This is a genomic window from Streptomyces sp. GESEQ-35 (genome assembly GCF_017948485.1).
In the GTDB taxonomy this organism is placed as follows: Bacteria; Actinomycetota; Actinomycetes; order Streptomycetales; family Streptomycetaceae; genus Streptomyces.
Genome location: NZ_JAFFSX010000002.1, coordinates 514759 through 571711, shown reverse-complemented (window position 1 = coordinate 571711; position 56953 = coordinate 514759). Strand labels below are relative to the sequence as shown.

The 56953-nt window shown below is 71.6% G+C and carries 51 protein-coding genes and 1 pseudogene (2 of these 52 running past the window's edge); 18 read left to right on the top strand and 34 right to left on the bottom strand.

Going from position 1 to position 56953, the window contains the following annotated elements; genetic code table 11:
- Positions 1-272 carry the 5' portion of a DUF6278 family protein gene (locus KCH87_RS06080; RefSeq protein WP_210584769.1) on the bottom strand. Its footprint begins 136 nt before the window's first position, so the window shows 272 of its 408 coding nt (coding positions 1-272); its start codon is at positions 270-272; its stop codon lies beyond the left edge, outside the window.
- 200 nt (positions 273-472) lie between these two features.
- Between KCH87_RS06080 and KCH87_RS06075 the strand changes: the two genes are divergently transcribed.
- Positions 473-2233, top strand: a complete 1761-nt coding sequence (locus KCH87_RS06075; RefSeq protein WP_210584767.1) for an SGNH/GDSL hydrolase family protein — start codon at positions 473-475, stop codon at positions 2231-2233.
- A gap of 108 nt (positions 2234-2341) precedes the next feature.
- Here KCH87_RS06075 and KCH87_RS06070 read toward each other — a convergent pair whose 3' ends face one another.
- The 9 genes from KCH87_RS06070 to KCH87_RS06030 form a co-directional block, all read right to left on the bottom strand.
- Positions 2342-3121, bottom strand: coding sequence for an exodeoxyribonuclease III (locus tag KCH87_RS06070; RefSeq protein WP_210584765.1), 780 nt, complete (start codon positions 3119-3121; stop codon positions 2342-2344).
- A 45-nt stretch (positions 3122-3166) separates the two neighbouring features.
- Positions 3167-3802: an MBL fold metallo-hydrolase gene (locus KCH87_RS06065; RefSeq protein WP_210584764.1), complete on the bottom strand. Its 636-nt coding sequence runs from the start codon at positions 3800-3802 to the stop codon at positions 3167-3169.
- Between the two features lie 82 nt (positions 3803-3884).
- Entirely contained in the window at positions 3885-5180 is a 1296-nt protein-coding gene (gene pcaC, locus KCH87_RS06060; RefSeq protein WP_210584762.1) for a 4-carboxymuconolactone decarboxylase, read from the bottom strand.
- Between the two features lie 137 nt (positions 5181-5317).
- Positions 5318-6301, bottom strand: coding sequence for a hypothetical protein (locus tag KCH87_RS06055; RefSeq protein ID WP_210584760.1), 984 nt, complete (start codon positions 6299-6301; stop codon positions 5318-5320).
- 121 nt (positions 6302-6422) lie between these two features.
- Positions 6423-8495 (bottom strand): SWIM zinc finger family protein, encoded by a 2073-nt coding sequence (locus KCH87_RS06050; protein ID WP_210584758.1) that lies wholly within the window; start codon positions 8493-8495, stop codon positions 6423-6425.
- Entirely contained in the window at positions 8492-11326 is a 2835-nt protein-coding gene (locus KCH87_RS06045; protein ID WP_210584757.1) for a DEAD/DEAH box helicase, read from the bottom strand. The genes KCH87_RS06050 and KCH87_RS06045 overlap by 4 nt, the downstream gene beginning before the upstream one ends.
- Positions 11327-11428: 102 nt before the next feature.
- On the bottom strand, positions 11429-12010 hold the full coding sequence (locus KCH87_RS06040) for a sugar kinase (RefSeq protein WP_210584755.1): 582 nt from the start codon (positions 12008-12010) through the stop codon (positions 11429-11431).
- Positions 12007-13191 (bottom strand): ROK family glucokinase, encoded by a 1185-nt coding sequence (locus KCH87_RS06035; protein ID WP_210584753.1) that lies wholly within the window; start codon positions 13189-13191, stop codon positions 12007-12009. The genes KCH87_RS06040 and KCH87_RS06035 overlap by 4 nt, the downstream gene beginning before the upstream one ends.
- A gap of 290 nt (positions 13192-13481) precedes the next feature.
- Positions 13482-14219: a GntR family transcriptional regulator gene (locus tag KCH87_RS06030; RefSeq protein WP_210585012.1), complete on the bottom strand. Its 738-nt coding sequence runs from the start codon at positions 14217-14219 to the stop codon at positions 13482-13484.
- Positions 14220-14348: 129 nt separating this feature from the next.
- Here KCH87_RS06030 and KCH87_RS06025 point away from each other — a divergent pair, with 129 nt between their 5' ends.
- The gene (locus KCH87_RS06025; protein ID WP_210584752.1) at positions 14349-15371 is read left to right on the top strand and encodes a Gfo/Idh/MocA family oxidoreductase; all 1023 of its coding nucleotides are present in this window, start codon (positions 14349-14351) and stop codon (positions 15369-15371) included.
- Between the two features lie 102 nt (positions 15372-15473).
- On the opposite strand, the gene KCH87_RS06020 is transcribed toward KCH87_RS06025, so the two are convergent.
- The 3 genes from KCH87_RS06020 to KCH87_RS06010 form a co-directional block, all read right to left on the bottom strand.
- Positions 15474-16652 carry a cytochrome P450 gene (locus tag KCH87_RS06020; protein ID WP_210584751.1) on the bottom strand — a complete coding sequence of 393 codons (1179 nt, stop codon included), beginning with the start codon at positions 16650-16652 and terminating at the stop codon, positions 15474-15476.
- Between the two features lie 55 nt (positions 16653-16707).
- A complete protein-coding gene (locus KCH87_RS06015; protein WP_210584750.1) occupies positions 16708-17388 on the bottom strand; it encodes a response regulator transcription factor in 681 nt (226 codons plus the stop codon).
- A gap of 82 nt (positions 17389-17470) precedes the next feature.
- Entirely contained in the window at positions 17471-18493 is a 1023-nt protein-coding gene (locus tag KCH87_RS06010; protein ID WP_308298758.1) for a hypothetical protein, read from the bottom strand.
- Positions 18494-18665: 172 nt separating this feature from the next.
- Here KCH87_RS06010 and KCH87_RS06005 point away from each other — a divergent pair, with 172 nt between their 5' ends.
- Positions 18666-20501 carry a caspase family protein gene (locus KCH87_RS06005; RefSeq protein ID WP_210584749.1) on the top strand — a complete coding sequence of 612 codons (1836 nt, stop codon included), beginning with the start codon at positions 18666-18668 and terminating at the stop codon, positions 20499-20501.
- 6 nt (positions 20502-20507) lie between these two features.
- Here the strand turns inward: KCH87_RS06005 and KCH87_RS06000 are convergent, their stop codons facing one another.
- The 5 genes from KCH87_RS06000 to KCH87_RS05980 form a co-directional block, all read right to left on the bottom strand.
- The gene (locus KCH87_RS06000) at positions 20508-23387 is read right to left on the bottom strand and encodes a CHAT domain-containing protein (RefSeq protein WP_308298757.1); all 2880 of its coding nucleotides are present in this window, start codon (positions 23385-23387) and stop codon (positions 20508-20510) included.
- Between the two features lies 1 nt (position 23388).
- Complete coding sequence (locus KCH87_RS05995; RefSeq protein ID WP_210584748.1) at positions 23389-24063, bottom strand: RES family NAD+ phosphorylase; 675 nt, start codon at positions 24061-24063, stop codon at positions 23389-23391.
- A gap of 3 nt (positions 24064-24066) precedes the next feature.
- Positions 24067-24720, bottom strand: coding sequence for a hypothetical protein (locus KCH87_RS05990; RefSeq protein ID WP_308298756.1), 654 nt, complete (start codon positions 24718-24720; stop codon positions 24067-24069).
- The gene (locus tag KCH87_RS05985; protein WP_210584747.1) at positions 24711-25835 is read right to left on the bottom strand and encodes a hypothetical protein; all 1125 of its coding nucleotides are present in this window, start codon (positions 25833-25835) and stop codon (positions 24711-24713) included. The genes KCH87_RS05990 and KCH87_RS05985 overlap by 10 nt, the downstream gene beginning before the upstream one ends.
- A 178-nt stretch (positions 25836-26013) precedes the next feature.
- On the bottom strand, positions 26014-27276 hold the full coding sequence (locus tag KCH87_RS05980; protein ID WP_210584745.1) for a sensor histidine kinase: 1263 nt from the start codon (positions 27274-27276) through the stop codon (positions 26014-26016).
- 170 nt (positions 27277-27446) lie between these two features.
- Here KCH87_RS05980 and KCH87_RS05975 point away from each other — a divergent pair, with 170 nt between their 5' ends.
- Entirely contained in the window at positions 27447-27647 is a 201-nt protein-coding gene (locus tag KCH87_RS05975) for a hypothetical protein (protein ID WP_210584743.1), read from the top strand.
- 70 nt (positions 27648-27717) lie between these two features.
- On the opposite strand, the gene KCH87_RS05970 is transcribed toward KCH87_RS05975, so the two are convergent.
- From KCH87_RS05970 to allB, 6 genes and pseudogenes are all read right to left on the bottom strand, one after another.
- Positions 27718-28116 (bottom strand): ribonuclease domain-containing protein, encoded by a 399-nt coding sequence (locus tag KCH87_RS05970; RefSeq protein WP_210584741.1) that lies wholly within the window; start codon positions 28114-28116, stop codon positions 27718-27720.
- Positions 28117-28246: 130 nt separating this feature from the next.
- Positions 28247-28873 (bottom strand): dihydrofolate reductase family protein, encoded by a 627-nt coding sequence (locus KCH87_RS05965; protein ID WP_210584739.1) that lies wholly within the window; start codon positions 28871-28873, stop codon positions 28247-28249.
- Positions 28874-28947: 74 nt separating this feature from the next.
- Positions 28948-29301: pseudogene (locus KCH87_RS05960) on the bottom strand (AIM24 family protein); the annotation flags it as partial.
- 13 nt (positions 29302-29314) lie between these two features.
- Entirely contained in the window at positions 29315-30568 is a 1254-nt protein-coding gene (locus KCH87_RS05955) for an RNA-guided endonuclease TnpB family protein (protein WP_210584737.1), read from the bottom strand.
- 130 nt (positions 30569-30698) lie between these two features.
- A complete protein-coding gene (alc, locus tag KCH87_RS05950; protein ID WP_210585008.1) occupies positions 30699-31829 on the bottom strand; it encodes an allantoicase in 1131 nt (376 codons plus the stop codon).
- 45 nt (positions 31830-31874) lie between these two features.
- Positions 31875-33212 (bottom strand): allantoinase AllB, encoded by a 1338-nt coding sequence (gene allB, locus KCH87_RS05945; protein ID WP_210584735.1) that lies wholly within the window; start codon positions 33210-33212, stop codon positions 31875-31877.
- Positions 33213-33484: 272 nt separating this feature from the next.
- Between allB and KCH87_RS05940 the strand changes: the two genes are divergently transcribed.
- Entirely contained in the window at positions 33485-34282 is a 798-nt protein-coding gene (locus KCH87_RS05940; RefSeq protein WP_210584734.1) for an IclR family transcriptional regulator, read from the top strand.
- Between the two features lie 102 nt (positions 34283-34384).
- Here KCH87_RS05940 and KCH87_RS05935 read toward each other — a convergent pair whose 3' ends face one another.
- Positions 34385-34663: a DUF5955 family protein gene (locus tag KCH87_RS05935; RefSeq protein ID WP_210584732.1), complete on the bottom strand. Its 279-nt coding sequence runs from the start codon at positions 34661-34663 to the stop codon at positions 34385-34387.
- A gap of 217 nt (positions 34664-34880) precedes the next feature.
- On the opposite strand from KCH87_RS05935, the gene KCH87_RS05930 reads away from it, so the two are divergent.
- Positions 34881-35480, top strand: a complete 600-nt coding sequence (locus KCH87_RS05930) for an NTP transferase domain-containing protein (protein ID WP_210584730.1) — start codon at positions 34881-34883, stop codon at positions 35478-35480.
- A gap of 196 nt (positions 35481-35676) precedes the next feature.
- Positions 35677-37302, top strand: coding sequence for a malate synthase A (gene aceB / locus KCH87_RS05925; RefSeq protein ID WP_210584729.1), 1626 nt, complete (start codon positions 35677-35679; stop codon positions 37300-37302).
- Between the two features lies 1 nt (position 37303).
- Here the strand turns inward: aceB and KCH87_RS05920 are convergent, their stop codons facing one another.
- Genes KCH87_RS05920 through KCH87_RS05900 form a run of 5 tightly spaced genes read right to left on the bottom strand, consistent with a single transcriptional unit; the run spans position 37304 to position 42243 of the window.
- Positions 37304-37582 (bottom strand): SelT/SelW/SelH family protein, encoded by a 279-nt coding sequence (locus tag KCH87_RS05920; RefSeq protein ID WP_210584727.1) that lies wholly within the window; start codon positions 37580-37582, stop codon positions 37304-37306.
- Positions 37579-38493 (bottom strand): HipA family kinase, encoded by a 915-nt coding sequence (locus tag KCH87_RS05915; protein WP_210584725.1) that lies wholly within the window; start codon positions 38491-38493, stop codon positions 37579-37581. The genes KCH87_RS05920 and KCH87_RS05915 overlap by 4 nt, the downstream gene beginning before the upstream one ends.
- Before the next feature lie 9 nt (positions 38494-38502).
- Complete coding sequence (locus KCH87_RS05910) at positions 38503-40239, bottom strand: MFS transporter (protein ID WP_210584724.1); 1737 nt, start codon at positions 40237-40239, stop codon at positions 38503-38505.
- Positions 40236-40688, bottom strand: coding sequence for a MarR family winged helix-turn-helix transcriptional regulator (locus tag KCH87_RS05905; protein WP_210584723.1), 453 nt, complete (start codon positions 40686-40688; stop codon positions 40236-40238). Before KCH87_RS05905 ends, KCH87_RS05910 begins: the two co-directional genes overlap by 4 nt.
- A gap of 52 nt (positions 40689-40740) precedes the next feature.
- Positions 40741-42243, bottom strand: coding sequence for an IucA/IucC family siderophore biosynthesis protein (locus KCH87_RS05900; RefSeq protein WP_374198960.1), 1503 nt, complete (start codon positions 42241-42243; stop codon positions 40741-40743).
- Positions 42244-42338: 95 nt separating this feature from the next.
- On the opposite strand from KCH87_RS05900, the gene KCH87_RS05895 reads away from it, so the two are divergent.
- From KCH87_RS05895 to KCH87_RS05885, 3 genes are read left to right on the top strand one after another with little or no spacing between them, the layout of a single operon-like run.
- Positions 42339-43862, top strand: coding sequence for an IucA/IucC family protein (locus KCH87_RS05895; protein ID WP_210584722.1), 1524 nt, complete (start codon positions 42339-42341; stop codon positions 43860-43862).
- Positions 43863-43871: 9 nt separating this feature from the next.
- Complete coding sequence (locus KCH87_RS05890) at positions 43872-45137, top strand: VWA domain-containing protein (RefSeq protein WP_210584721.1); 1266 nt, start codon at positions 43872-43874, stop codon at positions 45135-45137.
- On the top strand, positions 45137-45922 hold the full coding sequence (locus KCH87_RS05885) for a hypothetical protein (RefSeq protein ID WP_210584720.1): 786 nt from the start codon (positions 45137-45139) through the stop codon (positions 45920-45922). The genes KCH87_RS05890 and KCH87_RS05885 overlap by 1 nt, the downstream gene beginning before the upstream one ends.
- A gap of 49 nt (positions 45923-45971) precedes the next feature.
- On the opposite strand, the gene KCH87_RS05880 is transcribed toward KCH87_RS05885, so the two are convergent.
- Positions 45972-46598, bottom strand: coding sequence for a helix-turn-helix domain-containing protein (locus KCH87_RS05880; protein WP_210584719.1), 627 nt, complete (start codon positions 46596-46598; stop codon positions 45972-45974).
- Positions 46599-46679: 81 nt separating this feature from the next.
- Here KCH87_RS05880 and KCH87_RS05875 point away from each other — a divergent pair, with 81 nt between their 5' ends.
- From KCH87_RS05875 to KCH87_RS05855, 5 genes are all read left to right on the top strand, one after another.
- Positions 46680-47888 (top strand): pyridoxal phosphate-dependent aminotransferase, encoded by a 1209-nt coding sequence (locus KCH87_RS05875; protein ID WP_210584717.1) that lies wholly within the window; start codon positions 46680-46682, stop codon positions 47886-47888.
- Between the two features lie 21 nt (positions 47889-47909).
- On the top strand, positions 47910-48443 hold the full coding sequence (locus KCH87_RS05870) for an HAD domain-containing protein (RefSeq protein WP_210584715.1): 534 nt from the start codon (positions 47910-47912) through the stop codon (positions 48441-48443).
- Between the two features lie 3 nt (positions 48444-48446).
- Positions 48447-49049 (top strand): histidine phosphatase family protein, encoded by a 603-nt coding sequence (locus KCH87_RS05865; protein ID WP_210584713.1) that lies wholly within the window; start codon positions 48447-48449, stop codon positions 49047-49049.
- Positions 49050-49267: 218 nt separating this feature from the next.
- Positions 49268-49933, top strand: coding sequence for a hypothetical protein (locus tag KCH87_RS05860; protein ID WP_210584711.1), 666 nt, complete (start codon positions 49268-49270; stop codon positions 49931-49933).
- 66 nt (positions 49934-49999) lie between these two features.
- On the top strand, positions 50000-50422 hold the full coding sequence (locus tag KCH87_RS05855; RefSeq protein ID WP_210584709.1) for a thioesterase family protein: 423 nt from the start codon (positions 50000-50002) through the stop codon (positions 50420-50422).
- A gap of 71 nt (positions 50423-50493) precedes the next feature.
- Here the strand turns inward: KCH87_RS05855 and KCH87_RS05850 are convergent, their stop codons facing one another.
- Together KCH87_RS05850 and KCH87_RS05845 are read right to left on the bottom strand one after the other, a co-directional pair.
- Entirely contained in the window at positions 50494-52200 is a 1707-nt protein-coding gene (locus KCH87_RS05850; RefSeq protein ID WP_210584707.1) for a heme peroxidase family protein, read from the bottom strand.
- A 207-nt stretch (positions 52201-52407) separates the two neighbouring features.
- The gene (locus KCH87_RS05845) at positions 52408-52809 is read right to left on the bottom strand and encodes a helix-turn-helix domain-containing protein (protein WP_210584705.1); all 402 of its coding nucleotides are present in this window, start codon (positions 52807-52809) and stop codon (positions 52408-52410) included.
- A gap of 110 nt (positions 52810-52919) precedes the next feature.
- Here KCH87_RS05845 and KCH87_RS05840 point away from each other — a divergent pair, with 110 nt between their 5' ends.
- From KCH87_RS05840 to KCH87_RS05830, 3 genes are all read left to right on the top strand, one after another.
- Positions 52920-54359 (top strand): MFS transporter, encoded by a 1440-nt coding sequence (locus KCH87_RS05840; protein ID WP_210584703.1) that lies wholly within the window; start codon positions 52920-52922, stop codon positions 54357-54359.
- A gap of 55 nt (positions 54360-54414) precedes the next feature.
- On the top strand, positions 54415-55014 hold the full coding sequence (locus tag KCH87_RS05835; RefSeq protein WP_210584702.1) for an exonuclease domain-containing protein: 600 nt from the start codon (positions 54415-54417) through the stop codon (positions 55012-55014).
- A gap of 82 nt (positions 55015-55096) precedes the next feature.
- Positions 55097-55906: a chitosanase gene (locus tag KCH87_RS05830; protein ID WP_308298755.1), complete on the top strand. Its 810-nt coding sequence runs from the start codon at positions 55097-55099 to the stop codon at positions 55904-55906.
- Here KCH87_RS05830 and KCH87_RS05825 read toward each other — a convergent pair.
- A protein-coding gene (locus KCH87_RS05825) for a nucleobase:cation symporter-2 family protein (protein WP_308298754.1) crosses the window boundary here: on the bottom strand, positions 55891-56953 show its 3' portion. It continues 308 nt past the right edge of the window; only the last 1063 of its 1371 coding nucleotides appear in the window; its start codon lies beyond the right edge, outside the window; the stop codon is at positions 55891-55893. The genes KCH87_RS05830 and KCH87_RS05825 overlap by 16 nt on opposite strands.

The following is a 56953-nucleotide window of genomic DNA, read 5'->3' as shown; positions in this document are numbered from 1 at the left end:
TCCCACGCGGCACCGGGCACGGTGCGCACGATGACGGTGCCCAGATACAGCCCGGCGTCGTTGCCGAGCCAGGGCAGGACCTCCGCGTCGTCCCGCCAGCGCGGCACCAACTGGTCGAGCGCCTCCAACGAGGCGGCGGAGTCGTCCAGTCGGACGCCCTCCCGGGACGCCTGGGAGCGCAGCAGTTCACACTCGGAGAGGAGTTCGGCGATGCCCTCGGCGTCGGGGAACCCGGGCTTCTTGCTCCGGTCGCCCAGAAAAGGGATCTTCATACCTCTCAGCCTGTCATTCGCACCGCCGTGCGCACCACAGGCGCGCGGACCCTGGATTGCGGCCGATTTCGCGCCGACTCGCGCCTGCCTCATTGACGTGTCACGGTCGTCTCCTTAGCTTCACGGTGCGTCCTCCGTCTCTTCTCTTCGTGTCGTTTTCCTCGTGTGGTCCGTGGTCTGGCTGTGAGGGAGGAGCGGCCGTGCGCCGTTGGGTCCGGAGTTCTACGGTCGTCCTGGCGCTGTTCGCCTCTCTGGTCTGGGTCACCTCGGCGGGTGCCGCCACCAGGACCGGCGCCGAGCCACTGCCGATCGAGCGCCTCTTCGACAACACCGCGGTCAGCGACGACGCCCGGCCGGGCGAGGCCGACCTCGACGGCACCGGCGCCTCCCTCTCCGCGCAGGACCTCACCGCCGCGGGCTGGACGCCCGGCCGCACCCTCACCGTGCAGGGCGCCCGGCTGACCTGGCCGCGCCCCCGGGCGGGCGAGCCGGACAACGTACGGTCCGACGGCCAGGCGGTGCGTGTCCGCGGCCGGGGCGACGCGCTCGCCTTCCTCGTGGCGGGCACGGACGGCGGCGATGTGCGCGGCGTGGGCACGGTGTCGTACACGAACGGCCAGGTCTCCACCTACCGGCTGACCGCCCCCGACTGGCGCACCGGCCCGCTCGCGACGAAGGCCGTCGCGCTGCCGCACATCAACACGCCCGACGGTCAACTCGCCGAGAGGGCACGGCTGTACGTCGTGACGGTCCCGATCGCGGCGGGACACGAGGTCGCTTCGGTACGGCTGCCCAGCGCGGCCGGGCTGCATGTGTTCGCGCTGTCCGTGCGGGCGGACACCCGGGGCTGGACCGGCAGTTGGGCAGCCTCGACGTCCGGCTATACGGCCGTGGGGCCCTGGGCCGACCGGACGCTGCGGCTGGTCGTGCACACCTCGGTCGGCGGGCCGCGGGTGCGGCTGCGGTTCGACAACACCTTCGCGGCGGCGCCGGTGCGGATCGGGAGCGCCACGGTGGCGGTACAGGCGGCGGGCGCCGGGGCGCGGGACGTGCCGGTCCCGCTGTCCTTCCGGGGTACGGCGGGCGTCGAGATCCCGGCGGGGGGGCAGGTGTTCAGCGATCCGCTCGACTTCGACGTGCCCGTGGACGCCAATCTGCTGGTGAGCTTCCATCTGCCCGCAACGGTGGCTGCGGCGCCCGTGCACCGGCAGGCGCTGCAACGGTCGTATGTGAGCGAGCCCGGCGACCATGCGGCGGACGGCTCCCCGGCGGCGTACACCTCGGTCCTGACCAGCTGGCCGCTGCTGACGGGTGTCGATGTGGGCGGCGGGCCGGGGTCCGTGGTGCTGCTCGGGGACTCGATCACCGACGGCGACAAGTCGACGCAGGACGCGAACCGGCGCTGGCCCAATGTGCTGGCCACACGTCTGCTGGGCCAGGATGTGGTCCCGCACTATGGGGTGCTCAACCAGGGAATCTCGGCCAACCGTGTGGTCGCCGACCGCTACCCCGGTGACGGCGTCTCCACGGACACCGGCGGGGTGAGCGCCCTGCACCGGTTCGACCGCGATGTCCTCGCGCAGACGTCGGCGCGTACGGCGGTGGTGTTCCAGGGCGTGAACGACGTGCGGTGGGGGGCCACGGCCCCGGAGGTGATCGACGGGCTGCGGGAGATCGCGGACCGGGGGCACGAGCGGGGGCTGCGGATGGTGGCGGCCACGATTGCGCCCTGCGAGGGGGAGGCGCGGTGTACGGCTGCCGCAGACGCGGAGCGAGTCGCCGTCAATGCCTGGATCCGGGATGCCGATGCGTTCGACGGTGTGCTCGACTTCGACGCGGTGTTGCGTGACCCTGGTCGCCCCGCTCGTATGCTGCCCGTCTATGACAGTGGGGATCATCTGCACCCGGGGGATGCGGGGCTGGCTGCGCTGGCGGAGTCGGTGGATCTGCGTCTGCTGTAGCTCCGCTGGGGGCGCAGTGATTTAACCCGCGGGCCGGTGGGGGCCGGTCGCGCAGTTCCCCGCGCCCCTGAAGGGGCGCCCTGCACCAGCGGAATTGGTCAGTGCCGCTTAGACGTCCAGGTCCACTACCACCGGTGCATGGTCCGAGGCGCCCTTGCCCTTGCGTTCCTCGCGGTCCACGTAGGCGTCCTTGACCGCCTTGGTGAACGGGTCGTTGCCGTATACCAGGTCGATGCGCATGCCGCGGTTCTTGGGGAAGCAGAGCTGGCGGTAGTCCCAGTACGTGAACGGGTGGTCGTACTTGAGGGGGCGCGGGATGACGTCCGACAGGCCGGCCTCGCGCAGGGAGGCCAGGGCCGCGCGCTCGGCGGGGGTGACGTGGGTGGCGCCCTCGAAGGCGGCCAGGTCGTAGACGTCGTCGTCCGTCGGAGCCACGTTGTAGTCGCCCAGCACAGCGAACGGGCGGCTGCCGGAGGCGTCGCCCGCGACGGCTGCCTTGAGGGCCTCGAACCACTGGAGCTTGTACGCGTAGTGGGGGTGATCCACCTCGCGGCCGTTCGGCACGTACACCGACCAGACGCGGATCGGGCCGCAGGTCGCGGAGAGAGCGCGGGGCTCGACCACGCCGTCGAAGCCGGGGTCGCCGGGCAGGCCCTTGACGACGTCCTCGAGGCCTACGCGGGAGAGCACCGCCACGCCGTTCCACCGGCCGGTCGCGTGGACCGCCGATTCGTAGCCGAGCTCGCGCAGCTGGTCGGACGGGAACTGGTCCTCGGCGACCTTGGCCTCCTGGAGGCAGAGCACGTCGGTGCCGCTGCTCTCCAGCCAGGCCAGGAGCCTCGGCAGGCGAGCGGTGATCGAGTTCACGTTCCAGGTCGCGATGCGCATGCCCGACAACCTACCGGGCGGGTCTGACAATGCGGCCCGGGGTTCTCAGACCTCCGCGGACTCTCCGGGTGTGAGCCGCCGGTGGTCCGAGCCGCCGAGGGCGCCGATCTGGTTGTCGTAGATCGGGCGGGCCAGGTCGGTGAGCAGGGCGTCGTGGATGTCGTACGCACGCTGCGGCTCGACCTCGCGGACGTAGTCGATGACCTCGGAGATCTTGCTCCACGGGGCCATGACCGGGAGCATCAGCGTCTCCACGGCGTGGTCGGGGACGGTGAGCGCGTCGCCGGGGTGGAAGACGCGGCCGCCGTCGACGAGGTAGCCGACGTTGGTGATGCGCGGGATGTCCGGGTGGATCACGGCGTGCAGTTCGCCGTGGACCTGGACGTCGAAGCCCGCGGCGGTGAAGGTGTCGCCGTGGCCGACGGTGTGCACCCGGCCCGGGAAGGCGGTCGAGATCTTGTCGGCGACCGACTTGAGGGTCCAGATCTCGGCGGCCGGATTGGCGTCCATGGCCGACCGCAGCCGCTCTTCGCTGAAGTGGTCGGGGTGCTCGTGCGTGACGAGGATCGCGTCCGCGCCGGCCGCGGCGTCCTCCTCGCTGAATCCCCCGGGGTCGAGGATGAGCGTCCGCCCGTCCTTTTCGAGGCGAATGCAGGCGTGCGACTTCTTCGTGAGCTTCATGACACCATCCTGCCCCTCACCTGCGAAGGGTGGGCGGCTCAGGCTGGTGCTGTCGCTGCCCGCCTGACGATCACTGGGCCGCTCACTCCGTGGGAGTCGTCTCCTCGCGGATGACCTGCTGGGCCACCTTGAACGCGCTGTTCGCGGCCGGTACGCCACAGTAGACGGCCGCCTGTAGCAGCACTTCCTTGATCTCGGCGGGGGTGAGGCCGTTGCGCAGGGCGGCCCGGGTGTGGAAGACGAGTTCGTCCAGGTGGCCGCCGGCGACCAGGGCGGTGAGAGTGACGCAGCTGCGCGCCCGTCTGTCGAGGCCCGGCCGGTCCCAGATCTCGCCCCACGCATACCGGGTGACGAACTCCTGGAAGTCCCCGGAGAACTCGTCGGCCTGCGCCAGCGCCCGGTCCACGTGCGCGTCACCGAGCACCTCCCGGCGCACCTTGAGCCCGGCGTCGTACGGATCCGCCCGCCCCGCGGCCTGCGGCGATACGACGGCCGGGGCGATCTCGGCGATGGGCGCGGGCTGCGGCGGTGCGGCCAGCACCGGCTTGACCGGAGCCGCCGGGATGGCCATCTGGCCGGTGCTGGAGTCGAAGGCGGGCTGCCAGGCGGTGGAGAAGTGCCGGACCAGCAGGTCGGTGACGGCAGCGGGCTGTTCGACCGGCACCAGATGGGAGGCGCCGGGAACCACGGCGAGCCGCGCGTCCGGTATGCCGGCCACCAGGGTGCGGGCCTCGGCGGGGCCGGTGACCTGGTCGTCCGAGCCGACGAGCACGAGGGTGGGGACGCCGACGCGGCCGAGTTCCGGCCGGACGTCGAAGGACGCGAGCGCCTCACAGGCCGCTATGTAGCAGCCCGGGTCGGTGGTCCGCACCATCTGCACCGCCCACTCGGTTATCGCCGGCTGGGCGGCGGCGAACCCGCCGGTGAACCAGCGATCGGGGGACATTCGCGCGATGGGGTCGAGACCGTTCGTGCGCACGATCACCCCCCGCTGCCGGAACTCGTCGGCCGTGCCGAAGCGCGGCGAGGCGGCGATCAGCGCGAGCGAGGCGAGACGCTCCGGGTGCCGCAGGGCCAGCTCGACACCGATGGCGCCGCCGAGCGCACAGCCCGCATAGCCGAAACGCTGCACGCCGAGTCCGTCGAGCGTCACGAGCAGCCGGGCGGTCAGCTCGGCGACCGAGCCCGCCGGGTACGCCGGTGCGCCGCCGTGGCCCGGCAGATCGAACCGGAAAACGCGCCACTGCTTCGTCAGCTCGGGGACCTGCCTGTCCCACATGTGCCAGGTGGTGCCGAGCGAGGGGCCGAGGATGAGGACCGGGGCGTCTTCCGGGCCGTCGAACCGGTACTGGAGGGCGGGGGTCTTCGTCTCACTCACCGCTCCACGCTAACCGCCCTTTCTGAACACCGGCCCCCTGGACCCCAAGTCCTCACACCTGGCTCCCGCACATCAGCGAGGAACTCTCACACGGCCTTCACCGGATGCCCTTCGCTGCGCCGAAGACAGGGCTCGGCTCAACCGCGGACGGTGATCCCGAACCGGGTCCGCATCCGCCGCAGCTCCCACAGCGAGACGGCGGTCACGGACAGGGGCCCGCCGAGCAGGGAGCAGAACTGGACGACCGGCGGGCCCTGCGGCGTGCCGCTGTCGATCAGCTGGAAGATCGCGAGCACCCACACCAGCACCACGGTGACCACCGGCGGCAGCATCGGATGCACGTGGGCGGTGTTGAAGGCGCTGCGCGCGGAGTACAGCGACGCCAGGAAGAAGTAGGGCAGTCCCCAGAAGATCGCAACGATCAGCACGGCACCGACCACTCCGACCTGCCAGCCGTGCAGGCTCTCGAGCAATCCGGGCCGGCCCGCCCAGTAGATGATCCCGCCGAGGCCGACCAGGCTCAGCAGATACCAGCCCACCGCCTTGAGCGGGGCACCCAGCCGGGAGCGCATGTGCGGCCGCAGGTGCGGGGGCGCGTAGAAGATGAAGCCGAGGATGACCAGCGGTCCGGCGACGATCAGTAGGAACGGGGCGATGATCGCGTTGCCGAGGCCGTTGGTCGCCGCGTCCTCCCACCGGTCCTCCTCCACACCGTAGGCAAGGACCAGGGCCGCGGTGGCGGCGAGGCCGAGCACGGTACGGGCGATCTGGACGCGGTCCACGGTGCGGTCCACGATCCGGCCGTCGCCCTCCTGCACGAAGAGCCGGGTGGCGACGCGGTGCGCGGAGCGGAGGATGAGATAGACGGGGGAGAGGAACCACAGGCGGTAGCGGCGGCGGGGCGCGCGAACGGGTACCGGGGCCGGTGGGCCGTACGGATACGGATTCGGGTGTGGATACGGGTTCGGCGGGGGCGGGCCGTAGGGACCGCCCGCGGGCGGAGGCCCGTAGGGGTTGTTGGTCGGGTGCCCGGGTGGAGGGCCCCAACTCTGGTTGCCGCCCGGTGCGTTGCCGCCGGTTTGTCCCGGGCCAGTTCCCGGACCCCATCCCCCCGTTGCCATGCCTCTCCCCCGGTTGATTTTCGGTCAATTGTTGTGTCGCACGGCGACATCGCGGCAGTGTAGTGACTGTTGGGGCGACGTCCACAAAGGTCGTTCCCAACCCCCGGAAACTTGAAGCCTGTCAGCCTTCCGACGAGGCGCCCAGGCCCGTCAGGGCGCCGACCGGGTCGAGGTCGGGGGTGCCGCGTGGCCACCAGTCGTCGTGGTCGGGCTCCGACTCGTACGGGTACCAGAGTCCCTCGCGGCCCAGGCGGAGCTGGACGTGACCGCGGGGATGGGTGAGGCGGTTGCGCCAGGGGCGGAAGGCCGGAAGGTCGGCGGCGAGGAGAAGGGGGCGCGCCCTGTCGAAGCGTCCGGCGGGCGGGTCCCAGGGGTCTTCGAGGACGGCGAGGCCCGCCAGGCCGCCCTGGCGCCAGGCGGCGACCGCTCGGGCCAGCTCGGCCTGGGTGCGGCCGGCGGCGGAGGCCAGGGAGGAGTAGAGGGCGCGGGTGGCGGCGGTGAGGCCGGAGCCGGGCCGGGCCGCCGCGAGTCGGACCGCGTCCTGCCACAGGGTGAGTTCGGCGACCGGGTCGCGGCCGCTGCTGAGCAGGGCGTGGGCCCGGGCGGCGGCGTCGGTGGCCAGTTGGTCCAGCGCGAAGGGGTCCGGGCCGCCGGGCGCCCCCGCGTAGACCGGGGGCTGCTCGGGATGCGGGGGTGCGGGCAACGGAGCGGGCAGGGGCGGGAGTTGGCGGGCGGCGAAAGCGTCGGTGGCGCGCACGCCGGGCAGCTGTGCCGGTTCCCGCTCCTGGGCGGTGCGGGCCGCGCGGGCAGCGCTGAGACGGGACAGGGCGTCGAGCAGCTCGCGTTCGCCGCGGCCGCGCAGCAGGAGCAGTACGAAGGGATCTGCGTCGAGCAGACGGGCGGTCTGGTAGCAGAGGGCGGCCGCATGCTTGCAGGGGTGACCGCGATCGGGGCAGCTACAGTGCGGGTCGAGTTCGCCGGGTCCGGGCAGCAGGCGGACGCCGCCGTCGGCGAGGGACTGGGGCAGCTCCTTGTCGAGCAACGCGGCGATGTGCCCCGGCCGGTCGGCCGCGGCATCCAGGAAGCGCGCCCAGTCGTCGTCGGTGAGCGTCCGCAGCCGCACCTGCACCCGGTACGGCCGGGGCCGACTGCCCCGCACATATCCGAGCACGAGTCCCGGTGTCACGGTGATGGCGTCGACATGTCCCTGTCCTGCGTAACCACGTCCCCGGGCCAGTCGCTTGGGATCCAACGCGCCCCCTTCCAGGGCGGCCACCCAGGCGTTGCCCCACCAGGTCTCCGCGAAGCCGGCGTGGTCCGGCGAGCGAGGGGCGAAGGCCGCGAACGTACGCCGGAGTTCGCTGTCGCGTCCGGGGGCGGCCATGGTGTGGGGCACTTGAGGTGCGGCGGGGGCGGTGGACACGGGTGAGATGCCGCTTGCGGGGCGCGTGGGGGGTGACCCGGGGTCGGCGGGCACGGGCGAGGTGGCGCGCGCTGCGCTCCCGGAGAGTGCCGGGGGTGCGTCCCCGTGCGCTGAGTCCATGGGTGCGTCCATGGGTGCGTCCATGGACGGCATCTGGAATGCGTCGGCGAGCAACTCCCGTACGTCACGGCCCCGGAGGTCGGCTGCGCCGCTCCCGGCGCCCCGTAGAGCCTGAGTACCGGCCGAGGCCGGTCGGCGCGTCCGGCGCGTGCGCTCGTGCTCCCCGTTTCCTTCGCGGGTCTGGGCCTGCCGCTTCTCCCCGAGGGCCGCGCGCAGCACCTCACGGGCGGCATCGGCGGGACGCGCCGCCGGCTGGTCGGACGCGGGGCCGGACGGGTGCGAGGCGGGCATCGCATCGGTGCCGGGGCGGTCCTCTCCGTCACCGGGACTGCCGGCGGCAGCGACCGCACGGCGCAGCGCCGCACGGGCCGCGTCACCCGGCCGGGCCCCTGGACGCTCACCGGCGTCCGGACCCGGCTCCTCGCCGGCAGACGCTTCCTGCAAGCCCTCGGAACCCCCGGCCACTCCCTTCCCTCGCTCCCGTGCGGCCCGCAGCGCCCGCCGTGCCACGTCGGCCGGGCGGGCCTCGGCGGATCCGGTCGGTTCCTCCTCGACCGGCGTCCGGTCGGCGTTCCGCTCGTCGTCGGACTCCGGGGCGGGCACGTCACCCTCCGCGCCGCCCGCGCTCCCCCGCTCCACCGGCCCCGTCATGATTCCCTCCGCAGGGACACGAGGTCGGACAGCTGGCGGCCCGTCAGTTCTGTTAGGGCCGACTCGCCGGAGCCGAGGATCGCGTCGGCGAGGGCGCGCTTGGATTCGAGCATCTCGGCGATGCGGTCCTCGACGGTGCCCTCGGTGATGAGGCGGTGGACCTGGACCGGCTGGGTCTGGCCGATGCGGTACGCGCGGTCGGTGGCCTGTTCCTCGACGGCCGGGTTCCACCAGCGGTCGAAGTGGACGACGTGGCCCGCGCGAGTGAGGTTCAGACCGGTACCGGCCGCCTTCAGGGACAGGACCAGAACCGGGGTCGCACCGCTCTGGAAGCGGTCCACCATCCGCTCCCGCTCGGGTACGGGCGTACCGCCGTGCAGGAGGTCCACCGGGATCGCCCGGGCGGACAGATGGGAGGTGATCAGTCGGGCCATCCCGACGTACTGCGTGAAGACCAGTGCCGAGCGGTCCTCCGCGAGCAGGGTGTCCAACAGCTCGTCCAGCAGGGCCAGTTTGCCGGAGCGCACGGCTTGGCCATCGCCCCGGACGTCCTCCTTCAGGTACAGCGCCGGGTGGTTGCAGATCTGCTTCAGCGAGGTCAGCAGTTTCAGGACCAGGCCACGGCGCGCGATTCCCTGCGCGGTCTCGATGGCCAGCATCGACTCGCGCACCACCGCCTCGTAGAGCGAGGCCTGCTCCCGGGTGAGCGGAACGGGGTGGTCCGTCTCGGTCTTGGGCGGGAGTTCGGGAACGATGCCGGGGTCGGACTTCTTGCGGCGCAGCAGGAAGGGGCGGACCAGACGGGCCAGGCGCTCCACCGCCTCCTCGTCCTCGCCGTTCTCCACGGCGCGCGCGTGCCGGGCCCGGAAGGACTTCAGAGGGCCGAGCAGTCCCGGTGTCGTCCAGTCCAGCAGCGCCCACAGCTCGGAGAGGTTGTTCTCCACCGGCGTGCCGGTCAGGGCCACACGTGCCGGGGTCGGGATCGTGCGCAGGGCCTTCGCCGTCGCCGAGTACGGGTTCTTCACGTGCTGTGCCTCGTCCGCGACGACCATGCCCCAGGCCTGCCGGGCCAGCGTCGGCGCCGCCGAACGCATCGTGCCGTACGTCGTGAGGACGAAGCCGCCGTCCAGGTCGTCCAGCGTGCGGTCGGGGCCGTGGAAGCGGCGGACGGGGACGCCGGGCGCGAAACGGGTGATCTCCCGCTGCCAGTTGCCGAGCAGGGAGGCCGGGCAGATCACCAGGGTGGGCTCGCCGCGGGCGCGCTTCAGGTGCAGGGCGATCAGCGTGATCGTCTTGCCGAGGCCCATGTCGTCGGCGAGGCAGCCGCCGAGGCCGAGCGAGGTCATGAGGTCGAGCCAGGCCAGGCCTCGGAGTTGGTAGTCACGCAGCCGTGCCCGCAGCCCCGGCGGCGGCTCGACGGGCTGTACCCCCGCCGTCAGTCGGTCGCGCAGTGCGGCCAGCGCGCCGACCGGCACGGCCTCCACCGTCTCGCCGTCGACGTCCGCACTGCCGGTGAGCGCGACGGACAGCGCGTCGACCGGGTCGAGCAGGCCCAGTTCACGCTTGCGGGCCTTGCGGACGAGCGCCGGGTCGACGAGGACCCACTGGTCCCTCAGGCGTACGACGGGCCGGTGGGCCTCGGCGAGCGCGTCCATCTCGGCCTCGCTGAGCGGGTCGCCGCCGAGCGCCAACTGCCAGCGGAACTGGAGGAGTTCCTCGCCCTCGAAGAAACCGGTGCCATCGGTCGCCGAGCCCGGCGCGGGTCGTACGACCGCTGCCGCGGTGAGGTCCTGCGCCAGGTCCCGGGGCCAGTGCACGGCGACTCCGGTGGCGGCGAGCCGGGTGGCCGTGGCGCCGAGCAGCTCGCCCAACTCCTGTTCGGTCAGGGCCAGTACGTCGGGCACGTCCTGTTCGGCGAGCCGGTCGAGCGACGGCCAGACGCGGGCCGCTCGGCGCACGGCGAGGGCCGCGTCCACGCGCGCACGTGGACCGAACGCCGCATCCGCCTCCCCCGCCCACAATGCCGCCGCGTCGGCGACGAGGGTGGGGTCGGCGAGGCTGTGCACCTGGACGATCGCCGCGCCGGCGCTGCGGACCCACTCGCCCTCGTCGAACAGTTCGTACGCGGACAGATCCAGCCGGAGCGAGATCCGCACGCCCGCGTCCATGCCGGCGGCGACCTCCGCGGCCCAGTCGTGGGCGTCCGGCAGCAGCTGGGGGCGACGGTCCGCGAAGGGCCTGCCCAAGGCGTACGGCGCGGCGGGGGTGCGGGGCAGGGTATCCGCGACCGCGTCGAGGAAGGACCGCATCAGCGCTTCCGGTTCGGGCAGCCGAAGCGGGCCGGGACCTGGCAGTGGCACGGCATGTCCCTCGGGCGGGAGCGCCGCCGCCACCGCGCGCAGGTGCGCGATGTCGTCCGGCTCCAGGGGACCCGCCCGCCAGGCGTCGTGTCCGGACGGGGTCAGTCCTGGCAGCAGGCGTCCGCGGGCCGCGAGCCGCAGCGCGTGCAGTGCGGCGGCCCCCCAGCAGGCGGTGGCCGGGTGGGCGGCGGGGTCGCGCCGCGCCCGCACGAGCAGCGGCAGTGCCTCGTCGACCGGCAGCGACAGGGCGGGGGCGGGCCTGCGCCGCACTCCGGCGCCATGACGTCGTACGACTGTCAGCTCCGTACGACCGCTGCGGTCGGCGCTCGAGAAGTCGTCGCCGATGCCGGCCTCGGGATCCCAGAAGGCGATCCGGCCCTCGCGCGGGACGGGTGCGGGCAGGAAGACGGCCGCGAGTCGGAGGGGGACGGACTCCCCCGCCCGGTCGGACACCGCTGTCGGCTCGCTCATACGTACTGTCACCTCCCGCCCGTGAGTCGGATCAGACGTCTTCGACTCTACGGGCGGGGTCTGACAATCGGCCCCGGCACCCGGCGGGGCGTGGGCGTCCGGTCAGGGAATGACGCGTGAGACGACGTAGATGAACGGGTTGTTCGGGTCGCCCAGGCTCACCATGACCTGCTGCGTGGGCCGCGGGTCCCGCTGCTCGTGGACCAGGCCGTACCAGGGGCCGGGGCTCGAGAAGTCCCAGCCGGTGACCTTCTGGTCGCGCTCACCAATGGTGATCTTGCCCCGCTTCAGCTCGGACCGGCTGGTGCCCAGGTCCTTGAGGAAGACATCCAGGTTGGCGTCGGGGGTCTGGAACTTGACGTAGAGGCGGCTGGTCTTCCAGTTGTTCGTCTCGTAGTACGCGACCTTGCCCGACGGGTGCGGCATCGGCACCTGGTAGAGGCGGCGCTGCACCTTCGACGGCCAGCCGGGGGTGAGGCCCCGCGCCGAGTACTTCTCCTCCTTGTCCCTGCCGCTGTCCCGGCTCTGCGCGGCGGAGATCACCAGATAGCCGGCCGGTACGCCGATGAGCAGCCCGATGATGAGCAGCGTCAGCGCCCGGCGGCGGATCACATGGCCGCGGTCCTCGGACGTGCCGGGCGGCTCGTCCGCGGGCGGGGCCTGATGGGGCAGCTGGGCGGTCACAGCGCCTCCCGGCTCTCGCGGCGGGCCTCGGCGTACCGCTCGTAGCGCTCGTACCGCTCGACGCGGCGACGTTTGGCGCGGCGGAAGCGGCGGGCGACCAGGCGGGCGAGGTCGGCGGCGCCGACCATGCCGGCCTCGGGGCCGAGCTGGGCGCGGGCGATGCGGGCCTCGGGGCGGTAGCCGCGGCCGGTGAGCTGCCGCTTGAAAGCGTCCCGAGCAGGGCCGATCAGCAGGTCGTCGGCGGCCGAGACACCACCGCCGATCACGAAGCACGAGGGGTCGAGGGCGGCGGCCAAGTTGGCGATGCCGACGCCGAGCCACTGCCCTATGTCCTGGAGCAGCTCGATGCACATGGCGTCGCCCTCGCGGGCCAGCTCGGTGATCATCGGGCCGGTGATGTCGCCGATGTTGCCCTTGACGTGCTCGATGATCCCGTAGGCCACCGGGGAGTCGGCGGCCGCGAGTTCACGTGCCTCTCTGACCAGCGCGTTTCCGGAGCTGTACTGCTCCCAGCAGCCACGGTTGCCGCAGGGGCAGCGGTGGCCGCCGGGTACGACCTGCATATGGCCGAACTCACCGGCGACGCCGTACTTGCCGCGCTTGACCTGCCCGTCCTCCAGGATCGCGCCGCCGATGCCGGTGCCGAGTGTGATCATGACGAGGTGGTCCTCGCCGCGGCCGGCGCCGAAGCGCCACTCGGCCCAGGCGGCGGCGTTGGCGTCGTTGTCGACCAGGACGGGAACGGCCAGCCGGCCGGCGAGGCGGTCGCGCAGCGGCTCGTTGCGCCAGGACAGATGAGGGGCGAACAGCACGCGGCTGCGCTCCGCGTCGACCCAGCCGGCCGCGCCGATACCGACCGCGTGCACGTCGTGCCGGTCGGACAGGTCCAGGACCAGTTCGGCGATGGTGTCCTCGACGACCTTCGGGCTCTTGGACTTGTCCGGGGTCTCCGTACGGAGCTTCTCCAGGATGTTGCCGTCGGCGTCCACGACGCCCGCCATGACCTTGGTGCCGCCGATGTCGATACCGACGGTTGGCACGCGGGGGGCGGTGAGGTGGGAGCGGCGTTCCCTTGTGCCTACCGTGCGGAGCACGGGGGCACGCCGAGAACCGATGGGGGCGCCGGTCGCACGGGCGTTGCCCAATGCCCTGGGGAAGGCTAGGTCGCGGTAATTGCTCATCAACGCCGATTCTGCCTCACCGTGGAGGTGGGTGCCGTTTCGGGTCGCGGAGGGGTGGTGCGGTTCACTGCGATCTGCGGGTGCGTGGGGGTTGATCGCGCAGTTCCCCGCGCCCCTGTAGGGCACGTTCCAACTCGTGTCTTGGATCCGTCAAGCTCGTTGCCGCCCGCCATCTGCCTCGTCAACTCGTCCAGCGTGCGAACACAGGGATCGTGCCTCTGGGCACCGGGAACCGTGAGTCGGTCGCATTGTCCTGACATTGAGACGAATACGCCCCTTGCGGACGGTGTCTACGGCCGTACGAGCAGCTGGAACTCGAAGGAGTAGCGGGACGGCCGGTAGGTGTGGGTGCCGAACTCGACCGCGCGGCCGGTGTCGTCGAAGGTGGTGCGCTGCATGGTGAGCAGCGGGGCGCCCTCGGCCTCGCCGAGCCGTTCGGCCTCGGCGGCGGTGGCGGCGCGGGCGCCGATCGACTGGCGGGCGCTGTGCAGGGTGATCCCGGCGGAGCGCATCAGGCGGTACAGGCCGGTGGCCTCCAGCTGCGCGGTGTCGAGGTCGAGCAGACCGGGCGGCAGGAGGTTGCAGAGGTACGCCATCGGCTCGCCGTGCGCCAGCCGCAGCCGTTCGACACGGTGGACCTCGCTGTCCTCGGCGACACCGAGGGCGGCCGCGACCTCGGCGGACGCGGGGACGACCGCGTTGACGAGGACCCGGGTCGCGGGGCGCTGGCCGGCCGCCTCCAGGTCGTCGTAGAGGCTGCTGAGTTCCAGCGGGCGCTTGACCTGGCTGTGCACGACCTGCGTGCCGACGCCTCGGCGGCGGACCAGCAGTCCCTTGTCGACCAGGGACTGGATGGCCTGGCGGACGGTGGGCCGGGACAGACCGAGGCGTGCGGCGAGCTCGATCTCATTGCCCAGCAGACTGCCAGGAGTGAGCGCTCCGTGTTCGATCGCGGCTTCGAGCTGCTGCGACAGCTGGAAGTACAACGGCACCGGACTGCTGCGGTCCACACTGAGCTCGAGCGACACGGTCGGGTCCACCTCTGCTTTCGGCACGGGCCGAGCGTAGCTCCGTGGGCGGTTGACGGGAAGTTGTGTAGTTCGATTGTCCGGACATACGCATTGACAGGGTACGGGCCGGGGCCGCAGTTTGTTTCCATGCGCATCGGGGTCATCGGTACAGGCCGGATCGGCACGATTCATGCGAACACGCTCAGCCGCCATCGTGACGTCGGTTCCCTGATCCTCACGGACGCGGAACCGGCGCGGGCGCAGGAGCTGGCGCAGCGACTGGGGGAGACCGCGGCGCCGGGGGTGGACGAGATCTTCCGGTGGGGCGTGGACGCCGTGGTGATCACGGCGGCGACATCCGCCCATGCCGACCTGATCGGCCGGGCGGCGCGCTCGGGGCTTCCGGTGTTCTGCGAGAAGCCGATCGCACTCGACCTGCCGGGCACTATGCAGGCGATCGCCGAGGTCGAGACCGCGGGAACGGTTCTCCAGATGGGGTTCCAGCGCCGCTTCGACGCCGGCTACGCGGGAGCCCGGGAAGCGGTGCGCTCCGGGCGACTGGGGCGGCTGCACACCGTGCGGGCGCTGACCTCGGACCAGGCGCCGCCGCCGGCCGCGCATCTGCCGCTCTCCGGCGGGCTGTACCGGGACACGCTGATCCACGACTTCGACGTGCTGCGCTGGGTGACGGGCCACGAGGTGGTCGATGTGTACGCCTCCGGGTCGGACGCCGGTCCTGCGATGTTCCGGGAGGCCGGCGACATCGACACGGCCGCGGCCGTTCTGACGCTGGACGACAGCACGCTCGCCACGGCCACGGCGACGCGGCTGAACGGCGCCGGGTACGACGTCCGCATGGAGCTCTCCGGGGAGCTGGACACGGTGGTGGTCGGGCTGGACGACCGTACGCCCGTCGCGTCCACCGAGCCCACCGGGCCGCCGGCCGCGGACAAGCCGTGGGCCGGTTTCCTGGAACGCTTCGGCCCCGCCTACGAAGCCGAACTGGCCGCGTTCATCGAGGTGGTGCGGGGCGAGCGGGCCAACCCCTGCGACGGCCGCGAGGCCCTTCAGTCGCTGCGGATCGCCGAGGCCTGCGAACTGTCCCGGCGGGGGCGAAGACCCGTACGGCTGGCGGAGATCCCGGGCGGGGCCGCGTCCGCGACGGTCTGACCGGAGGACAGCAGAACGGCAGCCGGGCCGCGCCGCCTCACCGATGCGCGGCATCTACGGCATTCAGGGCTCCGTGCTCTACGGCTGTCAGTGCTCCGTCGCTCACCAGCGCACCGGCAGGCTGCGCATCCCGCGCATCAGCATGCCCGGCAGCCACTCGCCGGGCGGGCCGTCGAGGGCGAGGCCGGGGGCGCGGTCGAGCAGCGACCGGATCGCCGTACGTGCTTCGAGGCGGGCCAGCGGGGCACCCAGGCAGAAGTGGATGCCGTGGCCGAAGGCGACGTGGCCGCGGGAGTCGCGGCGGATGTCGAAGGTGTCGGGGGCGGGGTAGCGGCTCGCGTCGCGGTTGGCGGCGGTGAGGCCGATCATCACCGACTCGCCCTTGTCGATCTGCATGCCGCCGATCTCCAGGGGCTCCGCGGCATACCGGAACGTCGACGTCTCCACCGGTCCCTCGTGGCGCAGCATCTCCTCGACGGCGCCGTCGATCAGCGTCATGTCGGCGCGCAGCGCGGCGAGTTGGCCGGGGTGGGTGAGCAGGGCGTGGACGCCGCTGGTGATGAGATTGACCGTGGTCTCGTGGCCCGCGATCAGCAGGATGAAGGCCATGCCCCGCAGTTCGTCCGGGGAGAGCCGGTCGCCGTCCTCGGCGGTGGTGCGGATCAGGTCGCTCAGCAGGTCGCCGCTCGGCCCGGCGCACCGCTTGTCCTCGATCAGGTCGGTGAAGTACGCGCCGAGGCCGACGTAGGCGTCGTACTCCCTGCCCGGGCTGGTGGGTGCGACGGCTTCCGTGGACATCTTGCGGAACTCCGCGCGGTCCAGCTCGGGCACGCCGAGCAGTTCGCAGATGACGGTGAGCGGCAGCGGGTAGGCGAGGGACTCCACCAGGTCGGCGCGGCTCTGCGGCAGCATCGCGTCGAGCAGTTCGTCCGTGATCTGCTGGATCCTCGGGCGCAGTGCCTCCACGCGGCGCATGGTGAAGGCGCGCGAGATCAGGCCGCGCAGCCGGGTGTGCTGGGGCGGGTCGGTGACCAGCAGGTTCTTCCCGATCAGCTCCTCGTCGAGACCCTTCAGGCCGATCTTGGCGCCGTCCTTGGACAACCGTGGCTCGGCGAGCGCCGATCGCGCCGCCTCATGGCCGACGACGAGCCAGACGTCGGTCTGCCAGTCGGGGAACCGGACGCGGTGGACGGGACCCTCGGCGCGCAGACGTGCATACACCGGATGCGGGTTCACGCGGAACCCCTCGCCGAACTCCCCCATGTCGATGACGTCCGTCATGGCGATCCCCCCTCGTACAACAGCCCGACACACGGACAACGCCCGGCGCCAGGGATCAGTGCCCGTCCCCCTCGGATTCGTCCAGAAGTCCCGCGTCGTATGCCAACAGGGCGATCTGGACGCGGTTGTTGAGGTCGAGCTTGGCCAGGATGCGGGAGACATGGGTCTTGACGGTGGCGACGCTCATGAAGAGGGCGGCGGCGATCTCGGCGTTGGACAGGCCCCGGCCGACCGCGACGGCGGCCTCGCGCTCGCGGTCGTTGAGGGTGGCGATGCGCTCACGCGCGCGTGCCCGCCGGGTGTCGGCGGCGGTGCCGGCCGCCTGCTCCATCAGCCGACGGGTGACGGTGGGCGACAGGACGGGGTCGCCGGCCGCGACCCGGCGGACCGCGTCGACGATCTCGGCGGGCGGGGTGTCCTTCAGGACGAATCCGGCGGCGCCGGCGCGGAGCGCCCGCAGCACCTGCTCGTCGGCGTGGAAGGTGGTCAGGACCACGACCTGCGGGGCGTCCTTGCGGCCGCGCAGCCGCTCGGTGGCGGTCAGGCCGTCCATCGACGGCATCCGGATGTCCATCAGGACGACGTCCGGGCGGGTGCGGTCGACGAGCGCCTCGACCTCACGGCCGTCGGCTGCCTCGCCCACGATCTCGATGTCGTCGGCCCCGCCCATCATCAAGGACAGGCCGGCCCGCACGAGGGGGTCGTCGTCGACGAGGAGGAGTCTGATCGCAGTCATGGGCCTTACGTAATCACGGTTGCGCCGGATGAGTTGTCCGGACGGGATCGTGCGCTCGCCAGGCCCTGTCCGCGAACAGGCCCTAGCCGCGCAGCGCCACGCCGTGCCGGGTGCGCAGACGGCTGATCTCCCACCAGGCCACCGCCGTCACCGAGGCAGGGCCGCCGAGCAGGGCGCCGATCTGGACCAGGGGCGGACCGGGCGGTGTGCCGCCCGCTGCCAGGCTGATGAGCGCGAACTCCCAGACCAGTGCGCCGGTGAGCAGGGCGGGCAGCGCGGGGTGCACGTTCGCGCAGTTGAAGCCGCTGCGGACGGCGGGGCCGGTGGCGAACCCCAGGAAGAACAGGAGCCAGAACAAGGGCACGCACAGGAGCAGCGGGATCCAGGGCACCTGGCTCACGGACTCGATCGCGGCCGGCACGGACCGCTGGGCCATGGTGAAAGCCACGAAGACGAGCGGCACCGCGGTGACCGCACCGACGTACCACAGGGCCGCCTTGCCGGCCGCACGGAGCCGCGGTCGCATCCGTTCCTTCGCCTGGGGCGACGCCCAGCGGAACAGGACCGCGATCACCAGGGGCGCGCTCACGAGCAGCAGCGGCGGGGTCACCAGCAGCCGCGTCAGGTACTGGTCCTGGGCGTCGCCGTAGTCCCCCGGCTTGCCGTACACGACCAGCAGGAGAAGCGACATGACCGCCGCCGTCCAGGCGCGCGCCTTCTGCACGCGCCACACCTGGGGGTCGTCGACGACGCGGTGACCGTGCGGCGGAAACAGCCGGTGCGCCCTGAGACGGGCCGAGCGGGCGAACACGTAGCCCACCATCAGGGGCAGCACGAGCGACCAGGTGCACGGGAACAGCACCACGGCCCAGACGTGGCCGGGAATCCGGGGCCGGCCGTCCCGCAACAGCACTCGCAGGGGCGGCCATTCGCCGCCGCGCAGATTCCGCAGCATCCCCCAGCGGGACCTGTACGGCTGCGGCTGCGGAACGTACGGATACGGATTCGGGTACGGCTGCGGCGGGACGTAGGGACCCGGGTTCGCAGGCGGTCCCCCGTTCGGCGGCCACGGCTGGTACGGGTTGTTGGGTCCCCCGAAACTCACGCTGCTCTTCCTTCCGGTCCTCATGGGGTCACGGGCTGCACAAGGTCAGCCCATCCGTGCACTCAAGTCAACTGCCATCACCCCGTGGGGACATGGGGGTTGTGTGCAGGCGCCCGGCACGCGCCCCGGAAACGCCCTGTCCGCGCCCCGCCGACCCTGGCAAGATCGCCGCATGCGTACCGTGTACGCCCTGTTCGTGGGCATCGACGACTACCCGGGCAAGCCGCTGCACGGCTGCGTCAACGACGCGCGGGAGGCGGAGAGTTGGCTGCGACGGCAGAGCGGACCGCCGCCCGTGGTCCGGACGCTGTACGACGACCGGGCCGGGCGGGCGGCCGTACTCGCCGGGATCGAGGGGCACCTGGGGAGCGCGGGGCCGGGTGACACGGCGCTGCTGTGGTTCAGCGGGCACGGCAGTGAGCGCCCCACCGACGACCCCCGTGAGGCCACCGGCTGGTCGCAGGCTCTGGTGTGCCACGACAGCCTCGACGAGGGCGGACAGGCCCTGCTGCTGGACTCCGAACTCGGCGCACTCCTCGACGGCATCGCGGCGCGCGGCACCCATGTCGTCGCGGTCCTCGACTGCTGCCACTCGGGCGGTGCCACGCGCGACGGTGACACGGTCTTCCCCGGTGCGACCACCCGGGGTGTTCAGTGGCGGCCGTGGTGGCGCACCGACCGCACCCGGGACGGCGGCGGGCACGGAACGGAGCGGAGCCATGTGCTGCTGGCCGCATGCCGCCCGCGCGAGCGTGCGCACGAGAGCAACCTCGACGGGCGGGTGCGGGGCTGGTTCAGCAACGCGCTGCTGCGCACGCTCGACCGGCTGGGGCCGACGGCGACGTACGGTCAGGTGCACGCGCTGGCCGAGGAGCGCGTCCGTGCGATGAGTCCCGTCCAGCACCCGGAACTGCGCGGCCCGGAGGACGGACGGTTCCTGTCCGGGGACGCCGTCCCCACCTCGCCGTTCCTGCTGCGGCACACCACGTCGGGCTGGGAGGTCAACTGCGGTCACGCGCACGGGCTGCGGGCCGCGGGCACCGAGTTCACGTTGCTCGGGGAGGGTGCGCCCCGCACGGTGGTGGTACGCGCAGTGCGCCCCGAATCGGCGCTGGTGGAGCCGGCCGGCTGGCAACCGGGGCCCGCCGAGCGGGAGTCGGTGCACGCGGTGACGCCCTCGGCGCTCGCCTTCGCGCCCGCCGATGTGACGCTCACCGGGGATCCGGGCGGCGTGCGCCTGCTCTCCGAGGCCCTCGCGGGCGTGCCGGCGTTGGCCGGCGGCGGGGACGGGCTGCCGCTGCGGGTCGAGGCGGACGGCGGCCGGGCATGGGTGTCGGGCGGCGCCGGACACCCCGTGCCCGCGCTGCCGCTCCGGTCGGCCGTGGACGCGGCCCGGGTCACGGACTGCCTTGCGCATATGGCCCGTTGGCATCACATCCGGGACCTGGCCAATCCTGATCCGTGGCTGTCGTCACTGGTCCGGATCAGCGTCGAGGGGACCTCGGTGGGAGCCGTACGGCACTCCGCGGACGGCGAGATCGTCTGCTCGTACACCCCGGACGGGCGGGAACCGCAGGTGATGGTCCGCATCCACAATCAGTCGGACCGTCAGCTGTGGTGCGTGCTGCTCGATCTGACGGACGGTTACGGCTCGTCGCCGCATCTGTACGAGGGCGAGTTCGTCGGGGGCGGCAGGGCGGGGCTCGCGCGGCGCGGGGAGCCGGTGTGGCTGCGGCTGCCGGCCGGCCGTTCGCTCGTGCGAGGCGCCTTCGCCCGGGACTGGCTGAAGGTGATCGTGACGGAGAACGAACTGAACCTCGCGCCGTTCCGGCTGCCCGCCTGGTCCCCCGACGCCCCGCCCTCCGCGCGCGAGAACGCGTCCCCGGCCGGCGGAGGCGCACTGCTGCGGCTCACCGGGCCGGGCGCCCACCGGGACGCGGGCGGTCCGGCGCACGACGTGGGCCGCTGGGGGACGGCCCAGGTCGTGGTGCGTACGGAGGTGCCGTGACCGGGCCTACCAGCCCAGGTGCGTGAAGCCGGCCCACGCCGTCAGGTCGTCGCTCCTGATCCGGCTCACGCGGGCCCGGAGGTGGGACGGCATGCCCGGCGGCACCTCGCGCCGGTCGTTGAGCATCCACAACTGGGCGCTGCGCAGGGCCGGTCCGGGCGGCATGCCGTCCGCGCTCAGGTAGTGGTGGGTCATGTACATCAGCAGGGAGGTCGCCTCGTCGGGCACCGGCCACAGCGAGCCGATGACCGAGCGGGCGCCCGCCACGAGGAACGCGGTGGACAGGCTGTACGCCTCGTCGTAGCCGCGCCCGGAGACGTTGGTCCGGCAGGCCGCCAGCACCACCAGCTCCAGGTCGCGGTAGCGGCTCACCCCCTCGGTCAGCTCCTCGGCCGCCAACTGCCCGCCGGACAGGGCGAGATAGGCGCTGTGCCGCTCGCCCTGGCGCACCACTCCGTGGCAGGCGAGGTGCAGCAGCCCGCCGCGCTGCTGGTGCAGCCATGTGGTGACGGCGGCGGGCGTGGCGGTGCCGGGGCCCAGGAGGTCGCCCTGCGGGTGGAAGGTGCGGTGGATGGCCTCGGCCTCCTCACCGGCGTGGTGGAGGTCGTGTGTCGGGTTGCCGACGACGAGGGCCTGCCGGGTGCCGGCGGCGGGCCGGGCGGCCACCTCGCACAGGAGGCGGGCGGAGGGGAGGTAGGAGATGTCGGCCTCCTGACAGGCGTGGCCGCGCGCCCCGCGCCGTCCCGGGATGCGGGCGGCGTGCCACGGTACGACGCCGAGTTCCGCCATCGGCACCAGCACCAGGGAGGGGGCCCTGCCGTAGCCGCGCGGGAGTTCCCTCAGCAGCGGCGCCATCACCGCCGTACCGGCCCAGTCGCACAGCCTCTCCAGCGCGGCGCGGCCGGCGTCCGGACCGGGCGGCGGCCCGGGGGTGGGGTCGACGGGCGGTCCTCCGGCGTCGCGGCCGGGCGTTCCCGTGGCCCGGTATGCGGCCAAAGGGGGCGCCTCGACGAGGAGTTGGGGCAGGTCCAGCGTTCGTGTCGTGCCGTCGGCGGAGACGATGAGCGCCTTGCCCTCGTCGGCGCGCCGGCCGAAGAACATCCGGTCGGTGAGGCTGGGCTCCTCCGCGTTGCCGGGCACGAGGTAGACGAGGGCCGTCGCGCCGATCGTGCGCAGTGCCGCGCCGATCTCCTCGGGTGAGGGGGCGTCCAGCAGCCGTCGGCGCAGTGGGGATGCGGCGAGTGCCTGTAGGACCCGGCGGCGCAGCCGGCTGGACGGGCCGGAGACAGGGGCCCCGCCGCCGAACAGGGCTGCCTCGCCCTGTTCGGGTACCGGCACGGCGCCTGCCCGCCGCCACTCGTCCGCGAGGTCGGCCTGTCCCAACGCGGCGAGCATGTCCGGCACGGTGGTGGCCACGGTCGCCGCGTGCAGCGCGAGTCCGCGCCCGGCGTCCAGGGCACGGACGGCGTCGGCGTGGGCTCCGTCGGCGATGCACCAGCGGGCCACGTCGAGCGCGTTCTCGCCCGCGCGCCGGGCGGTCTCGGCGGCGTGGGCGGTACCGGACTGGAGCAGCACGTGCCAGGCGTCCCCCCGCAGGGAGTCGAGGCCGACACGGCGGGACTCCTCGTGGTTGCGGCGTTTGGCGTGGGCGTCCCGCGGGTGCAGCAGATCGCCCCGGAACCGGTAGGCCATGGCCAGGGCCATCCCGGTGTTGGTCCACTTCGGGTGTTCCGGGCCACCGCTCAGTCGCCGGGTGTGCCTGAGCCAGGCGATGCCCTGGTCCAGGTGGCGGGGGCAGTCCGCGCGCGGGGCGATCCGGAAGATGCCGAGCATGCAGTGGCTCATGCCCAGGGTGCCCGCGTTGCGCAGCCATCGTTCGTCGTCGGGCTCCAGCAGGTCCATGGCCTCTTCGAGCAGTCCGAGCGCCTCGACGGTGCCTTGGTGGTCCCGGGCCACCAACGCGCGCGCACCGCGCGCGAGCCCCAGGTCGCTGAGCCGGTCCGCCTTCGCGTTCGACGGCATCGTCTCGATCTGCCGACGGACCTCGCGCAGCGGAGTGGCCGGCGCGAAGTCCTCCGCGGTCAGCTCGTCACCGGTACGCCGGGCACGCAGGATCGCCAGGTTGGCGCGGGCGGCGTCAAGGTAGGACTCCAGGTTGGCGCGGTCCATCTGATCGGGCGTCATACGCGCCAGCGCGGACTCCAACTCCCGGGTCTGTCGGGCCAGTTCTGTCTCGTCCTCGCGTCGCGTGGCCTGGTAGGTGCGGAACGCGGCCAGCTGTGCGGCCATGGCCGGCTTCTGCTTTTCGTCGAATGCCGGCGAGTCGCCGAGCCGGGCCAGGTCGTCGACGGCCGAGTCGAAGTCGTCCTCCCCGCCGGTGAGTTGAGCCAGAACGACCCGAAGGCCGGCGTGGTTCGCGTCGATCACGTCACGCTCGGGGCTGCCGGGCCGCACCATGGCACGCGCCTCGTCCAGCCGGGCGACGGCCGCCTCCAGTTCGGCGGGGTTGTCGTGGTGCAGCATCGTGGCACTCGCGCTGAGGGTCACGATGCCGGCCTGCCACGCCTCTTCCCGGGGCCCGTACTCCCGGGCCTCGCGCCGGAGTTCGTCTTCTCGCCGGGCGTCGCTGACCGGCTGGTCGAACGCCAGATGAGGGAGCAGCATGAGGATGTGGCCCGCACGCAGTCCGGACATCAACGTGCCGCGGGGCAGGGCCTTCCAGTCCTCGTACAGCATGTCGTACGCCTCGCGCCCCGTCGCGCAGCCGAGCCGGTCCAGGACCAGCCCGGTGATCCGGGCCATGTCCCGGGCGTCGTTCGTCCCCTGACGCATGCTCATCTGAAGCTCGTACATCAGGGCCTGCATGTCGTACGGCTTCTCCGGCACGTCACCCGTCCTGTCCCGGCCGCCGCGGTGCGGCCTGTGTCCGATACGGCGCCAGCACGCCGTCCAGCCAGCGCTCGCCGTCCTCCGTCCCGAAGTCGACGGAGGGAGCGCCGGTGGGTTCGAGCACCGGCGTGCCGCCCCGGTCGTCGAAGAGGACGGCGACGCGGTCGGCGGGCTCGCGTTTCGACGGCCAGACGAAGCCCTGCGCCCAGGGCTTGGTCTGCCGGCGGATCCAGTGGCCCCAGTCGCGGGTCTGCGGGTAGTCCGCGCCTTCTGTGTGCACCAGCCACGAGTCCTGCGCCACCGCCGCGAGATCGGCGCCGGACATCAGCGACACGACCTCGACATCGGCGACCAGCCGCAGGAAGGACAGGCTGCGCCGCTCGAACGCGACGCGCGGCAGCAGCCGTGGGCCCGGGCCGTTCTCGAAGGGCAGTGAGCGCAGCAGCACTTCGCTCACGGCGGCACCGACACCGAATCCGACGTAGAGGTAGCCGTACGGGTCGTAGGGAGTGCTGTCGAAGCGGCCACCGTAGTAGAAGGCGTGCGAGGGGCGGGTGTTGTACGACGTCGGCGCGCGGTGTGTGGCATGCACCCGGTACACGGGCGTGCCCGCCGGCAGGACGGCCCGGGTCGGTTCACCCGGCGGGATGTCGGGGGGAGGGTACTTGCCCATCGTCTATCCCTCCCCGTCCATGGCTGCCAACTCCCTTGCCCCGCCGAGCAGTTCTGTGTCGCGTCGGCGGCCGAGCAGCTCGGCGGGGGGATCGGGCCACCAGGTCGTGCGGGACAGCCACCAGTCGGCCGCGCCCCAGGGGTCGGTGTCGGCGCGCAGGATGTCGTTGACCTCCAGGACCACCTGCCAGGGCATGGTCCCTGCCTCGAACTGGAAGAGGGGCACCCGTCTGCGGCCGTCCTCGTCGGACAGCGCGATCAGCCGCGGATCCGTGCCCTCGGTCCAGGGCGACGACGGTTCCCGGAGCAGCCGTTCGCGGATGGGGCCGAGGACGGGGCCGACCATGGGGTTGCCGTCGAGCACGAGCATGCAGAGGTCACCGGCACCGAACCCGCCGTGGAGGTCTGCGGCCGGGGGATCGGCGTAGCGGCCCGTGCCGACGCCGTCCTGCCGCAGCCTGGCGGCCTCCTCGGGCGGAAGAGCGTCGAGTACGGTCCGTGCCGCCCGGTCGGCGGCCGATGCGTGGTCGGCGTCCGCCGTGCGCAGTTCGGCGAGCCGCTCGCTCAGCGTCCGCCGCGCATCAGGGCCGATCAGTCGCGACAGCCTGCTCCAGTCGGCCGCGAACGCGGCGAGCAGCATGAAGGCGTTCACCCGCACCTGTGCCCTTTCTCCCCGGCATGGGGTGACTGGCCCGGCCGGCCCGTGCTCGCACCGAGCACCTCGGCCACCAGGTCGGCGATCAGTGGTCTGCGGACGACGAGGTGCACCTCCCGGTCCGGGGCGGTGCCGGCGGCCAGCGCGGCCCACAGGGCGCTCACGCTGGTCTGCGGCGGCAGTCCGCCACGGCCGGCACCGAGGAGCGGGAAGCAGATCGACCGCAACGGCGGTGTGAAGCCGCCCTGTTCCTCGGACAGCAGGGCGAGGGCACGGCCGGCCGCCGCGGCGACGTCCTGCGGCGTGACGTCGTAGTCGTTCGTGCCGGGCCTCGGCATGGTGACCGCCGCATGGTAGATACGGCGGACTCCCCGGGCGGCGAGGGCCCCGGGCTCGGCGGGCGCGACCGTGCCGGGCAGTGCGGGGCGGCCCAACACCCCATGACGCCTGCGCCAGTCGAGGAGCGACTCGTGCACCGGGTCCTCGGTCACCGCGCCCGTGGCGTCGCGTACCGCGCCGGCCCGTCGCAGGGACGCCGAGACGGACGCCTTGAACATCTCGGGCAGGGCGAGGTGGGTGTTGCTCGGGGAGACGATCACGTCGACGTCCCGCAGGAGTTCGACGGGGTGCACGTGCAGCGTCACGTCCACGGAGCCCACCCGCAGCGAGCGGTGCTGCAAGTGCGGTGCGAGCAGGGCGAGTCCGGGCGGCGCTGTGACCTGCGCGCCCGTTCCGGCGAGCCAGCACACCTGCTCGGCGATCTGGCCGAGGACCATCTCCTCCTGGCTCTTGCGGAAGCGCTCGACGCTGACGCTGTACACCTTGGCGGCGAGCCTGCGCCGGTCCGCCGCGGGCCGGTCGCGCAGTCCCGGCGCCAGACCGAGCGTGTACTCGGCCGCCGTCTGGAGATCGCCGCCGCCGAGCCGGGAGACCGCCGTCCGCAGCAGCTTCTCGACCTCGACGGGCCAGGCGTCGGTGACGGCGGTGGAGTGCGGGGCGACCGCCCGCCGCAGCAACGGGAGGTGGAGGTCGCGGAGCCGGACCAGGCCCTCCGCCCGGACCATCTTCACCTCCCGGAGAACCGACACGACGGCGAACTGCGGAGCATCGGGCGACATGCACCCATGATCGTGCGCGCGCCTCACCGGCCACAAGAGCCAGTCAACTCACCGGCCGCGAGGGCCGCGTGCGGCGCCGGTTCACGTTACCGGCCGCGGGCGGGACGGTCGGCGCCACGGGTGGTCGTCACCCGGTCGTGATCGGGGCGGGTCGGACGTACGGAGGTCCCCGACGCGGCTACTCACCCCACGGCAGCCAACCCCGCACCCCGAATCCCCCGTCCCCCTCCGGCCCGTACGCGAGCCGTCCCCCGGCCAGCGTCGCCCGCTCCGTGAGCCCGATCAGGCCCTGCCCGGAGCCGGGGACGGGTGGCACCTCGCCGTCGGGAGCGGGGTTTCGTACGGACACGGTCAGGCCCTCCCCCGGGGCGCCCGTGACGGACACGGTGACCTCGGTGCCGGGGGCGTGCTTGCGGGCGTTGGTCAGGCCCTCCTGGGCGATGCGGTAGGCGGTGCGGCCGACGGAGGCAGGGACGGCGGCGGGGTCGGTGACGCGGTTGTCGAGGGTGACCTTCATGCCGGCCTCGCGGGACTCGGCGACCAGGGCGTCCAGCGCGGCGAGCGTCGGCTGCGGGCGGCCCGCCTCGTCGGGCTCGCCGGCCCGCAGCACGCCGATGATCTCCCGCAGGTCCTGTAGGGCCTCGTGCGCGCTCTCCCGGATGACGCCCCCCGCCCGCGCGACCTCCTCCTGCGGTGCGTCGGGCCGGAACTCCAGCGCCCCGGCGTGCACGCTGAGCAGCGTCAGCCGGTGCGCGAGAACGTCGTGCATCTCCCGGGCGATGGCCTCGCGGGCGAGCCGCTGCGCCTGCTCGGCGCGCAGCTGCGCCTCGGTCTCGGCGCGCCGGGCGCGGTCGCGCAGGCTCAGCATGAGCTGCCGCTTGGACCGGACGACCAGGCCGCAGGCGATGGCCGAGACGGTCAGGAGCACGGTGAGCGCGACCGCCGCCACGAAGGGCAGACCGGGCTCCGGGCGCCACCAGAAGTAGAAGGGGATCCCCGCGACCGAGATGCCGCCGATCAAGGCCACGTACTTGAAGGGCCGGTGCACGGCGAGTGAGAAGAAGACGATCAGGGAGGCGCCGCCCGCGGTGCCCGACACGAAGCCGAGGGGAACCATCGCGACGGCGAGTCCGAACGGCCAGCGGCGGCGCAGCCAGACCAGGCCGCAGGCGAGTGCGCCGAGCCATTGGTCGACGGCGGCGAGGGAGTCCGAGGTGTTCGGGTCACCGGTCACGGAGTCCGCGCCCGCCAGGCCGATCAGGACGGCCAGCAGGAAGCAGGAGAAGTCGACGATCCAGTCGCGCACCGTGCGCCGCGGCCGCCGCCCGGACCGTTCGGCGTCGGGGTCGAACTCATGGACCACGGCGGACGGGAACAACCACCGGCGCCCCTCGAACGCCGGCACGGACCACTCCGCCTTGTCACCACTCACGGTCGACAAATCTACGCAGTGCGGGCCCGCCGCACCTCCCCCCACCCATGATCGACGACCAAAGTCGCAACGCCGCAGACTTTCGGCGCGGGGCCGCGGAGAGAGCAAGGACTTCGGTCGGAGAGGCCTCGCCCCGCGGCCGATGACCGTGGGGGGTCCGCGGGGCGAGAGTTCTCACCATGAAGGAATTGCTGGAGGTACTCGGATTCATCGCTCTGGTGCAGGGCGCGATGGGCCTGGTGCACGAGTTCACCGACTGGAAGATCGGCCTCGTGCAGAAGGCCGGCTTTCTCGACGGCTACGGGATCTACGCGAGCGCCGCGCTCGTGGTCCTGGCGTTCGCGTTGTTCGCCGCCGCCGAGAGCCGGAAGTCCGGCTGAGCGCAGGACCGGACTTCCGGCCGGTCGCACCGTTCCTCAATGGCCGAAGCGGCCGAACGGGTCGCGGAACTCAGCAGCCGTAGTCGACCAGGTCGAACGACTCGTAGTGGTCCGCGGTGTAGTAGTCCTCCTGGCTCTCCTCACCGGTGACGATCCGGCGAGCTCCGCGCGTAGACGAACCCGGCGTGATGACCGTGTACTCGTGGTAGTACCCGGTCGACTGGGAGGGAAGGATGCCTTCGCGGTTCTGGAAGACCGTCCCGTCCTGGTCGTACGGGTACGGACCGCCCTGCTCGATCAGGTCGAGCGTGTCGTGCGCCTGAGAGGGCAGGTCGCCGTAGCAGATGCTGCCTACGGCGCTGACAGCGGCGTTCGCCGACGTGGCGGCGGTGACGGTGCCGCCCACGAGGAGGGCGGACAGGAGAGCGGCTGCGGCGCCGATGCGTGTTGCGCGTGGGGGGAATCTCATGGCTTCATGATGACGCGCGTAGACAGTGGCATGTCAATGACAACCCCGGAGAATTTCCCGTCAAGTCCGATGAGTTTTCGGGGAATTAACTTGCCGCCCGGCGTCTTCACGCAGGCCGGGCGGCCGGTGGTCAGGCATTCTCGGGCAGTTCGTACGAGCCGTACTCCGGGCGGCCCGCGAGGTCGTACGACTGGATGGAGACGCCCGTCGAGGTGATCAGTCCGCCGCGGTGCCGGAAGGCGGTCGGCACCGCGCCCTCCGGGAAGAGGCGGCGGCCGGCGCCCAGCACGACCGGGAAGGTCAGCAGGTGGACGGCGTCGACGAGATCGAGGGCGAACAGGGCCTGGAGAAGTGCGCCGCTGCCGTGGACCTGGATCTCGCCGTCGGTGCGCTCCTTGAGGGCCGTGACCTCCTTGGCCAGGTCGCCGCCGAGCACGGTGGTGCCGGACCACTCGGGGTCGGTGAGGGTGGACGAGGCGACGTACTTCGGCAGGCCGTTCAGCTTGGAGGCGACGGGGTCGGCCGGGTCGGTCACCTTGGGCCAGTACGCGGCGAAGATGTCGTAGGTACGGCGGCCGAGGAGGAACGCGTCGACGCTGCCGAAGACCTCGGTGACGAACCGGCCGAAGTCCTCGTCGTTGTACGGAACGGTCCAGCCGCCCTGCTCGAAGCCGCCCCGCGTGTCCTCCATAGGGCCACCCGGCGCTTGGTAGACACCGTCGAGGCTGACGAAGATCTGGGAGACGAGCTTGCCCATGACGGGTGCCTTCTCTCTGTGGTGGGGTCTGCTGTCATCAGCTCAGACCCCACCGGCACCCGCAACTCATCGGTTCAGCCCGCGTGGGTCGAGAAGAGCCCGCCCGTGGGTCCCTGCTTGTCGCCGCCCTGGGCCTTCTTCAGGGCGTTGGCGAGGCTCTCGATGGTGAGCGACTGGAGGATGACGCGGCCGTTGCCCTCAAGGGTCGCCAGGGACAGGCCCTCGCCGCCGAAGACGGCGTTCATCACGCCCTGGCGGTTGAGGCCGCCGACGCGCTGGACGCCGTACTGGATGCCCTCCTCGAAGGCGACGACGCAGCCCGTGTCGACCTCGACGCGGCCGCCGAAGTCGGCCGGATTGAGGTCGCTGGCGAACCACGCGCACGTGCCGTCGAGTTCCAGGGCGCGCATCTCGCCGGGAGCGTTGCCGACGATCTCTTGGTCAACTACCCGGCGCTAGAGGCGCTGGGCTTGCACAACGGGCATCACTGGCGGTGACACTGCGTTTGCGTCCAGCCCCGCTCCCGGGTTTCCGGGGCGGGGCGGGGGCCGTCGACTCGGCCCCGCGTCGCCACAACTCCCACGCGCGGGCGCGGATGTTGCGGGAGCTGTTCCGGTCTGCGTGATCAACGAGTCCGCAGTTCCGGCATGCGAACCAGGCCTGCGAGACCCGGTTCGCCCTGTCGATGTGGCCGCACTCGCCACAGGTGCGCGAGGTGTACGCCGGATCGACGTACACCACCGGCACACCTGCCCGGCAGGCCTTGTACGCGATGAAGCTTCCGAGCTGGGCGAAGGACCAGCTGGAGTGGGTGGCCCGTTGGGGCTTTGCAAGCCGTACCCGCTCGCGGATGCCCGTCAACTCTTCCAGGGCGATTCCGCGACCGGTGCGTTCTGCCTCGGCCACCACATGCTTCGCGATCTTGTGGTTGATGTCCTTGGCCCGCCGCGCCTCCTTGCGCCGCCGCTTCTTCAACCGGCGCGTGGCGGACGGGGTGTTCTTCTGCTGCAGTTTCCGGCGCAGCCCGCGTTCCCGCACCCGGACGCGATTGATCTCCCGCCCGGCCATGATCTCACCGTCGGACGTAGTGGCGATGTTCACGATGCCCAGGTCGATGCCGAGGAAGTCAGACGGATCCGCATTCAGCGGGGCCTCGGGTACCTCGCAGGTGGCCAGCAGGAACCACATGCCGTCCCGGCACACCAGATCCGACTCACCCTTGCGGTACAGCGCAAGAGTGGCCAGCTGCTCCGGTGAGGCCGTGAACGCCACGTCCTTCACCCGCCCGGCAACCGTCCACAGCGACACCCGCCGCTCGGGGATCTGCCAGGACAGCATCCGGTCGTCGTACGGCTGCGCCCCCTCCGGACGGAAGACGACCGGCTTCTCCGTCGCCTTCCGATACCGCTTCGAGCCTGGCTTCCCCAGGTTCCCGGCCTTCAGGTTCGCTTTCAGCGTGGCGTAGGCGTCGCACGTCTTCTTGATCACGTGCTGGGCGGCCTGCGCACCCAGCCCCCACCGCGCCTTGGTCTCGTCGTAGGTGTGCTCCCGCAGCGCGAAGTTCCTCTTCACATCCTTTTCGAAGGCGACCCGGCTGGCCCAGGTGGCGGCCTCGTTGCAGGCGCGCAAGGTCGCCTCAAGTGCCGCCGCCTGCACGGGCGTCGGCAGCAGCTTCACCTGTACCACCAGCTTCACACCCGCAACGCTACCCGGCCGACCGCAGCCCCCGCATTCGAACACCCCACATTCACCTGATCCCGCCCCAGCCCTTCCCGGCGCTCCGGCCTGGGGGAGCCGCGGCCCAGGACGGAGCCCCAAGGCGTGCTCAGCCCCCGAGCTCCTGGTGCCGCGCAGAGAGTCGCGTCGCCCCCTCCTCCGTCAAGGAGCCGAACAGACGCAGACGCGAGATCCCGCCGTCGGGATAGATGTCCACGCGTGCGTGCGTGCCGACTGCCGGGGTCGGGAGGACGAATCGGTGGTTGGTGTCGGGCTGGAGGCGGGTGCGCGGGAGGACTTCCGTCCACTCCCCCGTCTCGCCGTCCTGCACCGACACCGACGCCCACCCCGCACTGTTGCCCTTCAGATACGCCGTGTCGATCTCGATCGCGCGGATCCGGGACTGGGCCACCAGCCGGTAGCTGATCCAGTCGTTGCCCTGGTCGCGGCGGCGGCGGGTCTCCCAGCCGTCGTCCATCTTGCGGGAGCGGCCCGGCTGGATGGTGTTCGTGGCGGGTGAGTAGAAGAGGTTGGAGGCGTCCTCGACCTGGCCGCCGTTCTCCAGGGCGACCACGTCGAAGGTGCTCAGCACCTCCAGCCATGCCGGGTCCGGGACGACCTCGCCGTACACCCGCAGGCGCGCGATGCCGCCGTCGGGGTGCTGGTTGACCCGCAGGTGTGTGAAGCGCTGCTCGACCGCTACGGCGAAACCGTTTGCCGCGTGGCCGCCGACCGGCGTGCGCGGCACCAGCGTCGTCCACTTCACGTCGTCCGAGACAAGCTCCTCCGGCGACGGCGAGCCCGGCACCGAGGTGCCCTCGATGGACACCGCCTGCGGGTAGTTGCCGCGGAAGTGGGCCGTGTCGACGACGATCCCGCGGATCACACCGGGCGCGCCGAGGCGGACCAGCGCCCAGTCGTGGTCCTCGGCCGTCGGCCAGGGGTGGCCGGCCGAGGCACCGCGGCGGCGGCGGGTCTCCCAGCCGTCCATGATCTTGCCCTTGTGCCCGAAGTGCTCCGGGTCGAACTCGGCGCGCTCGGGCACCAGCAGGTTCTCCCGCTGGGCGAAGAACTCGTCGTTGGCGGCGATGACACCGGCGCCGAGCTGCCGGTCGGCGAGGTTGGCGTACTGGGTGAAGGGGAAGTCGGCGGTGCGGTAGTCCGCGTACGGGTCGCCGCCTCCGTAGGGGTTCGCGTCGCCGGTGAAACTCGCCCCAGAAAATTGCTGCTGCGCCGTCACGGTGATCAGGTCTGCCTTTCGCAAGTCGGCGGGTGCGGGTGGGTGTCAGGAGGTCCGGGTGAGGAGGTGCCCCTTCGGCTCGGTGAACTCGCCGTCCGCCACGATGCGTTCGCCGCGCAGCCAGGTGGACTTGACGACGCCGTACAGGGTCTTGCCCGCGTACGCCGTGACGCGGTTGCGGTGCTGGAGGGCCGCCGGGTCCACGGTGAAGGTCTCGTCGGGCGCGAGGACCGCGAAGTCGGCGTCGCGGCCCGCCTCGATGGCGCCCTTCTGGCCGAGGCCGGCCAGCTGAGCCGTCCGCTCGGACATCCAGCGGACGACGTCCTCCAGGCTGTGGCCGCGCCCCCGGGCCTCCGTCCACACCGCCGCCAGGCTCAGCTGGAGGCCGGAGATGCCGCCCCACGCCGTCGCGAAGTCGTCGGTCTTCAGGTCGGCCGTGGACGGCGAGTGGTCGGTGACCACGCAGTCGATCGTGCCGTCGGCCAGCGCCTGCCACAGCAGGTCCTGGTTGGCGGCCTCACGGATGGGCGGGCAGCACTTGAACTCGCTGGCCCCGTCCGGGACTTCCTCGGCGATCAGGGTCAGGTAGTGCGGGCAGGTCTCCACGGTGAGGCGGACGCCCTCGGCCTTGGCCTCGGCGATCAGCGGCAGCGCGTCGGACGAGGACAGGTGCAGCACGTGCACGCGCGCGTCCAGGCGTTTGGCCTGGGCGATCAGCTGGGCGATCGCCGTGTCCTCCGCGTCACGCGGGCGTGAGGCCAGGAAGTCGGCGTACTTCGGGCCGCCGTGCTGCGGGGCGGCGGAGAGGTGGTGCGGATCCTCGGCGTGCACGATCAGCAGGCCGTCGAAGGAGGCGATCCCGGCCAGGGACCGGGCGAGCTGCTCCTGGTCGAGATGCGGGAACTCGTCCACGCCCGACGGCGACAGGAACGCCTTGAAGCCGAAGACCCCGGCGTCGTGCAGCGGGCGCAGGTCCCGCACGTTGTCGGGCAGGGCGCCGCCCCAGAAGCCGACGTCGATGTGCGCCTTGTCGGCGGCCACCTTCTGCTTCGTACGGAGGTTCTCGACCGTCGTGGTCGGCGGGAGGGAGTTGAGCGGCATGTCGACGAGGGTGGTGATGCCGCCGGCGGCCGCGGCGCGGGTGGCCGTCCAGAAGCCCTCCCACTCGGTGCGGCCGGGGTCGTTGACGTGCACGTGGGTGTCGACCAGGCCGGGCAGCAGGACGTCGTCGCCGAGGTCCGTCAGCCGGGCGCCGGCGGGCACCTCGGCGTCGTACGGCTGGACGGCCGTGATCTTCCCGGCGGAGACGGCGACCGAGGCGGCGCGCGTCCCTTCCGGGGTGATGACACGCGTGGACCGCAACACCAGTTCGACGTCGGACACCCGGACCCCTCTCTCTGTCGCCGTTTACTTCCGAGACACGGGATTTACTTCCACGTAACGGAATTCAACGTTCCGTTGAAGGAGTCTTCACTCCCGTCCGCGCGCCGTCAAGGGCACACTTCTCCACAGTGCACCCGATGGCGTTACTCTGGACGTTTCCACGAAGTGGAATTAGAATTCCGGCAAGCAGAACGTAGCTACGCACAAGCGGGGAGTCAACCGACCGACGGGTAGGCTTCTGCTCTTCCTGCCTGCCCCGAAAGGAACGCGCCGTGCCGACGTCCAGCGCCAGCACCACCGACTCCGCCAAGTCAGCCACCGGCGGGGTCCAGTCCCTCGAGCGCGCCTTCGATCTGCTCGAGCGGATGGCGGACGCGGGAGGCGAGGTCGGGCTGAGTGAGCTGTCCGCGAGCAGCGGGCTGCCGCTGCCGACCATCCACCGCCTGATGCGCACGCTGGTGGCGTGCGGCTACGTACGCCAGCAGCCCAACCGGCGGTACGCCCTCGGCCCGCGCCTGATCCGGCTCGGCGAGTCCGCCTCCCGGCTGCTCGGCACCTGGGCCCGCCCCTATCTCGCCCGCCTGGTCGAGGAGACCGGCGAGACGGCGAACATGGCGCTGCTCGACGGCGACGAGATCGTGTACGTGGCGCAGGTGCCGTCGAAGCACTCGATGCGGATGTTCACCGAGGTCGGCCGGCGCGTGCTGCCGCACTCCACGGGCGTGGGCAAGGCCCTGCTGGCGAACACCCCGGACGACGAGGTGCGCGCCCTGCTCGCCCGCACCGGCATGCCCGCCGCGACGGAGAAGACGATCACCACGGCCGACGGCTTCCTCGCCGCCCTGGACGACGTACGCCGGCTCGGCTACGCCGTCGACGACAACGAACAGGAGATCGGCGTGCGCTGCCTCGCGGTCTCCGTGCCCAACTCCCCCACCGCGGCGGCCATTTCCATCTCGGGCCCGGCAGGCCGGGTCACGGAGACGGTGACGGAGCGAATCGTGCCGATACTCCAGCAGGTCGCGGGCGAACTCTCCGAGGCACTGGCCACCAGCCAGAACCACGGGTGACATCTCAGGCAGACGATAAGGCAGCGCCCCAAAGGGGCGCGGGGAACTGCGCGACCAGCCACAACGCACCCGCAGCCGACGCACCGCCCTCCCAGCGGAGCGTCACCGCTCCCCGAACAGATCCACCGCATCGCGCACCTGCGTAAGCCCCCGAGACAGCGCACTCACCGACCCGATCGCCCCGGCGATCAACAGCAACGAGCGCCGCAGGCGCGGGATTTCCGGGCTGCCGCTGATCGTCATCGCGGCAAGGGCGGCAAGTTCGTCCTCGGCGATGCCGCGGTCGGGGAACTCGGCGGGATGCGCGGCGAGTTCGCGGCGCAGCCGGGACACCGCGGTCCGCAGTTCCGCCACCCTCGGGTCCTCGTCGCTGCCGGTCACTGGCCGCCTCTGCCCCAAGCTCCGCAACACAGCTCTCCCCCCGCGCACGCCGTTGTGCGCCTGTACGTCGTGATCCCGCCCAGCGCCCCCGGGAGCTGGTCGGGCGCCGGGGACGCGGGCCAGTAAACGCCACGCGATGCGGGATGCGCCACCGCGCGGACCGAAATTCAGTCTCCGGAATCCCGTCGCGCGCCGGTGTCTCAGGTATGCAGGACGCATGACGGACAGGAACGACACGGTGGCCGGGCTGCTCCTCGCCGCGGGAGGCGGACGGCGGCTGGGCGGACGGCCCAAGGCACTGCTCGAACACCGGGGGCGGCCGCTCGTCGAACACGCGGTCGGCGTCCTGCGCACGGCCGGGTGCACACGTATCCATGTGGTGCTCGGCGCGCAGGCGGCGGTCGTAAGGGAGCGGGCGCGGCTGACGGGGTGCGTTCTCGTCGAGAACCCGGAGTGGGAGCAGGGCATGGGCTCCTCACTGCGGGCCGGGCTCGATTCGCTCGCCGGGACGCCGGCACGGGCCGCGCTCGTCTCGCTCGTCGACCAGCCCGGCATCGGCCCGGATGCGGTGGCCCGCGTGCTCGCGGCGTACAAGGACGGGGAGTCGCTCGTCTCGGCCGCCTATGACGGGGTACGCGGGCACCCGGTCCTGTTCGGCGCCGCCCACTGGGCCGGTATCGCGGCCACGGCGACCGGGGACCGCGGGGCACGCGCCTATCTGAAGGCACATGAGGAGGCGATCACGCTCGTCGAGTGCGGGGATGTGGCCGAGGCGTACGACATCGACACGGAAGGCGACTTGAGCCACCTTGAGTGAGCATGGTGGCACCGAGCGCCACCTTGCCTCGACTCAGAGAATCTCGATATCAACAAACCATTGAACTTCCACCATGAGGAAACTAGTATCCACTGCTCAGAAGGCTGGACCGCCCCGAGGACGCGTCCAGCCCTGTCCGGTGCCCTGCGGCACCCAGTGCCACACGTACGCAGCCCGCTGAAGGAAGTGACAGCTCATGTCCGCACCAGCGCCGTCCCCGCTGGCCATCGTCGACGCCGAGCCCCTGCCCCGGCAGGAGGAGGTCCTCACCGAAGCGGCCCTCGCCTTCGTGGCCGAGCTGCACCGGAGGTTCACGCCCCGGCGTGACGAGCTCCTCGCCCGCCGAGCGGAGCGCCGCGCCGAGATCGCCCGCACCTCCACGCTCGACTTCCTCCCGGAGACCGCCGCCGTCCGCGCCGACGACTCCTGGAAGGTGGCCCCCTCCCCCGCGGCCCTGGACGACCGCCGCGTGGAGATCACCGGCCCCACCGACCGCAAGATGACCATCAACGCCCTCAACTCGGGCGCCAAGGTCTGGCTCGCCGACTTCGAGGACGCCTCCGCGCCGACCTGGGAGAACGTGGTCCTCGGCCAGCTCAACCTGACCGACGCGTACACGCGGAACATCGACTTCACCGACCCGAAGTCCGGCAAGTCGTACGCCCTGAAGGCCGATGCCGAGCTCGCGACCGTCGTCATGCGCCCGCGCGGCTGGCATCTGAACGAGCGTCACCTCACCACCCCGGACGGCGAGCAGGTCCCCGGCGCCTTCGTCGACTTCGGCCTGTACTTCTTCCACAACGCCAAGCGTCTGCTCGACCTCGGCAAGGGCCCGTACTTCTATCTCCCCAAGACGGAGTCGCACCTCGAGGCCCGTCTCTGGAACGACGTCTTCGTCTTCGCGCAGGACTACGTCGGCATCCCGCAGGGCACCATCCGCGCCACCGTGCTGATCGAGACGATCACGGCCGCGTACGAGATGGAGGAGATCCTCTACGAACTCCGCGACCACGCCTCGGGGTTGAACGCGGGCCGCTGGGACTACCTGTTCTCCATCGTCAAGAACTTCCGTGACGGCGGCGCCAAGTTCGTCCTGCCGGACCGCAACGCGGTCACCATGACGGCCCCCTTCATGCGCGCGTACACCGAACTCCTCGTCCGCACCTGCCACAAGCGCGGCGCGCACGCGATCGGCGGCATGGCAGCGTTCATCCCGTCCCGCCGCGACGAGGAGGTCAACAAGGTCGCCTTCGAGAAGGTGAAGGCCGACAAGGACCGCGAGGCGAACGACGGCTTCGACGGCTCATGGGTCGCCCACCCGGACCTCGTTCCGATCGCCATGGCCTCCTTCGACGCGGTCCTCGGCGACAGGCCGAACCAGAAGGACCGGCTCCGCGAGGACGTCGACGTCAAGGCGGCCGACCTGATCGCGGTCGACTCGCTCAAGGCGAAGCCGACGTACGACGGCCTGGTCAACGCCGTTCAGGTGGGCATCCGTTACATCGAGGCCTGGCTGCGCGGGCTCGGCGCGGTCGCCATCTTCAATCTGATGGAGGACGCGGCCACCGCCGAGATCTCCCGCTCGCAGATCTGGCAGTGGATCAACGCCGGGGTCGAGTTCGAGAACGGCAAGAAGGCGACGCCCGAGCTGGCTCGCAAGGTGGCCGCCGAGGAACTCCAGAACATCAAGGCGGAGCTCGGCGACGAGGCCTTCGCGGCCGGCCACTGGCAGCAGGCCCACGACCTGCTGCTCACCGTCGCCCTCGACGAGGACTACGCGGACTTCCTGACCCTGCCCGCGTACGAGCAGCTCAAGGGCTGAGTCACGAGGCAGGTTTGTCCGAGTGGCCCAGGGACCTTCCCGGGGCCACTCGGTCACGTACCGCCTGCTTGACCGCCGTTGGCTCCGGGAAGCCCTGCTCGCGGCGGTCCCAGACCACCTCGTCGTTCACGCGCACGACGAAGACGCCACCGGTGCCCGGCTTGAGCGACAGCTCGGTCAGCTCGGTCTCGAACGTCGTCAGCAGCTCCTGTGCCAGCCAGGCCGCCCGAGGCAGCCAGCGGCACTGGGTGCAGTACTCGATCTGAACGCGTTGGGTCATTCGAGGTGTACCGACCAATCCTGTTCCGCCGCCGGTTTGCCGTGCAGGTCGGGGACCTGCTTGAGCCACTTCGGACGGCCTTGCTGTGTCTTCGCCGCGCGCAGGGCCTGCTCGGCGGCGAGCTCCTCCCGGGTGGGGAAATCCGTGGGCAGCCACGCCTTCGACGCCCGCACGCGCGCGTGGAGGTAGCCGACGTAGGCCTCGCGCACGTCGTCGGGCGTCGCGAAGCCCGGTTCCGCGGCGAGCCAGGCGTCCGGGACCTCGGCGACGATCTCGCGCAGCAGCTGCTCCGTGACGCGGGGCGCCAGTTCGGCGTCGGCCGCGCGCACGTCCGGCGCGTAGTGGCCGAGCGCATGGTGCCGGAAGTCGTACGCCCTCTCCGGCTCCGTCGCGTCCCAGCGGTGGTGGAAGACGAGGGCGGCGCCGTGGTCGATCAGCCACAGGTGCGGGGGCGCGGTGCCGAACGTGGGCCAGATCATCAGGTTGGAGCTGTGGACCGTACGGTCGACGTTGACGGTCAGCGCGTCCAGCCAGACGATCCGGCCGGCCTCCAACGGGTCCACGCGGAACGTCTCGGCGACCTCGGGCGTGAAGTCCTTCGCGCCCGGCAGGAAGTCCATGCCGAGGTTGGTCCCGGCGCTGGCGCTGTGCAGCTCCCGCACCTCCTGGTGCGGCTCCCCGTCGGCGATCTCCGGGTCGAAGTGCACCAGCACCAGCTCGGGGAACCTGAGCCCCAGCGCCCGCGCCAGCTCACCCACGATCACCTCGGCGACCAGCGCCTTCCTGCCCTGCGCCGAGCCGGTGAACTTGACGACGTACATGCCCAGGTCGTCGGCCTCCACCACACCGGGCACCGAGCCCCCGCTGCGCAGCGGGTTCACATAGCGGGTCGCGGTGACTTCTCTGAGCATTTCGCCAGGTTATACGGCGTTGTCGGGGGCCACCGCGGCGCGCAGTTCGGCGAGGGTGTCCGCGCTGAGCTCACGGGGGGCCGTCGCGGGGTCGACGAGGACGACCGTGCAGCTCGCGGCGTGCGTGAGTGCGCTGGTGAAGCCGCCGTCGGCGAACTGGGCGAGCGCGCCGCGCGGGGAGTGGCCCACGGCCACCACACGGGCGCCGACGTCCGCCGCGTGCCGGGCGAGGGCGCGGCCGGCGGCGCCGTGGTCGCCCACGCTGGTGAGCAGCTGGCCGGTGGCGGTCAGGCCCTGCGCCGCGAGCCGGTCCAGATGGGCGGTGACGGCCGCGCGGCCCGCCTCGGTGTCCTCGGTGCTCTCGGCCTGCTCCTCGACCACGGCGATCTGCTGGACGTGGACGACCTCCAGCGGGCTGTGGGTGTCCCGGGCGATCCGGGCCGCGGCGTCCACGATGGCGGCCGCCCGCTCGTGCGCCCCGACGGCGACGACGACCGGGGTGGCCCCGGCGGGCGTCGGGTCGCCGACCGGAGCGAGCGAGGGCGTCACCGGCTCGCCTTCGGCGTTGCTCTGCTCGGCCTGGCTCAGCAGCCGGTGGCCGCTGGCGAGCACCGGTATGGCGAGCAGGAACGTGGCGGCACCGAGGTAGAAGGGCACGCTCAGATCGGTGGCGTCGGCGAGCCTGCCCGCCGCGTACGGGGCGAGGCCGCCGCCGATGAAGCGCACGAAGCCGTACGCGGAGGAGGCGACGGGCCGTTCCACCGGCGAGACGAGCATGACGGCCTGGGTGGTGAGCGTGTTGTTGATGCCGATGAAGACGCCGCTGAGGACGACCGCGACGATCACCACGGTGGGTGTGCTGACGCCGGCGGCGATCACGGCCATCACGATGCCGAGGCCGACCAGATTCGCGTACAGCACGGGCGCGGTGCCGTAGCGGGCCTGGAGGCGCGGGGCGAAGAAGACGCTGAACAGGGCGACCAGCAGGCCCCATCCGGTGAAGACCAGGCCGAGTTGATGGGCGTTCAGCTCCATGGGGTACGGGGCGTAGCCCAGCATGGTGAAGAAGCCCCAGTTGTAGAGCAGCGCCATGATGCCCATCGTCAGCAGCCCGCGGTGGCGCAGCGCCTTGAGCGGCGCGAGGGGCGAGGTGGGGCGCTCCGGCTTGGGCAGGTTCGGCACGAACAGGGCGGTGGCGACGAGCGCGATCGCCATCAGGACGGCGACTCCGAAGAAGGGGCCGCGCCAGCTGATACCGCCCAACTCCCCGCCGAGCAGGGGCCCGACGGCGATGCCGAGGCCGAGCGCGGTCTCGTACAGGATGATCGCGCCGCTGAAGCCGCCGCTGGCCGAGGCGACGATCACGGCCAGGGACGTGGCGATGAACAGGGCGTTGCCCAGTCCCCAGCCCGCGCGGAAGCCGACGATGCCGTCGATGGAGCCGGAGGTGCCGGCCAGCGCGGAGAAGACGACGATCACCGACAGGCCTATGACGAGGGTGCGTTTGGCGCCGAAGCGGCTGGAGAACCAGCCCACGAACAGCATCGCCACCGCGGTCACGATCAGATAGCTGCTGAAGAGCAGGGACACCTGGCTGGGCGTGGCGTGCAGGCTGTCGGCCAGAGCCGGGAGGATCGGGTCGACGAGGCCGATGCCCATGAACGAGATGACGCACGCGAACGCGACGGCCCAGACGGCCTTGGGCTGCTTGAAGGGACTGGCGGACTTCGGGTGGGGCGCACTCATATGTTCTTCTCCTGGATGACGCGTGCGAGCGCCGGCAGGGCGATCCCCGCCGCCTCGCGTTCGGCCTCGGTCATCTCCCCCACCAGCTCCATGAAGGCTTCGGCGACTTCGGCGCGCCGCTGCCGGCGCACCTCCCTGCCGTGGTCGGTGACCTCCACCAGGACGCCCCGCCCGTCGGTGTGATCGGAGACGCGGCGCACCAGGCCGTCCCGCTCCATGCGGTTGACGAGCTGCGTCATGTTCGGCTGGGAAACGCTTTCCGCGCGGGCCAGGTCGGTCAGCCGGTGCGGTCCCTCCCACGCCAGCCGGGACAGTGCGGAGGAGGCGGCCGTGCTCAGCCCGCCGGCGCCGGCGCTGCGGCGCACGTACCGCACGATCTGCTCCACGGCGCCGATGAGCCGCTCCGGGGACGTGGGTGCGCCCTCAGGTTCCATAACCCGCTTATGCATAACCACATTATGCATGTAGATGCAGGATGAAACAAGATGGTCCGCGTGAGCCTCAGGCGTCGGCCAGGGGGTTCGGCAGCGGCAGATAGCGTGCGTCGGCCCCGTCCGCGCCGGTCCAGCGCAGCAGCAGGTTGGTCTTGCCCGGGAGGGTGGGCGCGGTGAGCAGCCCGGCGACCTCGGGCAGGTCGTGCCGGGCCAGTTCGGCACGTACGGCGGGCCAGGGGTCCAGGGCCGGGTGGCGCTCGGCGAGGGCCCCGGCGACCTCGATCAGATGGTTGACGACCAGGCAGTACACCAACCGCTCCCACCCGGCGGCCCGCTCCACGTCCGCCAGCAGCTTCACGCCCTCGGCGTCCCTGAACAGGGCCTGCACGGGTGTGCCGTCGGCATCGACGGCGACCAGCGTGTTCTGAAGATGCGCTTCGAGTACGACGCCGTGGTCGGCGAAGGCGGCCAGCACCGGTGGGACCACCTGGCGCAGATAGGCCTCCCACCAGCCCGCCGGATCGACCGTGCCGTCGAGCGGGCTGCCCGTGAAGCCCTCGACGAGGCCGGCGGCGAGCAGCGGGGTCGCGCCGGGCAGGAGGTGGGGGCGCAGTCCGTCGCGGACCAGCACGGCGAGTTCCTCGAAGGCGAAACCGGCGGTGCGGTAGCCGCGGTCGCTCAGCCAGGCCGCCGGGCCGTCGAGCGCCGCGAACGCCTGCGTCACGGCCGCGTCGGTGCGGCGCAGCTTCTTCAGGTCGTGGCGCCACAGCCGGCGTACGTCGTTGGTGATGCGCACATCGAGGCTGAACTTGAGGAAGAGGTCGCGCTCCGGGGCGTACACGGTGCGGATCGCTGCCGTGGGCCGGACCGGGAACGCGGTCGTGTCCAGCCGGACCAGCCGCCCGTCCGCGAAGGCCGGGGCGAGGTCCTGGCCGACGAGGTCGAGCTGCCACGGGTGGACGGGCAGCAGCCGGTAGCCGGGCGGCGCCTCGCCCAGGGTGTCGAGGGCGGAGGTGTCGCCCTCCTCGACGACCGTGTCCTCGCGCACGCCGAGCAGCACCAGCGGGAAGCCGGCGTGCGCTTCGGGGGCGTACGGCAGCCAGCCGGTGACCGGGCCGCCGCCGCGCGCCTTGGGGGCGGGATGGTGGGGGTGGCCGGTGATGAGGGACTGTTCCGAGCGCAGATAGGGATCGTCGGGCGCGGTCGCGTGGGCCCGCGCGGTGAGCAGGGCGGCGACGGCGTCGCGGCTGTCCTCCATCTCGGCGAGCAGTTCGTGGTTGGACTGGCCCGTGTACCGGGTGAGCTCCTCGACGACGAGCTTCACGAGGTCGCTGTGGCCGAGCCGCTGCCAGCTGCCCGCCACGTACAGCTCGGGCTCGGCGGGCCGTCGTCCGCCGCGCACCCGCAGCAGCCGGTTCCCGCCCGGCAGCCGGTACACCCACCGCTCGCCGGGTTCCGGTCTTGCCACCTCCCGCAGCAGACAGTTCAGCAGCGGGGCCGCCGCGTACGCGTCTGCGCGTGCCGACGCGTCGTCGGCGGTGGGCGGGGGCATGAGGTCCACGCGTTCCACTTGTTCCCTACGGTCCGTTCGGGCGGGAGACGATCAGTATGTCTGTCGTCACGCCCTCGTCGTGACGCCCTGCCTGCCACTTTAGGAGCCTGTCTGTGCATCGTCCCCCCGCCGTCGAGGCCCAGGTCGCCGAGGAGCTGGCCGTCGTACGCCCCGGTCTCGTGTCGCGGTACACGGCCGAGCTGCCCGGCGCCCGGGCGGCCGTACTGACCCGGCTGTGGCGTGCGCTGGCCCATGAGCCGCTGACGTGGATCGCCGGCCGCGGGCCCGGTGTGCTGAGGCTGTCCGACGGGCGGCGACTGCACGGCCCCGTCGCGGACCCGTACGCCACCGCCGCGTACGTCACCGCCGTACGGCTCGACGGGGTGTCGTACGACGATCCGGCGCGGTTGATGACGGGGCTCGCGGTACCGCACGGGGCGTACTTCGCCGCCGAACTCGCGCACAGCGTCGCGTCGTTGGCGCTGTCCCGGGCGGGGCAGCGGAGCCACTCGAAAGGGTGGCCCGACAGTGACTGGGAGTGGGAGCAGCGGGTGGTCGACGGGCATCCGTTCCACCCCAACTGCCGTTCGCGGCCCGGCTTTTCGGTGGCCGAGCAGCTGGCGTACGGCCCCGAGCACCGGCCGCTGGTAAAGCTGGGGCTCACGCCGGTCCGGGCACAGGAGTGCCTGGTGACGGGCGAGTGGCCGGACCGCATGCGGGACGGGGAGCGGCTGCTGATCCCGGTGCATCCCTGGCAGGCGGAGCACGTCCTCAAGCGCGTCTGCGACGAGGAGGCCCCCGCGCATCCGCTGATGTCCCTGCGCACCCTCGCCCTGGCCGGCGGCCCGCACGTCAAGACCGCGCTGAGCGCCCGGCTGACGTCCTCCGTCCGGGACATCTCGGAGTGGTCTATCTCGACGTCGGCGATCCTCTCGGCGTTCGCCGAGGAGCTGGCGACCCACACGGACGGACTGCTGCACATCACCCGCACGATCGGCGCGGTCACCGCCCACTCCCCCGACCTGGCGGCCGTGTTGCGGGAGTCCCCTCAGGTGTACGGCGACCAGGCGCACGGCGAACGGGTCGTGCCGGTGGCCGCGCTCCCCACCACCGAGCTGCCCCAATCCCCCGACTGGCTGGCCGCCTTCGCCCGGCTGGCGCTCACCGTGGGCCTGCGCCTGCTGGAGCTGGGCGTGGCCCTGGAGGCGCACGGTCAGAACCTCCTCGTGGTGCTGTCCCCGACGGGCGCACCGCTGCGGCTGGTCTACCGCGACCTCGCCGACATCCGGATCAGCCCCACCCGGCTGGCCCGGCACGGCATCCCGCTGCCGGAGCTGACCGGACGGATCGTCACGGACGACGAAACCACGCTGCGGCGCAAGCTGTTCGGCTCGCTGGTGGCCGGAGCACTGGCGGGCACGGCGGGGTCGGGTGCGGCGTTGCGGGCCGCGCTGGAGACGGCCGTACGGGATCTGCCGCGCACACCGGATCTCGTCGCACTGCTCGAAGAACCGCTCCCCACGAAGGCGTTGACGCTGATGCGGCTGTCGCCGGGGACGCCCGGGGACCAGTGGGCTCAACTGCCCAACCCCCTGCGGTCGGAGACCGTTTTGGAGCGGGACACGTTTGATCAATAGGATCCGCCGATGATCACAAGACAACGGCTGGCGGCGGGTACCTGTGCCCTGCTCGCCGCGCTGACGGCCGGGCTCGCCTTCCCGGCCGTGGCGTCCGCCGGCGAACCCACGGGCGAGGACGCACCGAAGGTGAACCTCGTACTCGACGTCAGCGGTTCCATGCGGGCCAAGGACATCGACGGCGGCACCCGGATGGCCGCCGCGAAGCAGGCGTTCAACGAAGTGCTCGACGCGACGCCCGAGGAGGTCCGGCTCGGCATCCGCACCCTCGGCGCCGACTACGCGGGCGACGACCAGAAGACGGGCTGCAAGGACACCGCGCAGCTCTACCCGGTCGGCCCGCTGGACCGCACCGAGGCCAAGACGGCGGTCGCGACCCTGGTGCCCACCGGCTGGACCCCGATCGGCCCCGCCCTGCTCAAGGCGGCCGACGACCTCGACGGCGGCACCGGCTCCAAGCGCATCGTGCTGATCAGCGACGGCGAGGACACCTGCGCCCCGCTCGACCCGTGCGAGGTGGCCCGCGAGATAGCCGCCAAGGGCATCGGCCTGACCATCGACACCCTCGGCCTGGTCCCCAACGCCAAGATGCGGCAGCAGCTCAGCTGTATCGCCGAGGCGACCGGCGGCACCTACACCTCGGTCGAGCACACCGACGAACTCACCGACCGCGTCAACCAGTTGGTGGACCGGGCGGCCGATCCGGTGGTGACGCCGGTGGCCACGGAGGGCGCCGACCGGTGCGCGAAGGCGCCCGCCCTCGAGTCCGGTCTGTACACCGACCGCGAGGAGTTCGGGCAGCAGCGCTGGTACCGGGTGGACGTGAACCCCGGCCAGGAACTGCGCGCTTCGGTGAGCGTGGCGGCCGACCGGACCGTGAACCCCGACTACGGCGTGCTGCTGCGGGCCGTCACCGAGCGCGGACGCGAGATCGTGCGCGGCGAGGGGACGGGCAACGGCCGTACGGACGTCATCTCGACGGGTCTGCGGTACCCGAAGGCGGAGAGCGACGACGAGGACGCTCCCGCGGAATCCGTGTGCCTTCAGGTCACCAACTCCTTCTCGGCGGCGTCCGGTGTGAAGACCACGCCGGGTCTGCCGCTCGAACTCACCGTCGACGTCGTGGACGGGCCCTCGGGGTCGGGCGACGTGGCGTCCTTCGGTCTCGGCCGCGGCTGGTGGCTGCTCGGCGCGCTGATTCTGACGGGCTTCGTCGCCGGTCTGCTGTGGGGCTGGGTGTCACGCTGGCGGGTAGCGGTCTGGAGGACCAACTGATGCGCATCACACCTGTGTTGAGCGCGGCGCTGCTGCTGCTCGGCCTGGCGGCGGCTCCGGCGCTGGCGGACGCATCGCCGTCGCCCGGCGCCTCCGGCGACGCACCCACCCAGGCGGGTACGTCCTTCCGTACGGCGACGGAGATCGAGCAGGGCCAGAAGGCGACGGCGAGCGGCTCGGCGGGCGACTACCTGTACTGGTCGTTCCCCGCGGACGCAGGACAGCGGCCCACCGTGAAGGCGACCGTCGACCTGCCGGACTCGCACGCCGCCGAGACCTGGCAGCTCGACGTGTACGACGGACTGCGCCGCCGCCAGGCCTGCCAGTACGGCGCACAGACCCGCACCGCCGCCCAGGACGCGGCCTCGGTCGAAGTGGCCTGCACCCTGCGCACGGTGCGCTCCTGGTCCGAGCCGTGGGCCAATGACCCACTGCCGGGCACCTACTACATCCGGCTGACGGTCCTCGACCTGGCCACGACCGACCTCGGCCTTCCGGTGTCCGCCGCCGTCGAGGTGTCATCCAAGGACATCGGCGGTTCGGCGGCCGTGGACGGCTCGCTGACGCAGCCGCTGGTGCCGGGCATCGCGGTGAAGTCCGATGAGAGCGAGGAGAGTTCGTCGTCCTCGGCCGTGCTGTCCGCGATCGAGCCCGAGGACGGCTGGTCCTCCGGATGGTGGTCCGACCGGTGGGTGTGGACCGCGGTGGGCGGTGTGCTGGCCGCGCTCGCGGGAATCGGCGGGTATGCGCTGACGCGGGGGGCGGGGCGACCGCAGGGCGTCTGACGCATCGGCCGTCGAGGCCCGCTCCACGGTGACGTGCGGCGGGCCTTTCCTATGCCTCCCGCAAGGCCTTGGCCAGCGTCCCCTCACCCGTCACGGTGATACGGCCGTCCCGCACCGCGTCCGCCAGGCTCGACTCGCCCCGCCCGACCGCCTCCCACGTACCGGCGTCCAGGACCAGCCGGGCGTCGGGCTCCACGGGCGCGGGCCCCTCGCCGTACACGGGCCCCACCTCGGCCCCGACGTACACATGGAACTCGCCTTCCTCCAGCCGGACTTCGACGAGCCCCTCGCCGTGAAGCGACCGGAGCAGCGGCAGGGCGAACCAGTGCGCCCGTACGGCGTCGGTGGGCCGCCGCTCCCCCAGCTCGGCCTGTCCCCACGCGCCCAGCGCCTGGAGGACCGGCAACAACTCCCGCCCGCGCCCGGTGAGTTCGTAGACGAACGCCGCGCCGGGCGGTGGCAGCCGGCGGCGCGAGGTCAGCCCGTCGCGTTCCATGTCCTTGAGCCTCGACGCGAGTACGTCCGTGCTGACGCCCGGCAGGTCGGCGTGCAGGTCGGTGTAGCGACGCGGACCGGCGAGCAGCTCACGGACGATCAGCAGGGTCCAGCGGTCGCCGACGACATCGAGCGCGCGGGCGGCGGAACAGTACTGGTCGTAGCTTCGACGAGGTGACATGCGACGCAGTCTAGACATGTCATTGGACTTTCCAAGCTCGAACTTGGTAAAACCAAGCAACACCAGATACCGGAGGGACGCATGGAGTTCCGGCAGTCGAACAAGCTCAGCGAGGTCTGTTACGAGATCCGCGGCCCGGTGATCGAGCACGCCGACGCACTGGAGAAGGCGGGACACAGCGTCCTGCGCCTCAACACCGGCAACCCCGCACTGTTCGGCTTCGAGGCGCCGGAGGAGATCCTCCAGGACATGATCCGGATGCTCCCCCAGGCGCACGGCTACACCGACTCGCGCGGCATCCTCTCCGCCCGCCGGGCCGTGGCGGGGCGCTACCAGACCCTCGGCCTGGAGGTCGGCGTCGACGACGTCTTCCTCGGCAACGGCATCTCCGAGCTGATCTCGATGGCCGTACAGGCACTGGTCGAGGACGGCGACGAAATCCTCATCCCCGCCCCGGACTTCCCCCTCTGGACGGCCGTGACGACGCTCGCGGGCGGCAAGGCGGTCCACTACCTCTGCGACGAACAGGCCGACTGGTACCCGGACCTGGACGACATGGCCGCGAAGATCACGGACCGCACCAAGGCCGTGGTCATCATCAACCCCAACAACCCCACCGGCGCCGTCTACCCCAAGGAGATCATCGAGGGCATCCTCGACCTCGCCCGCCGGCACGGCCTGATGGTCTTCGCCGACGAGATCTACGACCGGATCCTGTACGACGACGCCGTGCACCACTCGGTCGCAGCCCTCGCCCCCGACCTGGTCGTCCTGACGTTCTGCGGCCTGTCGAAGACGTACCGCGTGGCCGGATTCCGCTCGGGCTGGCTGGTGATCACCGGCCCGAAGCAGCACGCCAAGAACTACCTGGAGGGCCTGACCATGCTGGCGTCCATGCGGCTGTGCGCCAACGCGCCTGCCCAGTACGCCATCCAGGCCGCGCTCGGCGGCCGCCAGTCCATCCACGAACTGACCGCACCCGGCGGCCGTCTGCACGAGCAGCGCACCGTGGCCTGGGAGAAGCTCAACGAGATCCCCGGCGTGTCCTGTGTGAAGCCGAAAGGCTCGCTGTACGCCTTCCCCCGCCTCGACCCCAAGGTGCACAAGATCCACGACGACGAGAAGTTCGTCCTCGATCTGCTGCTGCGGGAGAAGATCCAGGTGGTCCAGGGCACCGGCTTCAACTGGCCGACCCCCGACCACTTCCGGATCCTGACCCTGCCCTACGCGGACGACCTGGACGCGGCGATCAGCAGGATCGGGCGGTTCCTGAGCGGCTATCGGCAGTAGCGCGCGGGTAGGTCGCTTCCCATGAGCAATCTGCCGCTGCTCCTCCTGGACGTGGACGGCCCTCTCAACCCGTACCGCGCGCTGTTCACCCGGCACCGCGGCTATGTGACGCGCCGGCTGCACCCCTCGGGCTGGACGAACCGGCAGGCACCGGGGTCGCGACGGCTGCGCAGGGGGCTTCGGGTGCGGCTGCACCCCGGGCACGGGGCGCGGCTGCGCGCCCTGCCGTACGAGCTGGCCTGGGCGACCACCTGGATGCACGAGGCCAACGAGATGATCGCCCCGGTGATCGGACTGCCGGGGGATCTGCCGGTCATCGAGTTCACCAACCTGTTCGCCGAGGACCCGGACGGGCTGTACTGGAAGACCCGGCGGGTCGTGGAGTGGGCGGCGGGCAGGCCCTTCGTGTGGGTCGACGACATGATCACGGACCTCGACGTCCGGCATGTCGCCGAGCACCACGAGGGGCCCGCGCTGCTGCTGCGGATCGACCCGCGCCTCGGGCTTCGGGATCCCGAGTTCGCGCGGCTGGAGCGGTGGGCTCATAGCCTGTGAGGCATGGGTGATCTTCTGCTGGTCAGACACGGTGAGACCGAGTGGTCCAGGTCGGGGCGGCACACCGGCTGGACGGACGTCCCGCTGACCGAGCGCGGGCGGGAAGAGGCGCGCGGCCTGGTTCCGCTGATCCGCTCGCACCGGGTCGGGGCCGCGTTCGTCAGCCCGTTGCAACGGGCGCGGGAGACGGCACAGCTCATCGGGCTTCAGGAGATGCGGGTCGATGTGGACCTGCGGGAGTGGGACTACGGCGGGTACGAGGGCGTCACCACCGTCGAGATCCAGCGTGAGCGGCCCGGCTGGTTCCTGTTCACGGACGGGGTCGCACCGGGGCCGCCCTCGCATCCCGGCGAGACTCCGGAACAGGTCGGCGAACGCGCGGACCGCATGCTCGGCAAGGTCGACGCCGCGCTCGCGAACACCGAGGGCGTCATCGTCCTGGTGGCCCACGGCCACTTCCTGCGCGTCCTCACCGCCCGCCGGCTCGGACTGCCGCCGTCGGACGGGGCACTGTTCCAGCTCGCGACCGGGACTCTGGGCCGACTGAGCACGGAGCATGGCCGGCCGGTGATCGCGGGGTGGAACATCAGGCCTCGGCCGTCCTGAGCGGGCCTGGTGAAGTCGGCAGCGCCCCGCAGGGGCGCGGGGCTGTATCGATATGCGGCTCCGCCGCGCGGGCGCGCCCAGCCACAGCGGACCCGCAGGCGATCGACGGCCCATCGCTCACTTCCCGCGGAGCGCTCTGCATCGGCCTGATTGTCAGACCCGCGTCGTAGTCTTCGAATGGGCCGACCGAGAGGTCGAGGACCGGGGAGGAGTACGTCATGACACGACCGCCGACCGCCGCCCAGCGGCGTGTCATCGACGCCGCCGATCCGGTGACCGGGCGGCTCAGGGGCACGGAGGCGCAGCTCGATGCGCTGGTGAAGCGGGGGCTCGCCTTCCGGCATCCGAGGCCACCGCACGATCACTTTCTGACACCTGCGGGGCATCGGATACGGGAGGAAGTCCCCGAGGCCGCCCCGGAGCCCGCCGCCCGGGCAGCCGAGGCCTCCGGTGTCTTCGCCGCCCGCGTCGGCGGCGAGGAGGGGGCGGGGGTGCCGGAGCCCGGGCCCTCCCGTGTCCGTGAAGTGCACAGCGCCTGGCAAGGGCTGCTGGAGCTGCGCCGGATGACCAATCCGCACGGCGCCACCGACCGCCCGTGCGGCTGGGAACGCGCCCATCTGGTGCAGGCCGCCGCCCTCGCCCTGGAGGCCGCCGGACATCGCCCCGCCGGGCCGGACGCGCCCCAACACCCCGCCGCACAGGACTCCTCCGGTTACCGCGTCATCGCGACCCCGCAGCCGGAGGCCGTCGCCGTGCACGAGCCGGGCGTCGAGGCGCTGCGTGCCTGCGCGGCCACGCTGGAGAAGGCGGGCTGGCAGGTCGGCGAGTACACCGAGCCGCGCACACGGATCCGGTATCTGCTGGCCTCCCCGCGCCGGACCTGATGGGCATGCCAAGATCTCTCGATCAGATCGTCGAATGCGCGACGCCGAAAACGTGAAGGGAAAACCGTGAGCGAGCCGTTCTCCGTCCCGGTGACCGTCCGCGGGTACGAGACCGATGTGCAGGGTCACCTCAACCAGGCCGTGTACCTCAACTACGCCGAGCACGCCCGCTGGTCGCTCCTCCAGGCGGCCGGCATCAGCCAGGCCGGCCTCATCGCCCAGGGTGTCGGGCCGGTGGCCCTGGAGACCACCATCCGCTACAAGCGCGAGCTGCTCGCGGGTGACGAGGTCGAGGTGACCTGCGACTTCGTCTGGGGCGAGGGCAAGACGTTCCGTATCGAGCAGACGATTCGCAAGGCCGACGGCACGGTGGCCGCCGAGGTCACGGGGGTCGGCGGGCTGCTGGACCTCAAGGCGCGCAAGCTGGTCGCCGCACCCCAGGAGCGCTTCAAGGAGCTGGCGTCCGATCCGGGCCTGTTCGGTCTGTGAGCGGGTCGCGCGCCCCGGGCGACGGTGGCCGCCTCCACCGTCGCCCAGGGTTGAGGTGAAGAACTCCCCGTCTAGCCCAGCGGGTTCAACAGGTCCGCGTCGTCCTCGAAGGCGAAGAGCAGCAGGTCCGCCATGGTGAATGCGCCCTTGCGATGGGACGGCAGGCTCGGGCGCCAGCCCGGGTGCTTCACGATCGACGTGCGGCTGCCCTCCATCGCGCGGTGGAAGACCTCGGCGACAAGGGTGCCGCCGACGCCGGTGAGGCGGCCGGGACGGCGTTCGTTCACCTCGGCCTCGCGCAGGATGTAGAACCAGAGCGGGGTGTGCGCCACCAGCGACTCCCGCTCCGTCGGGGTCAGTCCGTCGAGCTCGGCGCCGCCCGTGCCCTTGAGGATCTGGTCCGCCGTCAGCGGCTTGATGCGCATCTGCTCGGCGAGCTGCGGTCCGGTGGACAGCTCGACCATCCCGGCCCGGGTGAGGTTGCGGAAGGCGAGGTTGCGCTGGATCGGCGGCGGGGCCGGGCGGCCGCGGCCGTCGAAGGTGCCGGTGGGCAGCGCGGCCAGCGGGTCGACGAGCAGCGTGTCGATCCGCTTGGCGAGGTTGAACTCGCCCTTGGGCACGACCAGGTCGTCACGGCCCGCCTCACCGAAGTCGAACAGCCTGCGGAAGTCGACGATCCAGTTGCTGGGCAGCCGCAGGTTCTCCCCCGCGTTCGGGTCGTCGAGGTCGCTCAGGTCACCCGGGTTGTTCGGGTCGGGCGGGGTGAGGTTGCCCGCCGTGCCGCTGAAGCGGAACAACAGGCCGAGCGTGGCGATACCGCCGGGGCCGCCCACGCGGAAGACGCTGTTCCACTGGTAGGCGGTGCGCACCATGCTGTGCCCGAGCCGGTAGGCGGCGACGGAGAACTCGACGGGCATCGTCGGCAGGTCGCCGGGCCGGGACCGCCCCGGCACCTCGAAGTGGCGCCGCCCGCGGGTGAAGACACGCTCGACGATCTCCGGGTCGACGATGCGCGGCAGGAAGTCGGTGCGCAGCACCCACTGGTAGTGCTTGACGACCGACTCCCGGGCCATGCGGAACGCCCGGCGCTCGGGCACTCCGCGCTCGGCGAGGCGGTCGAGGACGCGGTTGTGGAAGCGGATGAACGCCAGATGCAGTTGGCCGACGGCCAGGTTCTCGTCGTTGCGCGCGTCCGGGATCAGCGGGGCGCGCTGGTCGGCCCGGGTGCCGCCGACCGTCTCGCCGGCCCGGGCCAGGTCGAAGCCCTTCTGGTCGGTGTTGGCGGGCGGGAGGTCAGGCGGGAACGGCACGCCGAGCGTCGTACCCATTTTGAGGTGGCCGTCCGGCTCGTAGAACCGGGCGCTGCTGGAGTGGTCCGGGCCCAGGCCGTAGAGCGAGTCGAGGTCGAGGGCCGGGCTGCGGCCCTGCACGAGGTCCTCGACGGGGACCGGGTCGCCCAGGCCCACCTGGGTGCGGTCGAGTGTCAGGTCGTGGTCGACGAACTGGCCGAGGTAGGTGAAGCCCGCCGGGATCGGTGTGCCGGGCGCGCCCGAGTCCGGGTCGTCGCCCTCCTGGCCCACGGTGGTCATGGCCGCGGCGAGCTTGGCGCGCAGCTCCTCGTCCAGCGGGGCGCCCTTCTTCTTGCCGAACCTGGAGAAGCGGAAGGCCATCTGCTGTTCGGTCGCGGTCGGCACGCGCGCGGCGGCCTGTCCCTTCTCGAATTCTAAGATCCGGCCCTCGTCGACGACGTAGTAGGTCTCACGATGGTGTCGGTGCACTGCATTACCCCCGGTTTTCTGTCCCCCGTACTCCGCGGCCGGTCCCCACCGGACGCGGAGTGGTCAGTCATGCGTATACATGCCTGCAAAACCGACAACGGTCCAGTACACGGACAAGTTCCCACCGGAGCGAAGAAATTGACGGACCGTCTGATTCCGGGGCATTGAGGAACCGCGGGCTTCAGGGACGCTGAACACCCGCCGGCCTCAGGCGTCCGTCAACTCCGGCCGGTGCTCGGTGTCGTAGACGGCACGCGACTCGGCGATGTAGACGCGATTGCGCTCCGCCCAGTCCGTGAGCCGTTGCAGTGTCTCGTGCAACTCGCGGGCGACCGGCGTGAGTTCGTATTCCACCTTGGGCGGCACCGTCGGGTGGACCGTGCGCGTGACGAGTCCGTCGCGCTCCAGGTTGCGCAGCGTCAGGGTCAGCATGCGGCGGCTGATGCCCTCGATGCTGCGCTCCAACTCGGTGAAGCGGATCGGGCCGTGCGCGGCGGCCACCAGGATCTGGACGCTCCATTTGCCCGCCACCCTGTCAAGAACTTCGCGGACCGGGCACGCGTGCGCGTTCACGACCTGGGCGGTTACACCGGTGTTCCTCTGGGACATCGAACTGCCTCCTTACCCCCACTCCCATGGTCACTCACGATGTACCCCGTTACAAGTAGTGCCCCTATGGGTCATACGGAGAACCACGGCGAATACGGAGGCGGACCGCCATGTCGTCCCTGATCGAGCGCTCCACACACGCACCACACCGAACGTACTCCCGCTGGGCGTCCCTCGTCGTGCTGTGCGCGGGGACGCTGATGACGATCCTGGACGGCAGCATCGTCACGGTCGCGATGCCGGCGATCCAGAGCGACCTCGGCTTCAGCGGCCCGGGCCTGGCCTGGGTGGTCAACGCCTATCTGATCCCGTTCGGCGGTCTGCTGTTGCTGGCCGGCCGGCTCGGTGACCTGATCGGCCGCAAGCGGATGTTCGCCGCCGGTCTCACGGTGTTCACGGCGGCCTCGGTGCTCTGCGGGATCGCCGGCAGCCAGGGCATGCTGATCACGGCTCGCGCCCTGCAAGGGCTGGGCGGGGCCATGACCTCGGCCGTCGTCCTCGGCATGCTGGTCGCACTGTTCCCCGAGCCGGGTGAACGGGCCCGTGCGATCGCGGTGTTCAGCGCGGTCGGCGCGGCGGGCGGCGCGCTCGGCACGTTCCTCGGCGGGGCGCTGACCGAGGCCCTGGGCTGGCACTGGATCTTCCTGATCAACCTGCCGATCGGCGTGGTCGCATGGCTGGCGGCGCTCCGCGTCCTGGCGCCGGACCGGGGCGAGGGCCTCGGCCGGGGCGCCGACTATCCGGGAGCGGCCCTGGTCACCGGCGCGCTGATGCTCACGGTGTACGTCATAGTCGGCTCCGGCGACCGCGACCTGACCACCACCCTGCTGCTGGCCGTGCTCGCCCTCGCCCTGTTCGTGGCGTTCACGCTCCGCCAGGCGCGTGCCGCCCGTCCGCTGCTCCGGCTGCGTCTGTTCGCCTCCCGCCTGCTGACCGGCGCGAACGCCGTCCAGATCCTGATGATCGCGACGATGTACGGCTTCCAGTTCATCGGCGCGCTTTACATCCAACGGGTCCTCGGATACGGCGAGTTGGCCACCGGCACGGCGTTCCTGCCGGCCCCGGTCGCGATCGGCGTGCTGATGCTGGGCCTGTCCGCGCGCACCATCGGCCGGTTCGGCGCGTACCGGGTGCTGCTGGCGGGGCTCGTGCTGATCGTCGCCGGCATGGCCCTGCTGAGCCGGGCCACGGTGGACGGCTCGTACGTCACGGACGTACTCCCGCCCCTTCTCCTGCTCGCCACCGGCTTCGCCGCCGCGATGCCCGCACTGACCGGACTGGCGATGACCGGGGCCCACGAGGAGGACGCGGGCCTGGCCTCCGGGCTGTTCAACACCACGCAGGTGGTGGGCGGTTCACTGGGTCTGGCGGTGCTGTCCACGTTGGCGGCGAGCAGGACCGACGGGTTGCTGGACAGTGGCGCGGAGCTGGTGTCGGCCACCGCGGAGGGCTATCAGCTGGCGTTCCGGGTGGCGACGGTGATCGCGGTGGGGGCGCTGGCACTGGCGGCCGCTGTGCTGCGCCCGGGAGCGGTGGACCGTACCCGATAGTCGGCAGCCGAATTCGGATGCGGACCACGTCCGCGAGCTGCGATGCTCGACACTCATGGCCGCACGACGCAGCAAACCCAGCCAGTACATCTCCGTCGACATCGAGGCGGACGGCCCGATTCCCGGCCCGTACTCGATGCTGAGCCTCGGCGCGGCGGTCGCCGGGGTTCAGGGCGCCGACGGGTTCACTCCCGCCGACCCCGAGAAGCACACCTTCTACCGCGAACTCCGCCCGATCAGCGACGAGTTCGTTCCCGAGGCGCTCGCGGTGAGCGGGCTCGACCGGGATCGGCTGGCCCGCGAGGGAGCGGAGCCGGCCGTCGCCCTGGCCGAGTTCACCGAGTGGGTGCGCGAGGTGAGCGTCGGCGCGCAGCCGGTGATGTGCGGCTACCCGGCGTCGTACGACTGGATGTTCCTGTACTGGTACCTGATCCGCTTCACCGGGGCGAGTCCCTTCGGGCACTCGGGCTGCCTGGACATGAAGACGCTGTACGCGACGAAGGCGGGCCTGCCGTTGCGGGCGGTGGCCAAGGGGACCATGCCGCGCGAGCTGCTGTCGGGACGCCGGCACACGCACCACGCGCTCGACGACGCCGTCGAGCAGGCCGAGTTGTTCGCGAACCTCATGGCGTGGCCCGGTCCCGGCTCACAGTGAGTTCCTCATGTCACCTCACCGCGTTCCCAGGTTCGAGGGCCAGTCTCCGACTGCCTCGCACAGCTCGCTCCTGGGAGATGACGTGCCGATCCTTCGCAGTAAAGCCGCCCGCCGCAGCGTTCTCGCCGCCTTCGGTACCGCGGTGCTGACCTCACTGTGGCCGTCCGCCGAAGCGGCCTCGACGACCGGCCTGGACGATCCGGAGAAGAAGGAGCTCGCGATGCGGCTGGTGTCCAGCGCGGAGAACTCCTCGCTGGACTGGGCGGCGCAGTACACGTACATCGAGGACATCGGCGACGGCCGTGGCTACACCGCCGGGATCATCGGTTTCTGCTCCGGTACGAGCGACATGCTCGCCCTCGTCGAGCTGTACACGCAGCGTGTCCCCGGCAATCCGCTGGCCGCCTACCTGCCCGCGCTGCGCGCGGTGGACGGCACCGACTCGCACCAGGGGCTGGGCGCGGGGTTCGTCGCCGCCTGGCGGAATGCCGCCAGGACGTCGGCGTTCCGCAGGGCCCAGCGTGACGAGCGGGACCGCGGATACTTCGACCCGGCGGTCGCGCGGGCCAAGAAGGACGGTCTCGGCGCGCTGGGCCAGTTCGTCTACTACGACGCCATGGTCATGCACGGCCCCGGCACCGACAGCCTCAGCTTCGGCGGCATACGCAAGCGTGCCCGCAAGAACGCCGGGACCCCGGCCGAGGGCGGCGGCGAGAAGACGTATCTGCACGCCTTCCTGGACGCCCGGGTGTGGGCGATGAAGCAGGAGGAGGCGCACAGCGATGTGAGCCGGGTCGAGAACGCCCAACGGATCTTTCTGAAGAAGGGCAATCTCGACCTCGGCACACCGCTCGAGTGGAAGGTGTACGGGGACAGTTACGTGATCGGCTGATGGACCGGTTCCATCGGCGCCGTGACGTCGTCGTCGGCCTGCCGGGACCTGCCGAGGTGGTTGAAGAGGAGGTTCAGGACCACCGCCGCCACACACCCCGTCGAGATGCCCGAGTCCAGGACGATCCTCGCCGTCTCGGGGAAGGCGTGGTAGAACTCCGGCGCGGTGATCGGGATGATCCCGACGGCAAGTGAGACGGCCACGATCAGGACGTTGTTGTCCTTCTCCAGGCCCGCCCGGACGAGCGTCTGGATACCGCTCGCGGCCACCGAGCCGAACAGGACCACGCCGGCGCCGCCGAGCACCGGGCGCGGTACGACCGCGATCAGCGAGGCGGCCACCGGGCACAGGCCCATCAGCACCAGGAATCCGCCGCCGGTGGCGACGACGTACCGGCTGCGGATCCTCGTCATCGCGACCAGGCCGATGTTCTGGGCGAAGGCGCTGCACATGAAGCCGTTGAAGAGCGGGCTGAGCGCCGAGCCGAGCGTGTCGGCGCGCAGGCCCGCCGCGATGGTCTTCTCGTCGGCCGGGCGCTCCACGATCTCGCCCAACGCCAGCATGTCCGCGGTCGATTCGGTCATCGAGACCACCATCACGACGCACATCGACACGATCGCCGCGACCTGGAACTGCGGTGCGCCGAAGTGGAACGGGGTCGGGAAGCCGATCACGTCCGCGTCCGCGACCGGTCCGAAGTCCGTGGCCCCGAACGGGATCGCGATCAGCGTGCCCACCACCAGGCCGAGCAGTACGGCGACCTGCTTGACGAAGCCGCGGGTGAAGCGGCGAAGGAGCAGCACGATCACGAGCGTTGCGGCCGCGAGGCCCAGGTAGGTCGTCGAACCGTAGTCGTCCGCCGCGGGGTCCGGACCCTGGGCCCACCCGAAGGCGACCGGCAGCAGCGAGACACCGATGAGGGTGATCACCGTGCCGGTGACGACCGGCGGGAAGAAGCGGACCGCCTTGCTGAAGAAGGGGGCGGCTATGAAGCCGAGGACACCTGCGACGATCACCGCTCCGAAGATGACCGGCAGCGCGTCGGAC

Bases quoted from the DNA above. Each gene is read 5' to 3' on its own strand.
- KCH87_RS05865 (WP_210584713.1), top strand. From the start codon at position 48,447: ATGGGTGATCTTCTGCTGGTCAGACACGGTGAGACCGAGTGGTCCAGG.
- KCH87_RS05965 (WP_210584739.1), bottom strand. From the start codon at position 28,873: ATGGGCAAGCTCGTCTCCCAGATCTTCGTCAGCCTCGACGGTGTCTAC.
- KCH87_RS05915 (WP_210584725.1), bottom strand. From the start codon at position 38,493: ATGCTCAGAGAAGTCACCGCGACCCGCTATGTGAACCCGCTGCGCAGC.
- KCH87_RS05930 (WP_210584730.1), top strand. From the start codon at position 34,881: ATGACGGACAGGAACGACACGGTGGCCGGGCTGCTCCTCGCCGCGGGA.
- KCH87_RS05985 (WP_210584747.1), bottom strand. From the start codon at position 25,835: ATGTCGCCCGATGCTCCGCAGTTCGCCGTCGTGTCGGTTCTCCGGGAG.
- KCH87_RS05870 (WP_210584715.1), top strand. From the start codon at position 47,910: ATGAGCAATCTGCCGCTGCTCCTCCTGGACGTGGACGGCCCTCTCAAC.
- KCH87_RS05995 (WP_210584748.1), bottom strand. From the start codon at position 24,063: ATGGGCAAGTACCCTCCCCCCGACATCCCGCCGGGTGAACCGACCCGG.
- KCH87_RS06045 (WP_210584757.1), bottom strand. From the start codon at position 11,326: ATGAGCGAGCCGACAGCGGTGTCCGACCGGGCGGGGGAGTCCGTCCCC.
- KCH87_RS06050 (WP_210584758.1), bottom strand. From the start codon at position 8,495: ATGACGGGGCCGGTGGAGCGGGGGAGCGCGGGCGGCGCGGAGGGTGAC.
- KCH87_RS05860 (WP_210584711.1), top strand. From the start codon at position 49,268: ATGACACGACCGCCGACCGCCGCCCAGCGGCGTGTCATCGACGCCGCC.
- KCH87_RS06065 (WP_210584764.1), bottom strand. From the start codon at position 3,802: ATGAAGCTCACGAAGAAGTCGCACGCCTGCATTCGCCTCGAAAAGGAC.
- KCH87_RS06025 (WP_210584752.1), top strand. From the start codon at position 14,349: ATGCGCATCGGGGTCATCGGTACAGGCCGGATCGGCACGATTCATGCG.
- KCH87_RS06005 (WP_210584749.1), top strand. From the start codon at position 18,666: ATGCGTACCGTGTACGCCCTGTTCGTGGGCATCGACGACTACCCGGGC.
- KCH87_RS05880 (WP_210584719.1), bottom strand. From the start codon at position 46,598: ATGTCACCTCGTCGAAGCTACGACCAGTACTGTTCCGCCGCCCGCGCG.
- KCH87_RS05840 (WP_210584703.1), top strand. From the start codon at position 52,920: ATGTCGTCCCTGATCGAGCGCTCCACACACGCACCACACCGAACGTAC.
- KCH87_RS05835 (WP_210584702.1), top strand. From the start codon at position 54,415: ATGGCCGCACGACGCAGCAAACCCAGCCAGTACATCTCCGTCGACATC.
- aceB (WP_210584729.1), top strand. From the start codon at position 35,677: ATGTCCGCACCAGCGCCGTCCCCGCTGGCCATCGTCGACGCCGAGCCC.
- KCH87_RS06020 (WP_210584751.1), bottom strand. From the start codon at position 16,652: ATGACGGACGTCATCGACATGGGGGAGTTCGGCGAGGGGTTCCGCGTG.
- KCH87_RS05920 (WP_210584727.1), bottom strand. From the start codon at position 37,582: ATGACCCAACGCGTTCAGATCGAGTACTGCACCCAGTGCCGCTGGCTG.
- KCH87_RS05970 (WP_210584741.1), bottom strand. From the start codon at position 28,116: ATGAGATTCCCCCCACGCGCAACACGCATCGGCGCCGCAGCCGCTCTC.
- KCH87_RS06070 (WP_210584765.1), bottom strand. From the start codon at position 3,121: ATGCGCATCGCGACCTGGAACGTGAACTCGATCACCGCTCGCCTGCCG.
- KCH87_RS05905 (WP_210584723.1), bottom strand. From the start codon at position 40,688: ATGCATAAGCGGGTTATGGAACCTGAGGGCGCACCCACGTCCCCGGAG.
- KCH87_RS05890 (WP_210584721.1), top strand. From the start codon at position 43,872: ATGATCACAAGACAACGGCTGGCGGCGGGTACCTGTGCCCTGCTCGCC.
- KCH87_RS05875 (WP_210584717.1), top strand. From the start codon at position 46,680: ATGGAGTTCCGGCAGTCGAACAAGCTCAGCGAGGTCTGTTACGAGATC.
- KCH87_RS05975 (WP_210584743.1), top strand. From the start codon at position 27,447: ATGAAGGAATTGCTGGAGGTACTCGGATTCATCGCTCTGGTGCAGGGC.
- KCH87_RS05885 (WP_210584720.1), top strand. From the start codon at position 45,137: ATGCGCATCACACCTGTGTTGAGCGCGGCGCTGCTGCTGCTCGGCCTG.
- KCH87_RS06015 (WP_210584750.1), bottom strand. From the start codon at position 17,388: ATGACTGCGATCAGACTCCTCCTCGTCGACGACGACCCCCTCGTGCGG.
- KCH87_RS05845 (WP_210584705.1), bottom strand. From the start codon at position 52,809: ATGTCCCAGAGGAACACCGGTGTAACCGCCCAGGTCGTGAACGCGCAC.
- KCH87_RS05910 (WP_210584724.1), bottom strand. From the start codon at position 40,239: ATGAGTGCGCCCCACCCGAAGTCCGCCAGTCCCTTCAAGCAGCCCAAG.
- KCH87_RS06055 (WP_210584760.1), bottom strand. From the start codon at position 6,301: ATGGCAACGGGGGGATGGGGTCCGGGAACTGGCCCGGGACAAACCGGC.
- KCH87_RS06035 (WP_210584753.1), bottom strand. From the start codon at position 13,191: ATGAGCAATTACCGCGACCTAGCCTTCCCCAGGGCATTGGGCAACGCC.